Below are 57,671 nucleotides of genomic sequence, written 5' to 3'. Positions count from 1 at the left end.
GCTTCGCAGCCCTTTCGCGACACAAAGCCGCTCCCACAGGATTGTCGCGGGCCATAGACTCGCGTTGTACCTGTAGGAGCGGCCTTGTGTCGCGAAAGGGCTGCGCAGCGGCCCCGGCATCAATGAAGACTAAAGCGTAACTTCAGGACGACCGAGACCACGCCCCTAACGCTTCTTGCCAAAAATCGACTTAGGCGCCCGGCCAAAGTAGCGGGTAAACGCCACGGTGAAGTTGTTCGGGTACTTGTAGCCCACCTGCCACGCCGCCTGCGCCACCTGCTGGCCGGACTCGAGCAGGGTCATCGCCTTGCGCATGCGCAGATCCAGCAGCATCCGCGCCGGGGTCGAATCGAACAGGTAGCGAAAGCCTTCCTTGAGCTTGTGCTCGTTCATCCCCACCGCCGTGGCCAGGTACTCAACGGTCAACGGCTGGTGCAACTGCTCGCACAACAGGTTGCGCGCGCGTTCGATGCGCTCGATCTCGCTGGTACTCAGCGGCGAGGCGACACTCTCTTGCGGCGCCAGCAGGTTGAACTGCTCGGACAACAGGCTGAGGGTATGAATATGCAGGTCGAGCCGGTTCGACGGGTTGAGCAAGCCCGGCTGCAGATAGCGCACCAACGCCGCCGCATGCGCCTGGGCGGCCTTCGAGCTGGGGCGAAAATCCAGCCGGTGCAAGCGACCACTGCCCAGCACCTGGGCCGCGCGCTCCTCGCCGACATACTTGCACAAGGTCGGTTGGTCGATCACCAGGCGCAACTGTGAGGCGGTTTCATTCGCTTGGTAACGGCGCTCGCCGGGCGTCGCCCGAAACGCGGTAATGGTGGTGTGCCCCGCCTCGAAAGCGAGGTGGTTGCCATCCTTGCCGGTGAATCCGGACTTACCCTGCAGGCCAATGGTCACCACCATCACGTGGCCGTCATGCGGACCACAGGTTTCCTCGATCAGTGGGCGGGTCGGGTGGTAGTGCAGGCGCCCCAGCGACAGGCCCTGCTCGAGCTGCAACAGCTCCGAATAGCACTGGCCGACCTCCTCGCCCAGCTGCATGCGCAGACGCCCGTCGGCCAGCACGCTGCGCTGCCGGTCCTGATCCAGGCCGAGACGGCAATTCCCTTTCATTGTGGTCATGGCGACCTCCCTGAGCAGCCACGAGCCGCGATTCGCATAGAAACGACTCCGGCTCGCATACTTATACTGAATGATTCTCATTTAATATATATCACCTTTTTCAGTGATTCGGCCATGACTTGTTTCGTTTCACCTGAGCGGCCAACGACAGGGAGTTACCGTGCCTCAACGTGCAAAGCTGACACCGTGCAGCGCGTACCCGACCTATAAAGCGGGTGCGCGATGAATTCCGACTACCAGGATCTGCGTACTGCCCACCCCCTCCAAACCTGCTGGGACCTGCAATTAGGCGGCCTCGGCGCCGACGCCCTGCGCGTCGCCCTCGAGTGCGGCCTGTTCGATCAGCTGCGCGAGTTCGCCAGCGCCCAGCACACCGCCACCGCCCTCGCCCTGGACAGCGGCGCAGCCGGCTACCTGCTCGAACTGCTGTGGTGCCTGGGCCTGCTCGAACGCGACCAGCAGCACCCACCGCGCTACCGCAATCTGCCGATGGCCGAGCTGCACCTGCGGGCCGAGGCCAGCGGCTACTGCGGCGATGCCTTGCTGTTTCGCCATCGCGTGCTGCGCCAGACCGGCAATCAGCTCGGCGATTACCTGCGCAACGGCATGACGCCGCCGCCGCTGAGTTCGCCGACCATCGCCCAGGGCTGGGCCAATGCCGCCCGCCTGCAGATCGCCCAGGAGCAGCGCGTGGTAACCAGCGAGGTCGCCTGCGCGCTGATCGAGCGCCTGCCCGAATGCGCCCAGTTGCAACGCGTGCTCGACCTCGGCGGTGGCCCCGGGCTGGTCGCCATCGCCCTGGCCGAGCGCCTGCCGAACCTGACCGGGGTGGTCTTCGAGTACCCCGAGACCGCCGAGGTGGCCGAAGACAACATCCAGCGTGCCGGCCTCGGCGAACGCCTGCAGGCGGTTGGCGGTGATCTCAATCACGACGATATCGGCAGCGGCTTCGACCTGATCTGGTGCTCGTCGGTGCTGCACTTCGTCCACGACCTGCCGGCCATGCTCCGCCGCCTGCACGCGGCGCTGCGCCCCGGCGGGCTGCTGCTGTGCTGCCAGGCCGAAGTGCCGGACGAGCGCCAAGCCGCTGCGCAGGTGCTGCCTTATTACCTGCACATGCGCCTGCAAGGGCGCCACGTGCTGGCCGAAGGCGAACTGGCGCGCCAGCTCCAGGGCGCCGGCTTCAGCGCGGTGCAGCAACTCAACGGACTGCGCTTCCCGGTGACCCCGGTCAACGCCGTCATCGCTCGCAGAGCCCAAGGGTAAACCGATGAACCGCACTCGAATCGCCGGCCTGCAACTGCTGTTTGGCTGGCTCAACATGGCCCTGGCGGTACCCAGCATCTACCTGATGTTCGGCATGCCGCTGGTGATGCGCCAGTACGGCTGGAGCGGCACCGAAATCGGTCTGTTCCAGCTGGCCGGGCTGCCCGCGGTGTTCAAGTTCCTGCTCGCCGTGCCGGTGCAGCGGGTGCGCCTGGGCAAGGGCCACCTGGTCCACTGGATGCTCCTGCTCGCCTTGGTGCTGCTGGTCCTGTACTGGCTGATCGGCCGGCAGAACCTGATCGAGCAGCGTCTGCCGCTGTTCGCCATGACCTTTGCCATCAGCATCATTGCCACCTGGATGGACATCCCGCTGAACGCCCTGGCGGTGCAGTGGCTGCCCCGTAGCGAACAGCTGCGCGCCGGTAGCATCCGCTCGGCGGCGCTGTTTCTCGGCGCGATCATCGGCGGCGGGGCGATGCTGCTGGTCCAGGACCGGCTGGGCTGGCAGGCACCCTTCGTGATCATGGGCGCGGCGCTGGTGCTCGGTCTGCTGCCGCTGCTGGCCCTGCGCAAGCGGGCCCAGCCGCTCGAGCCGGAAGCCGCCGCACAGCCGGGTTTGGTCGCCGACTGGATGAGCTTCTTCAGCCAACCGGCGGCACGCCAGTGGACCTGGGTGCTGCTCACCGCCTTTCCGTTCATCGGCGCCGCCTGGCTCTATCTCAAGCCGCTGATGCTCGACCAAGGCATGGCCATGCAGGACGTGGCCTGGCTGGTGGGCATCGCCGGCGGCGCCACCGGGGCCGTGTCGAGCCTGCTGTTCGGCCGCCTGATACCGGTGTTCGGCACCGCTCGGGCCATTTTCCTGTACCTGCTGGCGGCGCTGCTGGCGCTGGTGCTGCTGACCGTCAGCGTCTGGCTGCGGCTGGGGCCGAACTGGTTGATCGCCAGTGTGCTGCTGCTGGCGGCAAGCATGGGCGCGGTGTCGGCGTTGATGTTCGGCCTGACCCTGTTCTTCAGCCGCCGGCACCGCACCGCCAGCGACTACGGTCTGCAATCGAGCCTGTTCGTCATCAGCCGCCTGGCCGCGCCGGTGGCCGCCGGGCTGCTGCTCGACCGGCTCGGCCACCACGGCATGCTCGCCTGCCTCAGCGGCGGGCTGCTGCTGGCCCTGTTGCTGGCCTGGCGAGTACGCCACCGCATTGCCGGCAGCGCCGAAGCGCTGCTGGCCAGCGAACGCCGCGCCACGCCTGGCGCGTTGACTATCGTCACCGAGGGTAAACCATGACACACCGGACCGTCGGCATCTGCCTGGTCAGCCGCGACAGCGCGCTGCGGGAGGATGTGCACGCAGTGCTGGAGCGGCTCAACCACTGGTTGGGCCACGAGACCCCGCGGCACAGCCAGCATTGGCCGGACAACGACCGGCAGTGCCTGTACCGCCAAGTCGCCGAACAGGCCCAGGCTTATGTGCGCGCGCATGCCAAGGGCCATGCCCTGTACCTCGACCTGCAGCTGTTCGGCGATGCCGACGCCGCGCGTTCGGCCCTGGCGGCGGCGGACACCAGCGACAGCGACTATGTGCTGTTCGACACCCGCCAGCTCGACCAGCAGCCGGACCACGACCCGCTGGTCGAATTGCTCGCCGCGCAGCCGCAGGCCAAGCGTTCGCCCAGCTCGGCGCTGCTGCTGTGCAGCCAGGACGACCTCGGCCACTGGCTCAACCGGCTCGGTGGCAACCGCCTGCTGCGGGTGCCCCAGGCCGAGCAGCAGCTGCGCCGGGCCGACCTCCTGCGGCTGTTCGTCGACCACCTCGAACACGCCTACTTCAACCGCCTGCTGTCGCGCACCACGCTGCAGTCCAACGAGCCGGTAGCTCTGGCCCGCGACATCCAGAAGCGGATGAACGCGCGCTGGGCCGCTCAGTGGGATTGCCACTTCTTCACCGGCTCCATGGTCGCCGGGTTCATCGACTCGATGGGCGGTTTGCTCAAGGACAGCGGCAGCGGTTTCTACACCGCCAGCAACGAGCACGCCCTGGCCGTCAGCGCCCTGGCTGGCTGGCAGTTGTACCGGCGTGCGTACGTGATCGTGATGACCTCGGGGATGCTCGACGAAATGCGCGGCACCCTGGCCAACCTCAAGCGTGCCGGTGCGCCGGGGCTGGTGATCTGCGCCGACTCGGCGGAGACAGTCTGGTACGCCTTCCAGGGCAGCCTGGACAACGACAACGACGGCCACCAGGTAATCGCCGCACGCGGCCTGTGGCAGCGTTTCATCCGTCGTCCGGAAGAGTCGCGCGCCAGCGTCGAGGCGGCCTTCGCCTCGCTCGATGGGCAACCGGCGCCGACCTTCCTGTTCGCCACCCAGGCCGTGCTCGAATCGCGGGTCGAAACCGGCCCACAGGATCAACTGGCACCCGCGCCGAGCCCTGAACTGGCCCTCGATGCCCGCCAACGCGCCGCCCTCGCCCAGGTGCTCGAGGTGCTCAACAACGAGCCGGCGCGCATTCTCTGGCACTGTGGCCGGCTCACCGACAGTGAGCGCCAGCGGGTCATGGCCCTGGCCCGGCGCAGCGGCATCGCCCTGGCCGACAGCATCATCGCGCCTGGCAGTGTCACCGGTTATCAGGACCAGGAGCCGGTGCTCAACTACCTTGGCCCGCTGTCGATGTACGGCTTCAGCCGGCGCATCCATGCCTTCCTCGAACAGCCCGAGGCCGAGCATGGCAAGCCTTGGCTGTTCTTCATCAAGGGCAAGATCGACCAGTCGGCCACGCCCTACTCCGAAGGCCGCCTCAAGCGCCTGTTCCATATCGCCCAGGTCAACCGCCAACGCGCGCACATTTCGCCGTTCACCGACCTCGCCCTCGACCTGCCGCTGAGCACACTGCTCGACTACCTCGAGCAGCATCTGGCCGTAGCACCGGCGCTGTTGCAGGCACGCCGCGAGCGCCTGCAACGGCTGCAGCGGACCCGCGAAGCGTTGCCGAGCGACCAAATCGAAACCCTGCCGATGACGCCGAACTTCTTCTTCAATCGGCTTGGACAGTTGCTCGCCGAGCTGATCGAGCGGGACGGCTACCGCTACACCGGCGTGTACGACGTCGGCCGCTGCAGCATCTCGGCGATGCGCAACCTGCCGCGCACCGACGCCGGCTTCTCCGGCTGGTACGGCCGGGCGCTGATGGGCGATGCGTTGATGTCGCTGCCGTACATCGCCCTGAACAACCGTCAGCACGTCCTGGCGTTTATCGGCGACGGCGCACGCGCGCTGGTGCCGGACATCGAGCAGCGCCTGGCCATGTCGCTGGCCAGCAGCGCCGACGCCGGCCAGCGCAACGTCACCGTGATGTACCTGGCCAACGGCGTGCTGTCGATGATCCAGACCTACCTCGACAAACGCTACGCCTGCCACGGCGCAGCGCAGGTCAACGTGCCGCTGGCCACTGGTCCGGCCTGGGACGAACAGGCCTTCGGGCCGATCCGCGTGTGCCGCGCGCGCCTGCTGCAATTCTGCCCCACGACCCTGCGCCAGGCCCTCACTGCACCTGGCCGGCTCAACTTCTTCGACGTCTGGCTCGGCCACAATTCGGAGGGCGATGGCTTGAGCCTGGTCTCCGAAACGGCCTGGAGCCGCCTCAACACAGAGACCCTCTGATGAAATTCGGATTCATTGCCCACCCCACCTCCTCCGGTCTGCTGCACCAGGTCAAGCTGGTCGACATGCTCGACCGTACCCTGGAGGAGCAGGCCTGGGGCTACAGCAGCGAGCGTTGGCGCCAGCGCAACCTGGTGCCCTTCGTCGACTTCGGGCGCATCGTCAGCGCCTGTGGCGCCGAGTGTTCGGGCATCCTCCAGTTCATGCCGCTGACCGCCGAGCAAATGCTACGCCAGCCACGCGCCATCGCTGAACGGGTGCTGCAAGGGGTCAACGCGCTCAAGGCCGAGGGCGCCGACCTGGTCGGCCTCGGTGGCTTCACGGCGATCGTCGGCAACCGCGGCGTGGCCACCATGGAGCAGGCCGACGTCGCCGTGACCACCGGCAACTCGCTGACCGCCTACGCCGCCTATGCCAACCTGCTGGACAGCCTCGAACAGCTGGGCGTGGCCGCCGAGAACGCCGAAGTGGCCGTGCTCGGCTACCCCGGTTCGATCGCCCTGGCCGTGGCGCGCCTGCTCGCCGAGCACGGCTGCCGCCTGCGCCTGGTGCACCGCGGCAACCCGCGTCAGGCGCAGGCGCAGCTGGAGTACCTGCCGGCCCAGTACCACCCCCAGGTCAGCCTGCACGACAGCGTCGAAGACTGCTACGCCACGGTGCGCTTCTATGTCGCCGCGACCTCCAGCGGCGGCCTGATCGACCCGCGCCGGCTGCTGCCGGGTTCGGTGGTGATCGATGCCGCGCTGCCCAAGGACGTGATGGACGTCGCGCACACCCGGCGTGACATCCTGCTGGTCGACGGCGGCCTGGTCTCGGCCAGCCAGGCGGTGCACCTGGGCCTGCGTACCCTCGGCCTGGAGCCCAAGCGGAGCATGAACGGCTGCCTGGCGGAGACCATGATCCTCGCCCTCGAAGGCCGTGCCGAACCCTTCTCGATCGGCCGCGACCTGCCGGTGGACAAGGTCCTCGAGATCGGCCGGATTGCCGAGCGCCACGGCTTCACGCCGTCGCCGATGGCCAGCGACGGCGAGGCGCTGGGCAGCGACGACTTCGGCCGCCTGCGCCGCCACCATCACGGCCAGCGACCGGTACGCGTCAGCGACGCCAAGGACGACCCGCTGACCCTGCGCCGCGAAGTGCTCAACAACTTTGGCGAACACATCAACCCGGTGCTGCGCGAGTTCTACCAGTTCAACCACATCGAGCGGGTGTTCAGCCACGGCGAAGGCTGCTGGCTGACCGACCTCGACGGCCGCCGCTACCTGGACTTCGTCGCCGGCTATGGCTGCCTCAACGCCGGGCACAACCATCCGGCGATCAGCCAGGCGCTGCAGCACTACCTGCAAGCGCAGTTCCCCACGTTCATCCAGTACCTGTCGGCGCCGCTGCACGCCAGCCTGCTGGCCAAGCGCCTGGCCGATCTCGCCCCGGGTGACCTGCGCCGGGTGTTCTTCAGCAACTCCGGCACCGAGGCGGTCGAGGCCGCACTCAAGCTGGCGCTGGCCGCCAGCGACAAACGCAGCGTGGTGTATTGCGACAACGGCTACCACGGCAAGACCCTCGGCGCCCTTTCGGTGACCGGCCGGGCCAAGCACCGCACGCCGTTCGAGCCGCTGCTGCCGCGCTGCGACAGCCTGCCCTTCGGCGACCTGCAGGCGCTGCGCGAACGCCTGACCAAGGGCGATGTGGCCGCCTTCATCATCGAGCCGATCCAGGGCGAAGGCGGCGTGATCCTGCCGCCTGAAGGCTACCTGGCCGGGGTCCGCGCGCTGTGCGACGAGTTCGACTGCCTGTGGATTCTCGACGAGATCCAGACCGGCCTGGGCCGCACCGGCAAGCTGTTCGCCTGCGACTGGGAGGCGACAGCGCCCGACATCATGGTGCTGTCGAAGTCGCTCTCCGGCGGGCTGGTACCCATCGGCGCGACACTGTCGCGCGAGTCGGTGTGGCAGCGGGCTTACGGCGACATCGACACCTTCGCCCTGCACACCTCGACCTTTGGCGGCAACAACTTCGCCGCCGCCGCCGCGCTGGCCGCACTCGACGTGCTCGAACAGGACGATCTCACCGGCAACGCGGCGCAGGTCGGCGCGCACCTGCAGCAGGGCTTGCAGCAGGTGGCCGCGCGTTACCCGTTCATCAAGGCGGTGCGCGGGCGCGGGCTGATGCTGGCGATCGAGTTCCACAACGACATGAGCGGTGGCATCGAGGCGCTGGTGCGGGAAATGGCCGGGCGCATTCCCGGGCACCCCGGGGCCACCTACCGGATGCTCTCGGGCAAGGCCCGGCGGCATCTGCAGGCGGCCATGGTCGAGCTCGAGCAGAGCCTGGAAGACATGTTCGTGCTGCGCCTGATGACCAAACTGTCCGAAGAGCACGGCATCCTCACCTTCGTCACCGCCAACAACAACCGGGTGATGCGTATCCAGCCGCCGCTGGTGTTGAGCCTCGACGAAGCGCAGCGCTTTCTCGCGGCGTTTGCCAGTGTCTGCGAGGACCTCGCCACCTTCGAGTCTTGAGGTTGACAGTGCCGGCCTCTTCGCGGGGCAAGCCCGCTCCTACACGATCAGCGCAATCCCTGTAGGAGCGGGCGTGCCCCGCGAAGAGGCCGGCACTCGTTCCCTGCCCCAACGGCATGCATAGTTTTTTCACGCCACCTCATACGAATCCCCCTACAGACCGGATTGAAACTGCCAGCATCACAATTGAAAATAGTTCCAGTTCGTATCTACTGAATGGAAGAAAGCGATATGACCCTACCGCCGCTGGTCGAACCCGGTGCCGAGCTCACGCGTGAAGAAGTGAACCGCTACAGCCGCCACCTGCTGATCCCCAACCTCGGGGTGATCGGCCAACGCCGCCTGAAAAACGCCAAGGTGCTGGTCATCGGCGCAGGCGGCCTGGGCTCGCCCGCCCTGCTCTACCTCGCCGCCGCCGGCATCGGCACCCTCGGCGTGATCGATTTCGACCGGGTCGACGAGTCCAACCTGCAGCGCCAGGTGATCCACACCGTCGAGAGCATTGGTGACCTCAAGGTCGAAAGCGCCCGCCAGGCCATCGCCCGGCTCAACCCGCTGGTCAAGGTGATCACCCACAACGAACGGCTCGAGCCGGACATGGCCGTCGCGCTGTTCTCGCGCTACGACCTGATCCTCGATGGCACCGACAACTTCGCCACGCGCTACCTGGTCAACGACGCCTGCATCCTTGCCGACAAACCCTACGTGTGGGGCTCGATCTTCCGCTTCGAAGGCCAGGCCTCGGTGTTCTGGGAAGGCGCGCCGGACGGCCGTGGCCTCAACTACCGCGACCTCTACCCTGAGCCACCACCGCCGGAGCTGGCCCCGTCCTGCTCGGAAGGCGGCGTGCTCGGCGTACTCTGCGCGGCCATCGCCTCGATCATGAGCACCGAAGCGATCAAGCTGCTGACCGGCATCGGCGACCCGCTGCTGGGCCGCCTGATGGTCTATGACGCCCTCGAGATGAGCTACCGCGAGCTGCGCATCCGGCCCCTGCGCAACCGCCAGCCGGTCACCGCGCTGTCCGACTACCAGGCTTTCTGCGGCCTCAACACGCCCTCGGCGGGCAACGATCACAGCGTACCGCTGATCAGTACCCAGCAGTTCAAATCGCTCAAGGACGCGGGCAAGGCACCGGTGCTGATCGATGTTCGCGAACCGACCGAATGGGACATCGTGCACATCGACGGCGCCCTGCTGATGCCGAAGAGCGCTGAGGTCGCGGCGCAGATCATCGAACGCTTCGGCCGCGACACCGAACTGGTCATCACCTGCAAGTCGGGTATGCGCTCGCAGGCGGTGTCCAGTGACCTGCGCAAGCTCGGCCTGGACAAGGTGCGCAACCTTGAGGGCGGCGTGCTGGCCTGGGTCCGCGATATCGACCCGGCGCTGCCGAGCTACTGAGGGCGCGGGCATGCCATTGCGCATTACCCGTAAGGCACTGGAGCAGATCCGCCGGCAGGCCGCCGCCGACCATCCGATCGAAACCTGCGGGGTGATCGCTGCGGCCTGTGGTTCGCGGCTGGCCGAGCGGGTGATCGCGATGCGCAACCAGGCGGCCTCGCCGACCTGGTTCAGCTTCGACCCGCGCGAGCAGTTGCGGGTCTGGCGAGAGCTCGACGAGCACGACGAGGAATGCCGGGTGATCTACCACTCGCACACGGCCAGCGAAGCCTGGCCGAGCCGCGACGACATCGCCCATGCCCTCGACCCCGAACTGCACTACCTGATCGTGTCGACCTGGCCGGGTGCCAGGCACCCGCTGCGCAGCTTTCGTATCGTCGACGGGCGGGTGTTCGAAGAGCACCTGGCGATCCACGAATGAATCAACGTGGTGGCCCACAGACGGGCCGCCAGGACACCACTTCAAAGGAGATTCACATGTCGGTTTCAGTCATGGTTCCAACCCTGCTGCGTCCTCTCACCCAAGGCCAGAAGAAGGTCGAAGCGCAGGGCGAGACGGTGCGCCAGCTGATCGACCAGCTCGACAGCCGCTACCCCGGGATCAAGGCCCGCCTGGTGCATGAGGACGAGGTGCATCGCTTCGTCAACATCTACGTCAACGATGACGATATCCGCTTCGCCGACGGCCTGGCGACCGCGATTGCCGCGGGTGACAAGCTGACCGTGCTGCCGGCGGTGGCCGGCGGCTAACCAGCCGCGGTTGATTCAGTTCGGGCCTCTTCGCGGGGCAAGCCCGCTCCTGCACGATCACCGCAATCCCTGCAGGAGCGGGCTTGCTCCGCGAAGAGGCCGACCCCAACACCCTCCATCCCCAAGGTAACCCCACATGTCCCGTATCCTGCACGAAGGCGGCCTCGCCTGGCGCAGCGGCCCCTGCCTGCCTGCGTGGCAGAGCCTGAGCGCGGCCCTGGCCCGCCAGGGTGAGTGCCTGGGCCTGCGTCACAAAGACAGCCAAGCCGGCCCTGACAGCCCGGCGCTGCAACTGCTGCACCCCGATCTGCGTCCGCTGCAGACCCGCCTCGTCGGCTTGCCCGGGTTGCCGCTGGAGCTGTCTACCGAATTCACGCTCCAGGCCGCCTGTGGTCTCATGTCGGTGCACGGCCGCGCCAGTGGCAGACCCCAGGCGCTGGGCGTGAACTATCTCGCCACCCTCAACGCCGCGCTGGCCTGGCAGGGCAGCCTCGCCGCCGCCGTTGGCCAGTTGCGCGGCGGCCGCTTCGCCAACGTCGAACTGGCCCCGGCCGGCGGCGCCCTGCTGAGCATCGGCCAGTACCTCGCCGGTGCCACCGCGCCAGAAGACCCCGAGCAGCTGCTGCCCGGCCAGGACGATGCCCTGGCGCGTCCGCCGTTCATCTCGGCAGACGGCGTGCTGTTCGAGCTGGAAACCCTCGACAGCCAGCCTTGGCGGCGCTTCTGGAGCACGCTTGAGGTCAGCGACACAGTCGCCGGCAAGGCTTGGCAGCAGTTTCTCCTGCGCTACGCCCGCGCCGTGGCGCCGATGCCCGCCGAGTGCCTGGATGCCGTGGCGCGCTTGCCGCTGGCGCGGATCCAGGCGCTGGCCCAAGACTGCGGCGTGGCCCTGGTGCCGGTGCGCAGCCCGCAGCAGCGCCGCGCCGATGCCGACCATGCGGCCAGCGCAGCCGCCCCGTGGCAGATGCGCCACGGCCCGGCCGCCACGCCGCGCGTGCGCAAGGCGCCGGGCAAGCTGCCGCTCGAAGGCATTCGTGTGCTGGAGTCTTGCCGACGCATTCAAGGCCCGCTGGCCGGACACCTGCTGTCACTGCTCGGCGCCGAGGTGATCCGCCTGGAGCCGCCCGGAGGTGATCCGCTGCGCAACATGCCGCCGTGCGCCGAGGGCTGCTCGGTGCGTTTCGACGCACTCAACCACCTGAAGCGCGTGCGCGAAGTGGACATTAAGTCAGCCCAAGGCCGCGCCGAGATCCACGCGCTGTGCGCCGAGGCGGACGTGTTCCTGCACAACTGGGCGCCGGGCAAGGCCGCCGAACTGGCGCTGGACGCGGTCGACCTGCACGCCGCGCAACCGTCGCTGATCCATGCCTATGCCGGAGGCTGGGGCGATGCCCAGGTCGACGCACCGGGCACCGACTTCACCGTGCAGGCCTGGTCGGGGGTCGCCTCGCGCATCGCCAGCGCCTCCGGCACCCGTGGCGGCACCCTGTTTACCGCGCTCGACGTGCTTGGCGGGGTGATCAGCGCCCAAGGCATCTGCGCGGCGCTGCTCGAACGCGAGCTGCATGGCCACGGCAGCCAGGTGCACAGCTCGCTGCTGGGCGCTGCCGACCTGCTGCTCGACCCGCACAGCGGCGCGCTGTCGCCGAGCCTGCTGCAAGGGGTGTTCGCCACCGGCGACGACCTGCTCGCCATCGACTGCCAGACCCGCCAGCAACACCAGGCACTGGCCCGCCTGCTCGGTGGCGAAGCAGACCCGCGCCGCCTGCACGAGCAACTGCGCGGCGCCGGCAGCGAACACTGGCTGAACGCCTGCCTGCAAGCCGGGATCCCCGCCAGCGTCGTCCATGAAGACCTCGCATTGCTCGCCACCGACCCGCGTCTGGCGCCGAGCCTGACCCAGCGCGCCTATCGCTCTGTTCAATCTCCGTGGAGTTTCACATGAATACTGCCGGCATCATTGACCTGGTTCCACTGCACACCCGCCGCCGCTGGACTGAAGACGGCAGCTACCCCAACCAGGATGTGTTCAGCCTGTTCCGCCAGCGTGTCGCGCAGTCGCCGGACAAGGCCGCAGTGCTCTCGCCAGAGGGCAACATCAGCTACGCCGAACTGCTCGACGCTGCCCTGCGCCTGGCCAGCAGCCTGCGCCAGGCGGGCATCGTCGCCGGCGACGTGGTCGCCTATCAGCTGAGCAACACCTGGCGCTGCTGCGCCATCGACCTGGCGGTGGCCGCGCTGGGCGCAATCGTCGCCCCCTTCCCGCCGGGGCGCGGCAAGCTGGATATCCAGGCGATGGTTCGGCGCTGCGACGCCCGCGCGGTGATCGTCCCGCAAACCTACGCCGACATCGCCCTGTGCGAAGTGATCGAGTCGCTGCGGCCAACCTTGCTCTCGCTGCGCGTGCTGATCGTCGATGGCGAGCCGCGGGCTGGCTGGTCGACCCTCGACGCTTTGCTCGACCAGCCGCCGCTGGACCTGGCCAGCCTGCCCAAGGTCTGCCCGGATTCGCCGGTGCGCCTGCTGGTGTCGTCCGGCACCGAGTCAGAGCCCAAGCTGGTCGCCTATTCGCACAACGCCCTGGTCGGCGGCCGTGGCCGCTTCCTGCAGCGCATCAGCGACGACGGCGCCGAGTTCCGCGGCCTGTATTTGGTGCCGCTAGGGTCGTCGTTCGGCTCGACCGCGACCTTTGGCGTGCTCAGCTGGCTCGGCGGTTCGCTGGTGGTGCTGCCGCGCTTCGACGTCGGCGAGGCGATCAAGGCCATCGAGCAACTGCGCCCAAGCTTCATCCTCGGCGTACCGACCATGCTCCAGCGCATCGCCGCCGACCCGGCCCTGGCCAGCATCGACAAGTCCAGCCTGCGCGGGTTGATCTGCGGCGGCTCGCTGATCGACGAAGCAACCGTGCTGCGCTGCACCGAGAACTTCGCCTGCGGCTTCATCAGCCTGTACGGCTCGGCCGACGGTGTGAACTGCCACAACACCCTCGACGACCCGATCGACGTGGTCCTGGGCAGCGTCGGCAAACCCAACCCGGCGGTCTGCGAGATCCGCATCGTCGACGACCTCGGCCGCGAACTGCCACAGGGCGATGTCGGCGAGATCACCGCGCGCGGCCCGCTGAGCCCGATGCAGTATGTCAACGCCCCGGAGCTCGACGAGCGCTACCGCGACGCCGAGGGCTGGGTGAAGACCGGCGACCTCGGTTTCATCGACAACCAGGGCTACCTGGTGCTGGCTGGGCGCAAGAAGGACATCATCATCCGTGGCGGCGCCAACATCAGCCCGGTGCAGATCGAAGGCCTGGTCATGGCCCACCCCGACGTGGTCACCGTGGCCTGTGTGCCGGTGCCCGACGCCGACCTCGGCCAGCGCGTGTGCCTGTGCGTGACCCTGCGCGAAGGCGTGGCCAAGTTCGCTTTGGCCGACATCAGCGCGTTTCTGCGTGAGCAGGGCCTGGAGGTCAACAAGCTGCCCGAATACCTGCGCTTCTATCGTCACCTGCCGCTGACCCCGGCCGGCAAGATCGACAAGCGTGCGCTGGCCGCCGATGCCGCAGGGCTCAGCGAACCGGCCCGGCAGGCGGGCTGAGGCATGGCCATGAGTGCGATTCCCGACCTACAGCTGGCGCAGCGGGTGCGCCGCTTCGTCGAGCAGGAGATCCTCCCGCGCGAGCTCGAACTGGGTGCCTGCGACGCGGCGGCGGCCGTGCTCGCCGCCGCCCTGCAGGACCAGGCCAGGGCCGCCGGGGTGTTCGGCAACTTCTACCCACGCGCCGATGGCAGCCGGGCGCTGCCGTTGCTCGACTACCTGGCAATCGCCGCCGAGGAAGGGCGCAGCGAATTCGCCCCGGCGATCCTCGGCTGCGACGCCAGCCTCGACGCCTACATGCTCGGCCGCCACGCCAATGCCGAACTGCGCGAGCGGTTCTTCCTGCCGTTGCTGCGCGGCGAGCTGGTGCCCTGTTACGCGATGTCCGAGCCCGATAGCATCGGCTCGATCCCGGCGACCCTGGCCAGCCGCGCCGAGTGGCACGGCGAGCACTGGACGCTGAACGGCCGCAAGTGGTTCATCTGCCGCGCCGGCCGCGCCGACTTCGCCACGGTCATCGCGCGTACCGCCGATGGCCCCTTGCAGCAATCGCTGTCGATGCTGGTAGTACCGACCGACAGCCCCGGCTTCGCCTTCGTCCGGCCACTGGCGCTACTTGGCCGGCAACAGGGTCAGGGCGAGCTGCTGTTCAAGGATGTGCAGGTCAGCCCGCAACAGGTGCTTGGCGCCCCCGGCGAGGGCATCGCCCTGATGCAACGCCGGCTCGGCCTCGGCCGGCTGCTGCGCGCCGCGCACTGGCTGGGCCTGGCACAACGCTGCTTCGACGACCTGTGCGCCCGCGTGCATTCGCCCCGCGGAGCCCAGGCGCGACTGGCCGACAAGCAACTGGTGCGGGCCCGGGTCTATAAAGTGTTCCGCGAGATCGCTGCGGCGCGCGGCCTGCTGGCGGACGCTGCGGCCAAGTTCGACCGTGGCCAGGCCAACGCCATCGAGGTCAACCTGGCCAAGCTGGCGGCGTCCGACGCGCTGTCCTCGGCGGTCGACTCAGCGGTGCAGGTGATGGGCGCCGAAGGCCTCAGCGAGTTGTCGCCACTCTCGGGGATCTACCGCAACGCGCGCACCACGCACATTCTCGACGGCACCGACGACGCGCTGATCAGCACCCTCGGCCGTGACCTGCTGACGGCCACCGCGCCGGGCCGGGCTTTCGACTGCCGCTCCCCCTCGCTGCTGCTGGACAAGGTGACACCATGAACAAGCACGCGGCGCTCGCCGCCCTGCTGACCTGCGCCATGGGCCTGCCGATGATGGTGTTCTACGCCCTCGGCGTGCTCGGCCCGCAACTGATCGCCGAGCTCGGTATCGACCGTGAGCAGCTGGGCTGGTTGACCACCAGTGCCTTTGGCCTGGCGGCACTGCTGTCGCCCTGGGCCGGTGCTCTGGTGCAACGGATCGGCTCACGCAATGGCCTGCTGGCATTGTTCCTGCTGGTGGCGCTGTCGTTCAGCCTGATGGCGGTGCTGCCTGGCTTTAGCGGGGTGGTCATCGCCCTGCTGTTCTGCGGCGTCGCCCAGGCCCTGGCCAACCCCGCGACCAACCAGGCGATCGCCCTTGCCGAGGACGCGCCCAAGGCTTCGCTGGTCGGCCTTAAGCAGGCTGGGGTGCAGGTCTCGGCGCTGATCGCCGGCCTCGCCCTGCCGCCGCTGAGCGCTTGGCTCGGCTGGCGCCTGGCGCTGGCCTGCTGGGTGCCTTTGGCGCTGCTCCTTGCGCTGCTGGTGCCATTGCAGATAGCGGCACCGGCTGCCGGCCCCAGGCCTGCAATGCGCCTGGCCAAGGCCAATGGCTGGTTGCTGCGGCTAATGGCGATTCAAGGCTGCGCGGGCTTGTGCCTGTCGGCCTTCATTACCTTTTTCGGCGTGTATGCCAATAGCCTGGGAGTGGATGCGGCGAGCATCGGCCTGATGGTCAGCGCTTTCGGCGTGATGGGTATCCTCTCGCGCCTGCTGTTGACGCCCCTGGGTGCAGGTCTCAAGGATGAGACCGTGTTGCTCGGTGGGCTGTTTATCTTTGCCCTGGGCACGGTAGTGGTCATGCAACAGGCAGCGCCGCAGCGCCATTGGCCGTTGTGGGCCGCAGTGGTGGGCATGGGCCTGAGCCTCGTGGCGAGCAATGCGGTGGCGATGAGCATGCTTCTGCGCGAGCCACGTTTCGGCGGCGCGGCGAGCAGTGCCGGCTTGCTGTCGCTGGGATTCTTTGGCGGTATCGCTATCGGCCCACCGCTGTTTGGCGCGCTGCTGCGCCAGCCGGGTGGGTTCTCTGCGGCCTGGTCATTGTTGATTTTCGCGTTATGCGTTGGCGCCGTACTGTGCCGAAGCCTGTACCGCGCCCGTCGTTCACAGGAGCTCAGCAGCCATGCCGGAACAGCGTAAGCGACGGGCAGCGATCAATGCGCTGCTCAAGCAACTGGACAGCATTTCGCGACAGTGCGGCGAACAGTTTCCACTGTATCGCCTGCCCCGTGACAAGCAGTGGAAGCTCTCCCGCCGTGGCTCCTGGCTCGGCGGGTTCTGGACCGCGCTGTGGTGGCGTCGCGCGGCCTTCACCGAGCTGAGCGAAGACCACGACCAGGCGGCGTTCTGGTGCCGTCAGCTGGTCGCCCAGTTAGACGAGCCAAGCCTCAATCGCAGCTTCGTGTTCTGGTATGGCGCCGCCCTCGGCGGCCGACTGGCCGAAGCCAATGAAGCACGGCAGCTGGCCTGCCGCGCCGCAGACGCCCTTGCCCGGGATTATCACCCAGAGATCGGCGGCTGGCCGCTGGGGCCGGGCATGGGCGGGGGCGACAAGGGCCGTGTGACCCTCGACATCGACGCCCTCGCGCCGACCCTGGCGCTGATGCACCTGCAGCGTGATGCCGGGCAGATCGCCATGGCCCGCAACCACCTCGAGCTGTGCCTGCGGACCTTGCGCACGCCAACCGGCGCCTGGGCCAGTTACGCCCGATGGCAGGCCGATGGCAGCTTTCAACAGGGCCCGGCCGGGCAATGGGCACGGGGTCAGGCGTGGGCCATGCTCGGCCTGGCGGAAGCGGTCGGCTTGTATGGCGGCGTTTATGCCGACGCGGCCCGTGAGGCGTGCGAGTACTGGGTACGCCGCTGGGGCGAGAGCGCCAGCCAGGGTGCGCTCAAGGCTGATGAAGCCGACCCGTGCGCGGTGGCGATTGCCTCGGTGGCATTGTTGCGCCTATGGCAGTGCCTGCCGGGTATGAATGACTGGCGCGACCTGGCCTGCCGACAGATTGCCGCGCTGCTCTCGGCCGAGGTCCAGCAGGGGAGTTTTGTCGGGCATTTCTACCGCGTGGGAGCGGAGCAGGAGCAATTGGTCGAGTCGGCGTGTGCGACGTATTTTCTGGTCGAAGCGTTGCTGACCCAGGATCAAGTGCTGGCGTTGCGGGGAGGGATTGCCGGCTGGTAGCCGGGGCGCGGCCCCCTCATGCACTGGGGCCGCTTGGCGGGCCAATCAGCTCAGTAAGCTGCTCATGAATTTCTTGTCAGGCGGCCACTTGAGAAACAATTTCGTTTACCATTGTTTCCAAATATGTAGCCGTAAGCGAGGAAGTACCCGCATGACGATCCGTCCGCAAATGCTGATGCGCAGCCTGGCCGCCGCCGTCCTGAGCCTGGTGATCGGCGCTCCGGCAGCCATGGCAGACGCCCCGGTCAGCCTGACCCTGTACAACGGTCAGCACAAGGAAATCGGCGAAGCCATCGCCAAGGCCTACGAGGCCAAGACCGGCATCCATATCAATATTCGCAAGGGCAGCAGCAACCAGCTGGCCAGCCAGATCATCGAGGAAGGCGACCGCTCGCCGGCCGACGTCATCTATACCGAAGAGTCGCCACCGCTGAACAACCTCGGCGAACTGGGCCTGCTGGCCAAGATCGACGACGCCACCCTGAACATGCTGCCCAAGGAATACGTCGCCGCCAACGGCAGTTGGATGGGCGTCACCGCGCGTACCCGGGTGGTGGTGTTCAACCCGAAGAAGATTGACGAAAAAGACCTGCCGCAATCGGTGATGGACTTCGCCGACCCCGAGTGGGACGGCCGTGTCGGCTTTGTTCCGACCAGCGGCGCCTTCCAGGAACAGGCCGTGGCCATTCTCAAGCTGCACGGGCGTGAAGCCGCTGAAGAGTGGCTGACCGGCCTGAAAGCCTTCGGCAAGACCTACACCAACAACATGGTTGCCCTGAAGGCCGTGGAAAAAGGTGAAGTCGACGCCGTGCTGGTCAACAACTACTACTGGTACGCCCTCAAGCGCGAGCGCGGCCAACTCGACTCCAAGCTGTACTACCTGGCCGACGGCGACGCCGGTGGCCTGGTGACCATTTCCGGCGCCGCCGCGGTCAAGGCCAGCAAGCATCCCAAGGAAGCCCAGGCTCTGCTCAACTGGATGGCCAGCGAAGAAGGCCAGCGCGTGATCACCCAGACCACCGCCGAGTACCCGCTGCACAAGGGCATGGTCTCCGACCAGGGCCTGAAGCCGTTCGAAGACCTGCGCCCACCCAAGATCACCCCAGCCGACCTCGGTAACGCCGAAGAAGCCCTGGAGCTTGAGCGCGAGGTCGGTCTGCTCTGATGACTGCCGTCCTGCACCCTGCGGCCCCCGCGCGTTTCGTGCCACGCCGCAAGCGCCCCTCGATCTGGGTGGTGCTGCCTGTCTTGTTCCTGGTGGCGATGAGCTTGCTGCCATTGCTCTACGTCGCCCTCAAGGCCTGGGAGGCGGGTTGGCAGGAAGCGCTGCACCTGCTCTGGCGGCCGTTCGTGTGGGGCTTGCTGCGCAACACGATGCTGCTGATGGTTGGCGTCACCCTGGTGTGCATGGTGGTCGGCCTGGCGCTGGCCTGGCTGCTCGAGCGCAGTGACTTGCCCGGGCGCCGCCTGTGGGGCGTGGTGCTGTGCCTGCCGTTCGCGGTGCCGTCGTTCGTCAGCAGTTTCACCTGGGTATCGCTGAGCTCGGACTTCGAAGGCCTGGGCGGGGCGATCATGATCATGGCGCTGTCCAAGTATCCGCTGATTTTTCTGCCAGTGGCGGCAACCCTGCGCAACGTCGATACCTCACTGGAGGAGTCGGCGCGAACCTTGGGTTGCAGCCGCTGGGGGGTATTTCGCAAGATCACCCTGCCACTGCTGTGGCCGTCGATGCTCGGCGGCGCGCTGCTGATCGCCCTGCATATGCTGGTGGAGTTCGGTGCGCTGTCGATCCTTGGCCTGCAGACCTTCACCACGGCGATCTACCAGCAGTTCGAACTGGAGTTCAGCAACGCCAACGCGGCGATGCTGTCAGCGGTGCTGCTGGCGCTGTGCCTGGTGATGCTGACGCTGGAACTGCGGGTCCGTGGCAAGGCGCGTCATGTGCGGATCGGCCAAGGCGTCGCGCGGCGCGCGCAGCCGGTCAAACTGCGCGGCTGGATGGCGCTTGGGCAGCTGTTCTGTCTGGGCCTGGCGGTACTTGGCAGCGGTATCCCGCTGGCCATGCTCGGCTACTGGCTGAGCGTTGGCTCGTCGGCGGCCTTCCCGGTGGGTGAGATCAGCCAGGCGCTGTTCACCTCGCTGTCGGTATCGCTCGGCGGCGCAGGCTTGTGCGTCGTTCTGGCGCTGCCGATCAGTTTTTTGGTGGTGCGCTACAAGGGCCGCCTGGCGATCTGGGCCGAGCGCCTGCCGTATCTGCTGCACGCCCTGCCGGGGCTGGTGATTGCCCTGACTCTGGTGTTCTTTGCCCTGCACTATGTGCCGGCGCTGTACCAGACCACGGCGTTGCTGCTGCTGGCCTATGCATTGCTGTTCTTGCCGCTGGCGCAGGCGCCGGTGCGCACGGCGCTGAACAAGGCCTCGCCGACTCTCGAAGAGGCTGCGCGGACGCTGGGCGCGAGCAGCTTCAGTGCGTTCTGCCGGGTGACCCTGCCGATCATCTTTCCGGCGCTGGCGGCGGCTTTTGCGCTGGTGTTCCTCGATGCGATGAAGGAGCTGACGGCGACCCTGCTGCTCAGCCCGACCGGCATGACCACGCTGGCCACCGAAGTGTGGGCGCATACCGCCAACGTCGAGTTTGCTGCGGCGGCGCCTTATGCGGCGTTGCTGATCGTGGTGTCGGGGTTGCCGGTTTATCTGCTGACCACGCGGATGTACCTGAACCGGGCGTGAAGCTTTTGGGGCCGCTGCGCGGCCCTTTCGCGACACAAGGCCGCTCCCACAGGTACCGCGTCAATCCACCCGCGGCGCTGCCCTTGAGCGGCCTTGCCGGGGCGCCAGACCGGTCGGAAACCAGGGCGAAGCCCTCGCCAAGGCCCTCACGCCCTGAACTGCCCCAGGCTGGCGCGCAATTGCCCGGCCAGATCATCCAGCACTTTGCTGCTCGCCGTGGTCTGCATCACCACCTGCGCCGATTGCTCGGCCTGCGCATGAATCGTCTCTACCCTGCCCCGCACCGCCTGCGCACCGTGCGCCTGCTGCTCGGCCGCGCGCGTGGCCAGGCCAATTGCCGCATGCACCTGCTCCACCGCCGCCTGCACCGACTGCTGCCGGCGCTCGTTGTCACGTAGCACCAACAAGCCTTCGCTGGCCTGGCGCCCGGCCTGGCTGATGGTCGCCACCGCTTCCTTGGCGCCTTGCTGCAAGGCCGTGATATGGGCCTGGATATCGCCCGTAGAGCGCTGCGTCTTGCTCGCCAACGCCCGTACTTCATCGGCGACCACGGCAAAACCACGCCCGGTCTCACCAGCGCGCGCGGCTTCGATGGCAGCATTGAGCGCCAGCAGGTTGGTCTGCTCGGCAATACCATGGATCACCGTCAACACCACCTCGATCTGCTCGCTCTGCTTGGCCAGGCGCTCGATCACCTGGGAGCCGGTGTCGACCTCGCCGGCGAGGGTCTCGATCAGACCGGCGAGTTGGGTCGAGGTCCGGCTGTTTTCGTGGGTGGCCTGGCGGATATCCACCACCTGCTGCAAGGCGGCCTGCATCGCCTGACTTTCGGCTTGGGCCTCGTCGGCCATGCTCGACAGGTCACGCAGGCTGGCGGCCACTTCGTCGCGCTGGAGTGCGGCGGCGGCATCGGCGCCGGCGCTGCGCTGGGTCATGACGCCGATTTCGACCCCGGTGCGCTGGGCCACTTCGCCGGCCTCGCGGACGATCGGCTGCAGCTTGTCGACAAAGCGATTGACCGCCGAGGCCATGTCGCCGATCTCGTCGCGACTATCGAGGCTGACCCGCTTGGTCAGGTCGCCATCGCCGGCAGCCAGGTCGTCGAGGGCGGCGATCAGCAAGCGTAACTTGCTCACCACCCGCCGGCCGAGCACCACAGCCACCACCAGCAGTACGCCCAGGCCAACCAGGACCAGACCCAGACCAATCCGCCAGCGCAGCTCGCCAGCGGCATCGCGCACACTCTGGGCGGTATTGGCCTGCATCGCGGTGGCGCTGCCCTGGGCGGTTTCCAGGCGTGCACGCAGGGCCTTGCCGCTGTCGGCGGCGGCCGCACCGAGGCTCTCGCCAACCAGCTGTTCGCCACTGCCGATCAACGCCACAAAGCGCTCATCGAGGGCTTTGAGTTGTTGTTCGACGCCCGCCGTGGAGACACCCATCAGGACCTTGCCGATCTCTGCGCCGTTGGGGTTGATTGGCGCTTCGACGAAGTACACCGACGGGTCCTTGCGCGCCGCATCAAGCACCTTGTCCAGCGCTCGCTCTCCCTGCCCCTTGTCGATCAGGGCTTGGTTGATCGGGTTCTGCCGATTGAGGTAGCGGGTCAGGTGCTGGCCTTGCGCGTCGTCGTAGATCACGAACAGTACGTTGGGGTTACGCTGAGCGCGCCGCGCGAAGTCGGAGAGCACCGGTACGTCGTTGTCCCAGATCGCTCGCGGCGCGACCGAGGCGAGCAGCTCGGCCATGTCATTGGCGGAATCCTTGAGGTTTTGCTCGAGGGTGGCACGCAGTTGCTGCTGCTCGCTTTGCAGGCGCGTCGAGAGACCGCTGCTCAGGCGCTGACGAGTACTGCTGGAGAGGCTGTCGAGGCCGGCGCGCACATCCTGCCCGGCGAGTTCCAATTCGGTGGCGAGCTTGCGGCTGTCTACACCCAGGCGTTCACTCAGATCGGCCTCCAGTGCGGTGACGGTGCTCCGGGTCAGCGCAACGGCGACCAACACCTGCACCAAAAGAGCGATACCCAAAGCAACAAACACGGGGCGCAACAGGCGGCTTCGTAACAGTGAAAGGATGGCGGACACGGTGAAACCCTCGTACTTCTGGCGCCACTATTTTGATGGCATCCACAAAGCGTTCATACAGCAAGGGTTGTGCCGCATTGGTTGGCTGGCGCGCAGGATTCTTCGTGCGGCAAGCCCGTGCCTACAGCGAGCGCTGTCGTTCAAACAGCTTGTGTAGCACGCCCCAAAAGGTTCTTCTGCATCCGGCCCCTACGCTGCGCTTCGGAGTTCCCTCGCTCCGGTCTCCTAAAGTCGCGTAGTTACGGGCGGCGTTTGGGCTGGCGTTGTTTTTGATAGTGGCAGTTGGGGTGGATATTCGGGCCTCTTCGCGGGACAAGCCCGCTCCTACAGGTACAGCGCTGAATTCAAAATCGGCGCAAATCCTGTAGGAGCGGGCTTGCCCCGCGAAGAGGCCGGTACTGCCAATGCAAATCGCAGGGCGCAGCCCTGCCAGCCACACCACAGATCCGCTGGTAAATAAACAAAGCGAGAGCGCAGCGATTCGCCTGCCGTTGCCCTGGCTGTTGATCTTGATCTTGCTCTTGATCTACCAGCGACTTCAGGAGGCCGAGCGCAGGTCTTGCGTAGGGAGGTGGAGGCCATGGATGGCCGGAAAGCGCTGAGGCCCAGGATGGGCCGTACAGCGCGGTCCTCCCGGAGCAAGATCGGAGCGAGGGAACCCCGAAGCGCAGCGTAGGGGCCGGATGATGGAGCCAAGACCTTTTTGGTTACTTTTTGGGGCGTTTGCCAAAAAGTGACCCGCCGTAAGGGCGGAAAGGGCCAGTGGCACCACCACATCAAATGGATAAGCCCCCAACCCACAAGCCCCAGCCCCAGCCCCAGCCCCAGCCCCAGCCCATCCCCCCGCCAATCCGAAAACAACCAAAAAAAACGCCGCGGCCCCCTTGCGGAAGCGCGGCGTTCAATCAGCCCAGAAGCCGAATCAGGCGAACGGATGACGCAAAACGATAGTCTCGTTGCGATCCGGGCCAGTCGAAATGATATCGATCGGCGCACCCGTCAGCTCCTCGATGCGCTTGATGTAAGCGCGAGCAGCTTCTGGCAGCTCTTCCAGGGTCTTGGCACCCAGGGTCGATTCGTTCCAGCCTGGCATCTCTTCGTACACCGGCTCCAGGCCAATGTAGCTGTCAGCATCGGAAGGCGCATCGATCACAGCGCCGTTCTCGTTCTTGTAGCCAACACAGATGTTGATGGTTTCCAGACCGTCGAGCACGTCCAGCTTGGTCAGGCAGATGCCCGAGATGCTGTTGACGTCGATGGCACGACGCAGGATGACAGCATCGAACCAGCCGCAACGACGGGCACGGCCGGTGGTCGAACCGAACTCATGACCACGCTTGGCCAAGGTAGCGCCAGTCTCGTCGAACAGCTCGGTCGGGAACGGACCGGAACCGACGCGAGTGGTGTACGCCTTGGTGATACCGAGGATGTAGTCAAGGTACATCGGGCCAACGCCAGAACCGGTAGAGATACCGCCGGCGGTGGTGTTGGAACTGGTCACGTACGGGTAGGTACCGTGGTCGATGTCCAGCAGCGAACCCTGGGCGCCTTCAAACATGATGTCCTTGCCGGCGCGACGCAGGTTGTGCAGTTCGGCGGTGACGTCGAGCATCATCGGCTTGAGCTGCTCGGCGTAGGCCATGCACTCGTCCAGGGTCTGCTGGAAGTCGATGGCCGGCTCTTTGTAGTAATTGACCAGCTGGAAGTTGTGGTAATCCAGCAGCTCACCGAGCTTGGCGGCAAAACGCTCACGGTGGAACAGGTCACCGATGCGCAGGCCGCGGCGGGCGACCTTGTCTTCGTAGGCTGGGCCGATACCACGACCGGTAGTACCGATCTTGGCTTCGCCACGGGCCTTTTCACGGGCCTGGTCCAGCGCCACGTGGTAGGAGAGGATCAGCGGAGCGGCCGGGCTGATACGCAGGCGCTCGCGCACCGGTACGCCCTTCTCTTCCAGCTTGGTGATTTCACGCATCAGGGCATCGGGGGCGACGACCACGCCGTTGCCGATCAGGCACTGCACGCCTTCACGCAGGATGCCCGAGGGAATCAGGTGCAACACGGTCTTCTCACCGTTGATCACCAGGGTGTGGCCCGCATTGTGACCGCCCTGGTAGCGCACTACGGCGGCAGCATGTTCGGTCAGCAGATCAACGATCTTGCCTTTGCCCTCATCACCCCATTGGGTGCCCAGGACGACGACATTCTTACCCATAACACTTGTCCTCATTCACGCAAACTTGGTTGCCGGCCTACTGCCGACCGAAAGATCTCAATGGGTCAGCGGCAGAACCTGCCAGCGCCCGTCTTGCTGAATCAATTGCCGATCACAATCCGCCTCGAGAGCAGCACTCAGCGGCTGGCCAGGCAGTGCCTGAACCACACGCTGGCCCTCGTTGCGCAACTGGCAGACCATCTGCCAGAGGGTCGCGTCGCCGCTGTCGGGCATCCAGATGCCGCCAGAAGGCAATACGACCTCCGCTCGCCCCAGTGTGACCAGGGTCTTCAAATCCGTGGAGAAACCCGTGGCCGGGCGTGCCCGGCCAAAGTCGGCGCCGATGTCATCGTAGCGTCCGCCCTGGGCGATCGACTGACCAACCCCAGGAACGAACACGGCGAACACCACGCCGGTGTGATAGTTGTAGCCGCGCAACTCGCCGAGGTCGAAGTACAGCGGCAGTTGCGGGTAACGCGCTGTCAGCCGATCAGCGATCGACAACAGGTCATCCAGTGCTGCCAGCACGCTAGCCGGCGCACGGCCCAGGCGGACACGGGCCTCGGCCAGCACTTCACGTCCACCGCACAGCTCGGTCAGGGCCCGCAGCATGCTGCTGAGGTCCTTCGGCAGGTCTGCGGTGAGTGCATAGACTTCATCGCGGGCCTTGCGCTGCAGGGCATCGAACAGCTGCTGCTCGACATCGCCAGACAGCCCGGCGGCACGGGCCAGGCCGCGGTAGATACCGACATGGCCAAGGTCCATGTGCACGTCCGGCACATCGGCCAACTGCAGCATGGCCAGCATCAGGCTGATCACTTCGACGTCACTGGTCGGGCTGGCATCGCCATACAGCTCGGCGCCCAACTGGATCGGGCTGCGCGAGGTGGACAGCTGGCGCGGCTGGGCGTGCAGCACGCTGCCGGCGTAGCACAGCCGGCTCGGACCTTCACGGCGCAGGGTGTGCGCGTCGATACGCGCGACCTGCGGAGTGAAGTCGGCACGGAAGCCCATCAGGCGGCCGGACTGCGGGTCGACCACCTTGAAGGTATGCAGGTCCAGGTCCTGGCTGGCACCGGTGAGCAGCGATTCCAGGTACTCGATATGCGGGGTAACGACCAGTTCGTAACCCCAACTCTGGAACAGGTCCAACACCTGCCGACGTGCGATCTCGATGCGCGCAGCTTCAGGTGGCAGTACTTCCTCGATGCCATCTGGCAGCAGCCAGCGGTCTACCGTTGCCATTACGCCTTTTCCCCTCTGGTCCGAGCGGCCTGCCTGGAGGCGAGCCGTGAGTAAAGCAGGCATTGGCACACAACAGCAGGCAGCACTCATCCCAGCGCAGCCGCCGTACCAACACCTTCGAATTACCAGCGTCGTGGCTGAGCCATGAATGGCAATCAACCTTGCAGACGCAAAAAAGCCGGGAAATTTCCCGGCTGACTCATCATACACCCCTTTTCCTTCGGGATGCACCCCGCCGGCAGTTTTACCTGCCGGGCGGGGTTTGCAGCGGCCTGCAGGGCCGCCAGATCAAGGCTTGCTCTTGTCCAGATACCGGAAGAACTCGTTCTTCGGATCCAGCACCAGCACATCGCTCTTGCTCGAGAAGCTCGCGCGGTACGCTTGCAGGCTACGGTGGAACGCATAGAAATCAGCGTCCTGGTTGTAGGCCTTGGCGTAGATGGCAGCCGCCTGGGCGTCACCATCACCACGGGTTTCCTCGGATTCACGATAGGCTTCAGCAAGCAGTACGCGACGCTGACGGTCGGCATCCGCGCGGATACCTTCAGCCAGTTCGTTACCCTTGGCACGATGCTCACGGGCTTCGCGCTCACGCTCGGTGCTCATGCGATCGAACACGCTGCGGTTGACTTCCTTCGGCAGGTCGATGGCCTTGACGCGAACGTCGACCACCTCGATACCCAGCTCCTTGTTGGCCATGCGGTTCAGCGAAGCGGTGATGTCAGCCATCAGCGCGTCACGTTCACCGGAAACCACTTCGTGCAGGGTGCGTTTACCGAACTGGTCACGCAGGCCGCTTTCCAGACGACGCGACAGACGCTCGTCGGCGATCTGCTTGAGGCCCGAAGTCGCGGTGTAGAAGCGATCGGAGTCCTTCACCCGCCATTTGGCATAGGCGTCGACCATTACCGCTTTCTTTTCCAGCGTCAGGAAGCGCTGGGTCGGAGCATCCAGGGTCATCAGGCGGGCGTCGAACTTGCGCACCTGGTTGACGTACGGGATCTTCACATGCAGGCCAGGCTGGACATCCGCCTGAACCACGCGACCGAACTGCAGCAACACCGCGCGCTCGGTCTGAGCGACGATATAGAAGCTGTTCCAGGCCACGACAGCCAGCACGACTGCGGCGATCAGGGCGATCAGCGATTTATTGCTCATCAGCGGCTCTCCCTAGTACGCAGCGTCTGTTGTTGCTGTTGCAGGTCCTGCGCTGCGCGCACGGCCGCGTCGTTGGCCGACGGCGACGTGCTGCCGGCAGATGCCGACGTGTTGCGGCTGCCTTCGACCATCTTGTCCAGCGGCAGGTAGAGCAGGTTGTTCTGCCCGTCCTTGGTTGCCACCATGACCTTGCTCGAATTGCTGTAGACCTCTTGCATGGTCTCCAGGTACAGACGCTGACGGGTGACGTCCGGCGCCTTGCGGTACTCGGTGACCAGCTTGGTGAAGCGGTCGGCCTCACCCTTGGCACGGGCAATCACTTCATCGCGGTAGCCGTTGGCGTCCTCGATGATGCGCTGCGCCTGACCACGGGCCTCTGGCACCACGCCATTGGCGTAGGACTCGGCCTGGTTGCGGGCACGCTGCTCGTCTTCACGGGCGCGGATCACGTCGTCGAAGGCTTCCTGCACTTCACGCGGGGCTGCCGCGCTCTGTACGTTGACCTGGGTGACGGTGATACCGGTGCGATAGGTATCGAGGAAGCGCTGCAGACGCTCGCGGATATCCACGGCCATCTGTTCACGACCCTCGGTCAGCACCTGGTCCATCGAGGTGGAACCCACCACGTGGCGCAGGGCACTGTCGGTCGCATGTTGCAAGCTCACTTCCGGCTGGTCGACGTTAAGCACGAAGTCCTGCAGGTTGGTGATCTTGTACTGCACGGTCAGCGGCACCTCGACGATGTTCTCGTCTTCGGTGAGCATCTGCCCCTGCTTGGTGTACGCACGCTCACGCGTCACGTTCTCCATGTACTTGCGATCGATAGGCGGGAAGTAGATGTTCAGGCCTGGACCCACGGTCTCGTAGTACTTGCCGAAGCGCAGCACGACAGCCTGCTCCTGCTCGTCGACCACGTAAACGGCACTGTACAGCCAGATCGCAGCCAACACCGCCAGGCCAATGCCCAGCAGGCCGTAACCGCCACCCTTGCCGATATTGCGGTCACCACCACCGCGTTTTTTGCTGCCGCCGAACATGCCGTTCAGGCTGTCCTGCAGCTTGCGGAAGGCCTCGTCGAGATCCGGTGGTCCTTTCTTGTCGCCACCACCACCGCCGCCGCCGCCACGGCGACCGCCCCAGGGATCCTGATTATTCGAGTTGCCACCCGGCTCGTTCCAAGCCATAGCGCTCTCCATCTGATAAAGCAAAGACGCGCCCACGGCGCGCCGTCCAATGCTACAGAATGCCTGTCACGGCTGCCCGGCGACCTCGACGGGCATTTATTGCAAAGTGTGTTGCGCGATAAACGTCTGCGGCTCCAGGCCTGCACGACTGACCAGGCGATTGAGCTCGACCATGGGCAGGCGCACACTCAGCAAGCTGCTGCCTTCGTCATCATGTTCCTCGCCTTGTACCACGCCCAGTTCAAAGAATTGCGCGCGCAAGCGGGCAAAACGCTGTTCAAGGCGCAGGGTTCCGACAAACAGATCATCCCCCAGTAACTCGGCAATTGCCTGACCCACCAGCTCCAGGCCACGTCCATCACGTGCCGACACCCAGACCCGTTCCGGCTTGCCATCGGCATCCCGCTGGATCTGCGGCTCGACATCCTCGAGCAAGTCGAGTTTGTTATAGACCTCGAGGATCGGCAAGCCTTCGGCACCGATCTCGCCCAATACTGCCAGGACCTGTTCGATCTGTTCCATGCGCTCAGGCTCATGGGCATCGATCACGTGCAGCAGCAGGTCGGAGTTGCTCGACTCTTCGAGCGTAGCCCGAAATGCCTCGACCAGCTTGTGCGGCAAATGACGGATGAAACCCACGGTGTCGGCCAGCACGATCGGCCCCAGGTCATCCAGCTGCAAACGGCGCAGGGTCGGATCCAGGGTGGCGAACAGTTGGTCGGCCGCATAAACATCGGAAGAGGTCAGCGCATTGAACAGGGTCGACTTGCCGGCGTTGGTGTAGCCGACCAGCGATACCGACGGGATATCTGCGCGTCTGCGCCCGCGCCGCGCCTGTTCGCGCTGGCTGCGGACCTTCTCAAGGCGGGCCTTGATCTGCCGCAGACGAACTCGCAACAGACGCCGGTCGGTTTCCAGCTGGGTTTCACCGGGACCGCGCAGGCCAATACCGCCCTTCTGCCGCTCAAGGTGCGTCCAGCCGCGCACCAGCCGCGTGCTCATGTGCTCGAGCTGGGCCAGTTCGACCTGCAGCTTGCCTTCATGGGTACGCGCCCGTTGGGCGAAGATATCGAGAATCAGCCCGGTACGGTCGAGCACGCGACACTCGAAAACACGTTCGAGGTTGCGCTCCTGACTGGGCGTGAGGGTGTGATTGAAAATCACAAGGTCTACCTGTTCGGCGTTGACCAGGTCGCGCAATTCCTCGACCTTGCCGCTGCCAATCAGGTATTTGGCGGTAGGCTGGTGCCGCGTCACTGTAGACAGCGATACGATCTCAGCTCCGGCCGACAGTGCCAGTTCCTGAAACTCCTGCGGGTCTTCGCGCGCCTCAGGGTTCTGACCTTCCAAGTGAACGAGTAGTGCTCGTTCACCACCACCGTGGCGCTCAAAGAACAATGCAGGCTCCTATCAGGCGTTGCCTGGTTCGCTGTCGCCGTTCTCGGAATCGGACGGGCTTGGCAGGCGAACCGGACGTGCTGGAACCACGGTCGAGATAGCGTGCTTGTAGACCATCTGGCTGACAGTGTTCTTCAGCAGAACGACAAACTGGTCGAACGATTCGATCGAGCCCTGCAGCTTGATCCCGTTGACCAGATAGATCGAAACCGGGACCTTTTCTTTTCTCAAGGTGTTCAAGTAAGGGTCTTGTAGCGAATGCCCTTTTGACATATGCCGCACTCCTGTAAGGATCAATAATAAAAAACACGAAAAATCGATGATTACGCCGCCCATTCGCAAGAATAGTCGGCAATTAGCAGGGACTCAGCTCAATATGGAGACGGACCCAAGGTATTTCAAGGTGCGGGACAGATTGTCGCAGGCCAGGCTATCCAGCCAGTGTACGTCGGACCAACCGCGTAACCAGGTAAACTGCCGCTTGGCCAGCTGGCGAGTGGCGATAATACCGCGTTCTCGCATCTCATTCTCATCTAGCGTGCCGTCGAGGTAATCCCAGACTTGCCGATAACCCACTGCCCGTATAGACGGCAGGCCCGCATGCAAGTCACTTCTGGCGCGCAGCTTTCGGACCTCGTCGACGAAGCCCTGTTCCAACATCTGTGAAAATCGTAGCGCAATTCGCTGATGCAAAATGTGACGATCTGTAGGAGCAATCGCCAGACTGGCGACAGTATAGGGCAAATGTCCGCCTGCGCCTGCGTCTGCGCCGCTACTTTCGGCCAATTGCCGCTGGCGATGTGCAGTCATGCTCTCACCGCTGACCCGGTAGACCTCCAGTGCGCGAATCAACCGCTGCGGGTCATTGGGGTGAATGCGGGCCGCCGAGACCGGATCGACCTCGGCCAACTGCCGGTGCAGTTCGGCCAGGCCCAACGCACTGGCCTGGGCCTCGAGCTCGGCGCGTACCGCCGGGTCGGCGGCCGGCATGTCAGCCAGACCGTCGAGCAACGCCTTGTAATAAAGCATGGTGCCGCCGACCAGCAGCGGGATCTTGCCGCGCGCTGTGATCTCGGCCATTGCCGCCAGGGCATCGCTGCGAAACTGCGCTGCAGAATAGCTCTCGGCCGGGTCGATGATGTCGATAAGACGGTGCGGATGTGCGGCCAGGATTTCTTTCGAAGGTTTGGCGGTACCGATGTCCATGCCGCGATAGACCAGCGCCGAGTCGACGCTGATCAGTTCACAGGGGAGCACCTTGGTCAGCTCGATGGCGAGGTCGGTCTTGCCGGCCGCCGTCGGGCCCATAAGGAATATTGCTGGGGGCTTGCCGCTCATTTCATCGACCGCGCAGGAAGAGTTTGTCCAGATCGTCCAGGCCCATCTGGGTCCAGGTCGGTCGGCCGTGGTTGCACTGGCCGCTACGTTCGGTGTTTTCCATATCCCGCAGCAGCGCATTCATCTCGGGAATGGCCAGGCGCCGATTGGCACGCACAGCGCCGTGGCAGGCCATGGTGCCGAGCAGTTCGTTGAGGTGCGCCTGGATACGGTCACTGGTGCCGTACTCCATGAGGTCGGCGAGCACATCCTGTACCAGCCGGTTGGCCTCGGCCTGCTTGAGCAGCGCCGGGATCTGCCGGATGGCCAGGGTTTCCGGGCCTAGCCGCTGCAGCTCAAAGCCCAGGCGCTGGAACCACTGCGCATGCTCTTCGGCGCAGTCGGCCTCGCGTTGACTCAACGCCAGCGATTCCGGCACCAGCAGCGGCTGACCACTCAGGCCCTCGCTGGCCATCGCGACCTTGAGCCGCTCGTACATGATCCGCTCGTGGGCCGCGTGCATGTCGACCAGCACCAGGCCGACAGCGTTTTCGGCCAAGATATAGATTCCCTTGAGCTGAGCCAGGGCATAACCCAGCGGTGGAATATCGCCTTGGCTTGCCGGCAACGCCGCAGCTGCGCCGTTGTTCAACGGCGCATAGAACTCACGGTAGGCCGCTTGCGCTTCAGCCACCGGCAACGGCTGCGAGGGGCGTGGTGTGTACTGGTACTGATAGCCCGCGCCCGCGCCAGAACCGGGCTGAGGCTGGGTTTGGGGCTGAGCTTGCGGCTGTTCAAGCACGGGCGAGGCCAGACGCATTTCGCCCTGAGGGCCGAATTCGCCTGCCTGCTGGCCGCTCGGCTTGACCAGTTCACTGGCCGCGGCAGGTGTAGCCAGTTGATCTTCCGGACGCACATCCGCCAGCGCCCGGTGCAGGGTGCCGTAGAGGAAGTCGTGGACTGTGCGCCCTTCGCGGAAGCGCACTTCGTGCTTGGTCGGGTGGACGTTGACGTCAACACCGTTGGGCTCGAGCTCAAGGAACAGCACGAAGGTCGGGTGCCGGCCGTTGAACAGCACGTCGCGGTAGGCCTGGCGCACCGCGTGGGCGACCAGCTTGTCGCGTACCGCACGGCCGTTGACGAAAAAGTACTGCAGGTCGGCCTGGCTGCGCGAGAAGGTCGGCAAGCCAACCCAGCCCCACAAGCGCAAGCCATTGCGCTCGACGTCGATCGGCAGCGCCTGTTCGAGGAAGCCCGGACCGCAGATCGCGCCGACGCGCCGCGCCCGCGAGGTGTCGTCGGGGGCCTCGTGCAAACTGAGAATGCTCTTGCCGTTATGACGCAGGTGGAAGCCGACGTCGAAGCGGGCCAGGGCCAGCCGGCGAATGACTTCTTGCAGGTGGTCGAACTCGGTCTTCTCGGCCTTGAGGAACTTGCGTCGGGCCGGGGTATTGAAGAACAGGTCACGCACTTCCACCGAGGTGCCCACCGGGTGCGCAGCGGGCTGCACCCGCGGGGTCATGTCGCGGCCTTCGGTCTCGACCTGCCAGGCTTCGCTGGCATCGGCGGTGCGCGAGGTCAGGGTCAGGCGCGCCACCGAACTGATCGAGGCCAGTGCTTCACCGCGAAAGCCGAGGCTGAGCACCCCTTCGAGGTCTTCCAGCTCACGGATCTTGCTGGTGGCGTGGCGGGCCAGCGCCAGCGGCAGGTCGTCGGGCGAAATACCGCTGCCGTCGTCACGCACGCGCAACAGCTTGACCCCACCCTGCTCGACCTCGACGTCAATTCGCCGAGCGCCGGAGTCCAGGCTGTTTTCCAGGAGCTCCTTGGCCACCGACGCGGGGCGCTCGACCACCTCGCCAGCGGCAATCTGGTTGGCCAGCCGCGGACTAAGCAGCTCGATGCGCGAACCACCACTCATTGCTGGGACGCCAGCGTGGTGCCAGGAATATCCAGGTGCTGGCCGACCTTCAGCTCATCGCTCTTGAGGCTGTTGCTGCTGCGCAGGCTGGCCACACTGACCTGGTAGCGCACGGCGATCATCGCCAGGGTTTCACCCGGGCGCACGGTGTGGTCGCGCGGGCCTTGGGCGATCTTGCCACTGTCACGCAGCCAGGCGATGTAGGTGCCCGGCGGCGGGCTCTGCTGGAAGTACTGGCGCAGGCCGGTGTGGATCGAACGGGCCAGCGCCTGTTGATGGCTGCGCGTAGCCAACTTGGCCGCTTCGTTGGCGTTGGAAATGAAGCCGGTCTCGACCAGGATCGATGGGATGTCCGGCGACTTCAGCACCATGAAGCCCGCCTGTTCCACGCGGCGCTTGTGCAGCGAGGTGATGCGGCCCATGTTGCCAAGCACCTTCTGCCCGACGTCGAGGCTGGAGCTGAGGGTCGCGGTCATCGACAGGTCGAGCAAGACACCGGCAAGCATGCGGTCCTTGTCGTCGAGGCTGACGTTGCCGGCGCCGCCGATCAGGTCAGAGCGGTTTTCCGTGTCGGCCAGCCAGCGCGCGGTCTCGGAGGTGGCACCACGATCAGACAGGGCAAACACCGAGGCGCCAAAGGCGGCCTTCGACGGCGCCGCGTCGGCGTGGATCGACACGAACAGGTCAGCGCCCTTCTTGCGGGCGATCTCGGTGCGTTTGCGCAGTGGGATGAAGTAGTCACCGGTGCGCGTCAGCTCGGCGCGGTAACCCTTCTCGCTGTTGATCTGGCGCTGCAGCTCCTGGGCGATCTGCAGGACGATGTCTTTTTCATGCTGGCCACGCGAGCCCGAGGCTCCCGGGTCTTCACCGCCGTGGCCGGCATCGATGGCAACGACGATATCGCGCTTGCCACTCGGCGCTGGCGGCAGCTTGATGGCCGGTTGCGTCGGCGTCACCGGCACCGCCGGGGTGGTCACCGGTGCCTGCACCGGGGTTGGCGGCGGGGTCGGCGTGCTGGCAGCAATGGCGTCGGCTTCCTGGTCATACAGGTCGACCACCAGACGATTGCCGTACTGGGCATTGGGCGCCAGGATGAAGCTTTTCGGCGTCACGGCCTTTTTCAGGTCGATCACTACGCGCAGGTCGGTCGGCGTACGCTGAGCCGAGCGCACGCTACTGATCGGCGTATTGGACGTGGAGACATTGAGCGGCGCGCCCAGGGTCGCACCGTTGATATCGATGACCAGCCGATCCGGCGCGCTCAGCGTAAAGACGCTGTGCTGCACAGGGCCGGACAGGTCGAAGACCAGCCGTGTGTTATCCGGCGCGCGCCACAGACGCATGCTTTTGACTTGTGTGGCGGCCAGAGCGTCGACGGTCACTGCGGTGAGCAGAAGACCTACAACGGCGACCAGTGCGCGTATGCGCATACCTATCCCCATCTACTGTTTGATTTTGTTGGCCAGCGCGGTGCACCAGGCTTCGCCGCGAGGCCCCTGCGGCGACAGGTACAGCGAGCGCCCGCCCGCTTGCGGGCTTATGGTAATGGTCAGGTCCGGCTTTGGCAAAACGCCCGCACCTTTATCGGGCCACTCGAACAGGCACAGGGCATCACCTTCGAAATAATCGCGGATGCCGAGGTACTCCAGTTCCTCGGGATCGACCAGCCGATACAGGTCGAAGTGAAACGCCCGCAGCTCGCCGATTTCGTAGGGTTCGACCACGGTGAAGGTCGGGCTCTTGACCGGCCCGGTATGGCCCAGGCCGCGGATCAGGCCGCGCGACAAGGTGGTCTTGCCAGCACCCAGGTCACCTTCGAGAAAAATCACGCCGTGACCACCGGTCACCTCGGCCAGTTGTGCGCCGAAGGCCACGGTGGCCTCTTCGTCGGCCAGAAACAGGGTTACGCCAGACACGCTGAATGCTCCTCCAGTAATTCTCGAATGACCGGCAGCAGATCACTGGCTGCCAGGCCTCTACCCTTGACGCCGAGACGCTCGCCGGCACAGGCATGCAGCCAGGTACCGAGGCACGCCGCCGACCACGCGTCCATACCTTGCGCGAGTAACGCTGCCAGGACGCCACTGAGCACATCGCCCAGACCTGCACCGGCCATCGCCGGATGACCACGCCCGCACAGCGCCAGTTGTCCGTCAGGGCTGGCAACCAAGGTACCGGCGCCTTTGAGTACGCAGACGCTGGCATATTTACGCGCCAGCTTGCGCGCTGCGCCGGCTCGGTCGGCCTGTACCGCCTCGGTCGACACCCCGAGCAGCCGCGCCGCCTCGCCCGGGTGCGGGGTGAGGATACTGGCGCTGGGCAAAGCCAAGGGCGTACGCGCCAAGAGGTTGAGGGCATCGGCGTCCCACACCTGGGCCAGACCGGCATTGGCCACCGCCGATAGCAGGCTGCGGCCCCAGGCGGCCTGGCCGAGGCCAGGCCCGACCACCAGCACCGAGGCACGCTCCAGCAGCGCCATCAACTGATTGGCCGAACTTACCCCCAGGCACATGGTTTCCGGCAGACGGGTCAAGGCCGCCGAAACATGCTCGGGGCGCGTGGCCACACTCACCAGGCCGGCGCCACAGCGCAGCGCTGCCTCGGCGCTGAGCAATACCGCACCGCCGGTGCCAAGGTCGCCACCAACCACCAGTACATGGCCGAAGTCGCCTTTGTGGGCGTCCGCACGGCGTGCTGGCAGGCTGGCGAGGGTATCCCGACTGAGCGGTTTTGGCAGATTGCCGAGGTGTTTGGTCTGGGGCATGGGGTCAAAGGCTCCGATGTCTGGCAGAATTATACGCACCTGAGCCTGTAATGCCTTGTCCATCCATGTCCGTTTGTACTCCTGACCTCGCCGAGCTGGCCCAATCGATCAAGGATTGGGGCCGTGAACTCGGCTTCGCCCATGTCGGTATCGCTGGTGTAGACCTTGGCGAGCATGAACAGCACCTGCAACGCTGGCTCGACGCTGGCTACCAGGGCGAGATGGACTATATGGCAGCGCATGGCAGCAAGCGTTCCCATCCCGATCAACTGGTGCCGGGGACCTTGCGCGTGGTGTCGCTGCGCATGGACTACCTGCCGGGCGATACGCGCATGGCACAACTGCTGGCGCAGCCGGAAAAAGCCTACGTATCGCGCTATGCACTGGGGCGCGACTACCACAAGCTGGTGCGCAAACGCGTGCAGCATCTGGCTGATCGAGTTCAGGAGGCGATTGGCCCGTTTGGTTTCCGCGCCTTCGTCGACAGCGCGCCCGTGCTGGAAAAGGCCATCGCCCAACAGGCCGGGCTCGGCTGGATCGGCAAGAACACCCTGCTACTCAATCGCAAGGCGGGCAGCTACTTCTTCCTCGCCGAGCTGTTCGTCGACCTGCCCTTGCCGGTCGACGAAGCGCAGGCCAGCGAGCACTGCGGACGCTGCCAGGCGTGCCTGGACGTGTGCCCGACCCAGGCTTTCGTCGGACCTTACGTGCTCGATGCACGGCGCTGCATCTCCTACCTGACCATCGAACTCAAGCAGGCTATCCCGGTCGAGCTGCGGCCGTTGATCGGCAATCGGGTGTTTGGCTGTGATGACTGCCAGATCGTCTGCCCATGGAACCGCTTCGCCCGGCCTACTCAGGAAAACGACTTCAAGCCGCGGCACGGGCTGGACAATGCCGAACTGGCGGAGCTGTTTCTCTGGGATGAGGCGACCTTTCTCGGCAATACCGAAGGCTCGCCACTACGCCGGGCGGGATATGAGCGCTGGTTGCGCAACCTGGCGGTGGGCCTGGGCAATGCGCCGTCGAGCATTCCCGTGCTGGAAGCGCTGCACAAGCGCCGGGATTACCCGTCGGAGCTGGTGCGCGAGCATGTGGAATGGGCATTGGCGCAGCACGAGGCGCGCCGACAGGGATAGCGGTGTCACCCCATCGCGGCGCAAGCCCGCCTAGGCTCCCGGCTCGCCACAGCCCCTGTAGGAGCGGGCTTGCCCCGCGAAGAGGCCCTTACAGGCACACCCTCACTGCTGGTCGTTATAATGAAACTTGGGCATTTCCCAGTGAAAACGAATCGCCAGCAACCGCACCAGAAAGCCGCCAAACAGCGTCAGCAGCATCGCCTGCTCGGCCGGCACCTCGAAGTACACACAGCCCAGATAGAACCACGCCGCCGCAAACGACACGCTGGCATACAGCTCGCGGCGGAACACCAGTGGAATATCGTTGCAGAAAATATCCCGCAGGATCCCACCAAACACCCCGGTGATCACCCCGCTGATCGACGCCACCAGCATGCCCTGGCCCATCTCCAGCGCGGTCATGCAGCCAATCAGGGTAAAGGCCACCAGCCCCAACGCATCGAGCACCAGAAACAGCGAACGCAAATGGCGCATCAACGGCGCAATGAAGATGGTCAGCAGGGCGGCAAAGCTGGTCAGCACCAGGTACTCCGGGTGCTTGACCCAGGTCAGCGGGTAATGCCCCAGCAACACGTCCCGCACCGAACCGCCGCCCAGTGCAGTGACGCAGGCGATCAGCACCACGCCAAACCAGTCCATGCCGCGACGTCCGGCAGACAACGCACCAGTCATGGCTTCGGCGGTAATCGCGACGAGGTAGAGCATCAACAACATGGTGCGTGTCCGCTGAAGAAAGGCGCGCAGTCTAACCAGTTGTTCGGGGCACCAAAAGAGGGCGCAATGACGATAGTCGGCGCCCTTGGCAGTCAGACCTTGATGAAGTGCTCACGGTAGTGACGCAGCTCGGCGATCGACTCGCGGATATCGTCCAGCGCCAGGTGGGTACTGCCCTTCTTGAAGCTGTCACGCACGTCAGGCGCCCAGCGCGCGGCCAGTTCCTTGAGGGTCGAGACGTCGAGGTTGCGGTAATGGAAGTAGCTTTCCAGGGTCTTCATGTGGCGGTAGAGGAAGCGCCGGTCCTGGCAGATGCTGTTACCGCAGATCGGCGACTTGCCCTTGGGCACCCACTGCTCGAGGAACTTGACCGTTTCGGCCTCGGCCTCGGCCATGCTGATGCGGCTCTCGCGCACCCGCTGGGTCAGGCCCGAACCACCGTGGGTGCGGGTGTTCCACTCGTCCATGCGCGCCAGCACTTCATCGCTGTGATGGATGGCAATCACCGGGCCTTCAGCCAGGGTATTGAGGTTGCTGTCGGTGACGATGGTGGCCATCTCGATGATGACGTCGTTGTCCGGATCCAGACCGGTCATTTCCAGATCGATCCAGATCAGGTTCTGTGTGTTGTCCATGAAGGGCTCCTCGAATAGGCCGTCATAGTAGCGTAGCGGCAGCGGGCAAAGGTAAGCGGATTGGACTGGGCGCGGGCATGCTAGACTGCAAGCCGTTTTCTTTCTGCCCCGCCAACACGGAACCTTCATGGCCAAACGCCAGCTCAATCGCCGCCAAAACTGGCGCATCGAAAAAATCCAGGGCGAGCGCGCCGCACGCGCAGCCAAACGCGAGCAACATGCCTTGCAAGAACTGGAGGGCGGTGACTTGGGACCGGAGCAATTCGGCCTGGTCATTGCCCACTTCGGCGTGCAGGTCGAGGTCGAAGCCCAGGACGGCGAAACAGCAGGTCAGGTCTTCCGCTGCCACCTGCGTGCCAACCTGCCAGCGCTGGTAACCGGCGACCGTGTGGTATGGCGTGCAGGCAACCAGGGCATTGGCGTGATCGTCGCGCAACTGCCGCGCAGCACCGAGCTGTGCCGGCCGAACAACCACGGCCAGCTCAAGCCGGTGGCGTCCAACGTCGACCTGATCGTGATCGTCTTCGCCCCGGCTCCCGAGCCACACGCCAACCTGATCGACCGTTACCTGGTGGCCGCCGAGCACGCGGGCATCCGCCCACTGCTGCTGCTGAACAAGGCCGACCTGGTCAACGACGAGAACGGCCCGGGCCTGAATGCCCTGCTCGAGGTATACCGCGAACTCGGCTACCCGCTGCTGGAGGTTTCGGCGCACGAAGGCGATGGCATGCAGCAGCTGCAAGAGATGCTCGATGGCCATGTCAGCGTGTTCGTCGGCCAATCGGGCGTGGGTAAATCGTCGCTGGTCAACAGCCTGCTGCCCGCCGCGCGCACTCGCGTTGGCGACCTGTCGGAGTGGTCGGGTCAGGGCACACACACCACGACCACCGCGCGCCTGTATCACTTCCCCAATGGCGGCGACCTGATCGACTCCCCGGGTATTCGTGAATTTGGCCTGGTACATGTCAGCCGCGATGACGTCGAGGCAGGCTTCATCGAGTTCCGCGACCTGTTCGGCAACTGCCGCTTCCGCGACTGCAAGCATGATCGCGAACCGGGTTGTGCGCTGCTCAAGGCGCTGGATGAAGGGCGGATCAAACCGCAGCGGATGCACAGCTACCGCTCGATCATTGCCAGCCTGACGGAAGATACCTACTAAGATTCGGCGGGGCCCTGAGACCGATCAGGGCCGCCTGCGCGCACCACTGTGTGAGCAACTGTCCTGCACCGAACCTAAAAGCTGGCGCGATCTCTGTGGGAGCGGCCTTGTGTCGCGAAAGGGCCGCAAAGCGGCCCCAATCTGTCTCAAGCCCAGGCGCTTACTCCCTGGGCTCGTCCATCTTCAACGTACCATCCTCGAAGATGTTCATCTTCTGACGCAGCTCTCGCGGCTGCATCGGCGCCTGTTCGGCAGCGCCCGGTGCTGGCGGTACAGCAGCGCCCGGGACCGCTGGCGCAGCCGGGGCATCGGTCGCCGGTGGCGCCTCAGGGGTACCCTGCTCACCCTCGATATTACGCTGAGCCTTCTTGGTCAGAACGATGATATCGATGCGCCGGTTGACCGGGTTGAACGGGTCCTTGCGATCAAACAGCGACGACGAGGCATAACCCACCACCCGTGCCACCTGATCATCCGGATAACCGCCCGCAACCAGTGCCCGGCGTGCCGCGTTGGCGCGGTTGGCCGACAGCTCCCAGTTGCCGAACTCGCCGCTGCCGGCATACGGTTTGGCATCGGTATGGCCACTGACGCTGATCTTGTTCGGCACGGCCTTGATGGTGTCAGCCATCGCCAGCAGGATGTCTTCGAAATACGGCTGCAACCGTGCGCTGCCGAGGGTGAACATCGGCCGGTTCTCGGCATCCATGATCTGGATGCGCAAGCCGTCCTGGGTGATCTCGAACAGGATCTGGTCCTTGAACTTCTGCAGCTGCGGATTTTCTTCAACCTTGTTCTGCAGCTCTTGCAGCAGCAGGTTCAACCGCTCCTGCTCGACCTGCTCAGCCATGGTCTCAACCTGCTCCTTGTTCAACTGCAGGTTGTTGTCAGGCTTGGGCTCGGCCTTTTCTTCCGGGTTGATGGTCCTGTCCGGAGCAAGTTCCGGCGTACCACCCAGGTCGATGACATAGGGCGTGCCGCTTTCGGCGAAACCGATCGGGTCCTGGAAATAACCGGCGATGGCGATCTTCTGCTCGGGCGTGGCCGTGGACATCAGCCAAAGCACGAGGAAGAACGCCATCATGGCCGTGGCGAAGTCGGCGAAGGCGATCTTCCACGCGCCGCCGTGGTGACCCCCGCCAAAGCGCTTGACGCGCTTGATGATAATCGGCTGGTTGTTTTCCATGACTCAGCGACCGCGAACTGCTTGTTCCAGCTCGGCGAAGCTTGGGCGGTGCTTGGGATACAGCACCTTGCGCCCGAACTCCACGGCCAGCGATGGCGGCATGCCAGAGGCAGACGCAACCAAGGAAGCCTTGATCGACTCGTACAGGTTGACCTCTTCCTTGGCATCGTGCTCCAGGCACTTGGCCAGAGGGCCGAAGAAGCCGTAGGCGGCAAGAATACCGAAGAAGGTACCGACCAGCGCCGCACCTACGTGCATGCCGATCGCGGCCTGGTCACCCTCACCCAGCGAGGCCATGGTCACGACGATACCCAGTACTGCGGCAACGATACCGAAGCCGGGCATGCCGTCGGCAATGCCATTCACGGCATGCGAGGGGTGCTCGAGCTCTTCCTTCATGCTCAGCAGTTCCATGTCGAACAGGCCCTCGAGCTCATGCGGCGCCATGTTGCCGGTGGACATGATGCGCAGGTAGTCGCAGATGTACGCGGTCATGCGCTCATCACCGAGCACCGCCGGGTACTTGGCAAAGATCGGGCTGGCCGAGGCATCTTCAATATCCGCCTCGATGGCCATCATGCCTTCGCGGCGGCTCTTGTTGAGGATCTCGTAGACCAGGCCCAATACCTCCAGATAGAAGGTGTGGGTGAAGCGCGAGCCGAACATCTTCAGCGACTTCTTGACCACATGCATGGTCATGTAGCCGGGGTTGGCCTGCAGGAATGCGCCGAAGGCCGCACCGCCGATGATCAGTACTTCAAATGGCTGGATCAGCGCTGCGATCTTGCCGTGGGAGAGCACGTAGCCGCCGAGCACGCTCGCGAATACGACAATGATGCCGATAATTTTAGCCATAGGTTCAAAGCACTTGAAGTCGTGGACAGGGTCTGGAACGGGAGCTTTAAAACTCTTCTTCTACTTATCGGCAGAACTGCGCCAGACTATAGCCACTCTAAGCGAAAAGCCAGTTCGGACTGATGTCAAAATGCCAATTGAAACCAAGGTACCTGCTCAGATTCCGCGCACACTCGAGGGTTGGATAAAGCTGCTGGACGGCGTCCGTCTGCCAGTGCCCAAAGAGAGTCACGACCGCGTTTTGTCGGCCATCAACGACAATCGCCGGTCGCTGCGCGAGATCGCCGAACTGATGCAAGACAGCCCTGCCCTGGTGCTGTCGGTCATGCGCGAAGCCAACCATCCGACCAACGCCAGCCAGGCCGAGCCTGCCGAGAGCCTGGAGATTGCCCTCAATCGCCTCGGTCTGGCCCGCAGCGCGCAGTTGCTGGCGCGCTTGCCAGCGCTGCCAGGCGACGATATACCGCCGGTGCTGCGCCAGTTCCTGCTGATCAGCCAGCATGCCTCGCAGCAGGCCAGCGGTCTGTTCGCCAGCCGCCTGGCGCGGCTCTGGCAGGAGATCCACTGGGGCAGCCTGCTGTTTCTGTCACCGCTGTGGCCAATGGCGCTGGCCTATCCCAAGCTGCTCGACACCTGGGAGCTGCGCGTCATCCACAAGGGCGAAAACGCCAGCGCGGTGGAACTCGAACTGTTCGGCGTGCGCCTCATGGAGCTGTGCCAGGCCGTAGCCAGCCACTGGCGCCTGCCCGGTTGGGTTACCCAGGGCTATCGCCTGCTGACCTCCGAGCGCGAACTGCTGGCCCAGGTATTCAACGTCGCCCGCGACCCCGACAGCCTCAGCCAGCAACATCGCCTGGACGAGGAGCCAGGCCTGCGTCGCTGGTTCAACCAGCCGGCCAATACCGTCCTGTTGGCCAACGGCCTGGCGCTGTCTGCCCAGGTCGGCTGGGACAACCCGCACCTGCTGCGCTGGCAGTTGCTCACTGCGCTCTACCTGCAGATCTCGCTGGATGACGTCCAGCAGCAGGTTCACCAACAAGCCGCCGCAAGCGCCCGCCATCACGCCCGCCACGCACTGTTCCACCCGGCTGAGGCACTGATCTGGCCCTGGCACCAACGCCGCCCGCACCCCGACATGCTCACCCCGCCTCCACCGCCCACCCAGGCCCTGGAGCGCTGGCGCAAGCTGTGCGGCGAGCTGCTGGTTCAGCCCAGCCCGTTTACCAATGCCGTGCACCTGGCGACCCAGGCCCGCGAGGCCCTGGAGGCCTGCGGCATGCAGCGGATCATGCTGTTGATGCACGACAAACCCAACGACCTGCTGCGTGTGCAGCAGTGCGCTGGAGTGCCGAAAGAGGCCGCCGCGCTGACCCTGCCGGTTGGGCAGAGCAAACTGCTGCAGCGTTTGACCAGTCAGGCCGGGCAACTGCGCCTGACGCCGGAAAACCACGCACAGTTCGCTGCCTTGCTGCCCGCACCGCTACGTAGCTTGTTGCCCAGCGAGCACCTGCTGCTGCGTTCGCTGGCGGTCAATGGCCAGGTACTGATGCTGATGATTGCCGACCAGGGCGGCAGACCGCTGGCCGATGTGGGCGTACAGGCCTTTGCCAAGACCGCGCAATGCGTGGAACGCGCACTGGCCACCTTCAGCACCCGCAATGCTTGAGCCTTAGGCTACAATCGCCCCCTCGTGGCTCACCCTGGAGACTGTGGATGACTGACTTTTCCGGCTTGCCGCTGGTGATCGAACCGGCCGAGCTGTTACCGCGCCTGGACTCGCCACAGCTGATTCTGGTCGACCTGACCAGTGCCAACCGTTATGGCAGCGGGCACATCCCCGGCGCTCGCTTCGTCGAGCCCAAGCGCACCCAACTGGGCCAACCTCCAGCGCCAGGCCTGTTGCCGGCGCGGGCCGACCTGGAAAAACTGTTCGCCGAGCTCGGCCATCGCGACGACGCCGTCTATGTGGTCTATGACGACGAAGGCGGCGGCTGGGCCGGGCGCTTCATCTGGTTGCTCGACGTGATCGGCCATGGCCGCTATCACTACCTCAACGGCGGCATCCAGGCCTGGCCAGCAGACAAGCTCTCTACCGAGGTACCGCCACACGCCACCGGCACCGTGAAGCTGACCCTGCACGCCGAGCCCACGGCAACCCGCGAGTACCTGCAAAGCCGTCTTGGTGCAGCCGACCTGGCCATCTGGGACGCGCGTGCGCCGGGCGAATACCGCGGCGAGAAGGTCCTGGCTGCCAAGGGCGGACACATCCCTGGCGCAGTCAATTTCGAGTGGACCGCCGGCATGGACATGAATGACCATCTGCGCATCCGCAAAGACATGGCAGAGATCCTTCACGGCCTGGGTATCACCCCGGACAAAGAAGTGATCACCCACTGCCAGACCCACCACCGTTCCGGCTTCACTTATCTGGTGGCGAAATCCCTCGGTTACCCACGGGTCAAGGCCTACGCCGGCTCTTGGGGCGAGTGGGGCAACCATCCGGACACGCCTGTAGACGTTTAAGGAAACTCAATGAAATCCCGCTTGTTCATCCTCAGCCAGTACCTGCTGCCGCACCACCTGCTGTCGCGCCTGGCCGGCTGCGTCGCCGAGTGCCGCGCGCGCTGGTTCAAGAATGCCTTCACTGCCTGGTTCGCCAAGCGCTATCAGGTCAACATGTCCGAGGCACTGGTCGAAGACCTCAGTGCCTACGAGCACTTCAACGCGTTCTTCACCCGCGCCCTGAAGCCGGGCGCACGCCCGCTGGACGAAACCCCGGGGGCCATTCTCTGCCCGGCCGACGGTGCGGTAAGCCAGCTCGGCCCGATCGAGCATGGGCGCATCTTCCAGGCCAAGGGTCACGGCTACAGTGCGCTGGAGCTGCTCGGCGGCGACCCGGCCCTGGCTGCGCCGTTCATGGGCGGTGAGTTTGCCACTATCTATCTGTCGCCGAAGGACTACCACCGCGTGCACATGCCGCTGGCCGGTACCCTGCGCGAAATGGTCTACGTGCCGGGCAAGCTGTTCTCGGTAAACCAGACCACGGCGGAAAACGTGCCGGAGCTGTTCGCCCGTAACGAGCGTGTGGTCTGCCTGTTCGACACTGAGCGTGGGCCGATGGCCGTGGTATTGGTCGGCGCGATGATCGTGGCGTCGATCGAGACCGTTTGGGCTGGGCTGGTGACGCCACCCAAGCGTGAGCTGAAGACTTTCCGCTACGACGAAGCGAGCCGTGCGCCTATCCATCTGGAGAAAGGTGCCGAACTGGGTCGTTTCAAGCTGGGATCGACGGCGATTGTGCTGTTTGGGCCAGAGCAGGTGAAGTGGGCGCAGAACCTGGGTGCTGGGTCTGCGGTGCGCATGGGTGAGCTGTTGGCGGTGCCTGGCGAGGCTTGATTTGCGCGGTAGTTCTTTAGGGATTGTCGGGGGCTAGGGGCTGGTTTAGGTTCTGGGGCTTGTAGGCTGGGGGCTTATCCATTTCATGTGGTGGAGCTGCTGGCCCCTTCCGCCCTTACGGCGGGTCACTTTTTGGCAAACGCCCCAAAAAGTAACCAAAAAGGTCTCGGCTCCATCATCCGGCCCTCCGCTGCGCTGCGGGTTCCCTCGCTCCGGTCTTGCTCCGGGAGGACCGCGCTGTACGGCCCATCCTGGGCCTCAGCGCTTTCCGGCCATCCATGGCCTCCACCTCCCTGCGCAAGACCTCCACTCGGCCTCCTGAAGTCGCTGGTAGATCAAGAGCCAGATCAACGGCAACGGCAACGGCAACGGCAGGCGAATCGCTGCGCTCTCGCTTTGTTTATCTACCAGCGGATTTGTGGGGTGGCTGGCAGGGCTGCGCCCTGCGATTTGTATTGGCAGTACCGGCCTCTTCGCGGGACAAGCCCGCTCCTACAGGGATTGCGCAGATTTTGAATTCGGCGCAAATCCTGTAGGAGCGGGCTTGCCCCGCGAAGAGGCCCGAGTATCCAACCCACATGCCACTATCGAAGATAACGCCAGCCCAGACGCCGCCCGTAACTTCGCGACGTCAGGAGGCCGAGCGGAGGTCTTGCGCAGGGAGGTGGAGGCCATGGATGGCCGGAAAGCGCTGAGGCTCAGGATGGGCCGTACAGCGCGGTCCTCCCGGAGCAAGACCGGAGCGAGGGAACCCGGAGCGCAGCGGAGGGCCGGATGCAGGAGCAAGCGGTTTTTGGTTACTTTTTTCCAAGAAGTGACCCGCCGTAAGGGCGGAAGGGGCCAGAAAAGGCACCCCATCAAATGGATAAGCCCACAATTCCAAAACCAGCCAAGCCAGCTGATCATTTCCCCCAACAACCCGTAAAGCACCCTTAAAAAGCCCCAGCATGACGTCAATCACACAGGGTCTTTTCGCTTGCAGGGGGCCGGCGCTACAGATCAACCACGCGCATCGCGGTCGCGCAAGCCCAGCAGATACAGCACGCCATCCAGGCCCAAGGTCGAAATAGCCTGCTTGGCCGACTGGCGAACCAGCGGCTTGGCCCGGAACGCCACGCCCAACCCAGCCAGGGACAGCATCGGCAGGTCGTTGGCGCCATCACCCACAGCGATGGTCTGGGCCAACTGCAAGCCTTCCTTGCTCGCCAGCTCCTGCAACAGCTCAGCCTTGCGCTGAGCATCGACGATCGGCTCGATGGCCACGCCGGTCACCTTGCCATCGACCACTTCCAGCTCGTTGGCGAACACGTAGTCGATACCCAGGCGCGCCTGCACCTGCTTGGCGAAGTAGGTAAAGCCGCCGGAGAGGATTGCCGTCTTGTAGCCCAACCGCTTGAGCTCGGCAAACAGGTTCTCGGCACCTTCGGTCAGGCGCAGGGAAGCGCCAATCTCGTCCAGAACACCAACGTCCAGCCCCTTGAGCAGCGCCATGCGCTCCTTGAAACTGGCGCGGAAATCCAACTCACCACGCATGGCCCGCTCGGTGATCGCCGACACTTGCTCGCCAACGCCCGCGGCCTTGGCCAGCTCGTCGATGACCTCAGCCTCGATCAGCGTCGAATCCATGTCGAACACCGCCAGACGGCGGTTACGGCGGAACAGGTCGTCCTTCTGGAAGGCGATGTCGACCGCCAGCGCTTCAGACAACGCAAAGAAATCAGCGCGCATCGCCTGGGCGTCGCTCGGCTCACCGCGCACGGAAATTTCCAGGCAGGCCTTGGCCTTCTCGCTCGAAGCAGCAAGGGCGACCCGCGCCGACAAGCGCTCGATACGTTCGATGGTCAGGCCGTACTGGCTGATCACCGCACTGACCCGCTGCAACTGCTCAGGAGTGACCTTGCGGCTCAGCAGCGTCACGATTTGACGCGGTTCGCCTTGGCTATCTGCCCAATGCTGATAATCGGCTTCGGAGATCGGTGTGTAGCGCGCCTGCAAGTTCAGCTCGTGGGCCTTGGCTTGCACGCTTTGCAGCAAGCGGGTGGCCACTTCGTTATCTGGAATATCGACCAGGATGCCGAACGACAACGTGCCGTGCATGACCGCCAGGCCGATGTCGAGGATGTTCACACCGCCCTGGAGCAGGACGCCGGTGATTGCGGCAGTGAGACCGGGACGGTCCTCACCGGTGATGTTGATCAGGACGATTTCGCGCAAGACCGGGCTCCGATTTCGATGAAAAATGCGCATTCTACCGATTTTCGGTGACTATCGGGCGCCGCTTATACTTTGCCGACAAATCCCGGCTCGCTATACTGCGCAGCACTTTCTCGCCATAAAGAGCCGCGCTCTGTGAACCGGCCCACGCCAGTCAAATCCGATAACTTCTTCCTGATGCTGTTCCATGCCTTGCGCCAACGCCGCGTACCATTGGCATTGCGCATCGCCAGCACCAATATCTTTCTGGTGGCCATGGCGCTGGTGATCTACGCCTGCGTGATGGGCCTGCAGTTCAAGCAGGCCATGCACGAGCAGGCGGACGCACTGGGTCAGAGCCTGACCATCCAGACTGCGACCTCGGCCACCGAGCTGCTGGTGTCCAACGACATCCTCAGCCTCAACGTGCTGCTGGGCAACCTGGTGAAGAACCCACTGGTGGCCCACGCGGCGATCTACAGTGTCGACAACCGGATCCTCGCCGAGGCCGGCCAGCGTCCGAAAAACAGCTTGCTGGGTGAAGCCGAAGGGCTCTACCAGACCAAGATCACCTTCCAGGACGTGACCGCTGGTCAGTTGCGCATCAGTCTCGACATGAGCCAGTTCCAGCAGCCGATGCTGATCAGCCTGCAGAGCATGGGCATCCTCGCCGCGATCCTGCTGGTGCTGGCCCTGACCCTGAGCCTGCGTCTGGGCCGTTACATCTCGACGCCGCTGCTGCAGTTGCGGGTCTGGCTGCGTGATCCGCATCCCTACACCCCTGGGATCGATCGCCAGGACGAAATTGGTGATCTGGCTCGCCAGCTGCACGCGCGCCTCGCCCCTCCGCCGCCCCCTGAACCCGAGGAGGAGGAAGACGACGAGGACGGCTTCGATGAGCCGCACGAGACGCCTGTTGCGGCCAAGGTCGCACCACGGGCCAAGGTGGTGGCGCAGCAGGACGACGAGGACGATGAAGCGTTTGCCGACTTGATCGACACCCCTGAGCCCAGCGCCAAACCCAACCCGGTGGTTTCCGACGAGCCGCAGTACAGCGCTGTGCTGGCGGTTCAGTTGGGTTCCCAAGAGCAGCTACGTCGCCTGCCCCGCACGCGCCTGACTGAATTGCTCGAGCGCTACCGCGACTGCCTGGAGCAGGCGGCCTCGCTGTATGAAGGTGAAACGTTCACGCTCAACGACGGCAGTACGCTGTTGCTGTTCCACAGCCGCGACAGTGGCGAGGACTACCTGACCAACGCCATCTGCTGTGGCGAGCTGCTGCGCGCCCTGGGCCATGCCCTGCAGATCGAGGTGGCCGACAGCGGCATCACCCTGCAACTGCAATTGGGCCTGACCCTGGGCGACGACCTGCAAGGCTTGGAGCAGGTTGATCTGTTGATGGCCGAGAAAGCCCAGGACGCCCTGGCGCTGTCGCAGCACAGCCGTAACCTGTTGCTGGTCGAGCGGCAGATCACCGATGACGCGCTGGTGCGCCAGCGTGCGCGCATTCGGCCGATCGCCAGCCCTGAGGGCGCGTGCTGCGTGGAGCGGTTGATGGAGCCCTATCCGTCGATGCTGGAGCGGCAGTTGGCGCGTATGCACGAGCGCCGGGCCTGATTCAATGGCCAGTGGGGGCTGCTGCGCAGCCCCTTCGCGACACAAGGCCGCTCCTACAGTATTCGCGCTGTCCGAGAGACTTACACTGCACCTGTGGGAGCGGCTTTGAGTCGCGAAAGGGCCGCAAAGCGGCCCCGGCAATCTTCGCCAGGCACAAAAAAAGCCCGCATCGCTGCGGGCTTTTTCACATCTGTACGCTCATCAGAAGCGGAACACTTCCATGTCGGTGCGAATCGGCGAAGCCATCGGGATCTTGGACTTCTCCGGCGCCTTCTTGACCTGAACCGGCGCAGCAGGCTTCTTCGGTGCCTCTTCGGCAATCGCCGGCTGATTGGCAAGCGGTTTGAGCGCAGTGCTCAACTGCTCAGCCAGCTTCTGCAGCAATTGCCCCTGAGCCTGCACCTGGGAAGACTCACTGCCTTCATGCGGCTGCTCGAGGTGAATGATGCGGTTGTCGCGCACATTGCCTCGGCGATCAAGCAGGCGCCATTGGGCGTCGAGGATCGCCGGCTGTTTCTTGCCAGAATCGAGCCGGGTAATCGACAGCAGGACCTGCACGTCAGGCGAGAATCCACTGCTGGCCGGCGCCAGAACCACGCGCTGGCTGTCCAGGCGCCAGGCAAGCTGACGTACCAGCAACTGGTCGATATCCGACGAAAGGCTACCAGCCCAACGACCGTCGGTCGCCGAAGTCAGGCTGCCATCGGCCTGGCGCTGGAGAAAGGTTTCGCGCTGCAGGTAGTCGGCAACCGATACCGGGCCGAGCACCACAGCCATGCCCGCGCTCTGCGCAGGCTGGCCAGGATCACCGCTGTCCAGCTGATACAGGGCAACCGGCTGGTGCATGCTGCACCCACTCAGGCCCAGCACGCCAGTCATCAACAGCGCAAATGGAAGGCGCAGAAGTTTCATCATCCCATCCAAGCGGCCGCCACTCGGCACACCGCAGTGATACACATGTAAAGTCTTCTGGGCGCACAGCCACGCTGGCGCCGCAGGGGCACTATCATCCGCGAAATAGCCGTCCGACTCCAGTGTTTCCGCCGGTAACAACGTTGAAATTGCTGTTTCAGGCGATTGACACAGTCAGTTCGGGGCCTCCACCATCAACCCGTCAACCCGCTGAAAACCGCGCGGTAGCTTGCTGCCACGCCGGCCGCGCTCACCCTTGTAGTGCTCCAGATCGTCGGGCTTCAATGAAAGCGTACGCTTGCCAGCTTGCAATACAAGGGTCGAACCCTCGCTGATCACCGCCAGATCGGTAACGTACTCTTCACGGCTGGCCACTCGATCGCCCGGCACGCCGATGATCTTGTTGCCCTTGCCCTTGCCCAGTTGCGGCAGGTCAGCGACCTTGAACACCAGCAGACGGCCCTCGGTGGTAACCGCGGCCAACCAGTCCTGCTCGCGGTTGGTTACCGGTCGCGGGGTTATCACCTTGGCGCCATTGGGCAGGCTGAGCAGGCCTTTGCCGGCCTTGTTCTTGGCCTGCAGGTCCTCGCCCTTGACCACGAAGCCGTAACCGGCGTCCGAGGCCACCACGTACAGCGCATCGTCCTCGGGCAGCAAAACGCATTCGAAGGTCGCCCCGGGCGGCGGAGTCAGGCGCCCGGTCAGCGGTTCGCCCTGGCCACGCGCCGAAGGCAGCGTGTGGGCGGCCACCGAATAGCTGCGTCCGGTCGAGTCAATGAGCACGGCAAACTGATTGGAGCGCCCGGCCGCAGCGGCCTTGAAGCCATCGCCGGCTTTGTAGGAAAGACCGGTGGCGTCGATATCGTGGCCTTTGGCGCAACGCACCCAGCCTTTTTCCGAGAGCACCACGGTGACCGGCTCGGTCGGCATCAGCTCGTTTTCCGACAAGGCCTTGGCTTCGCTGCGCTCGACAATTGGCGAGCGGCGGTCGTCGCCATAGGTTTCGGCGTCCTTGATCAGCTCGCTGCGCACCAGTTTGCGCAGTTTGGCGTCGCTGCCGAGCAGGGCCTGCAGCTTGGCCTGTTCCTTGAGCAGTTCGTCCTGCTCGCCGCGAATCTTCATCTCTTCCAGGCGGGCCAGCTGACGCAGGCGGGTCTCGAGGATGTACTCGGCCTGAATTTCAGTCAGCTCGAAACGGGCAATCAGGGCCTGCTTGGGATGCTCCTCGGTACGGATGATGTGGATAACTTCATCCAGGTTGAGGAAGGCCGTGAGCAAACCGTCCAACAGGTGCAAGCGGCGCTCGACCTTGTCCAGGCGGTGCTGCAAGCGACGACGGACAGTACCAATGCGGAACTGCAGCCACTCCTGCAACAGCGCGCGCAGGTTCTTCAACTGCGGGCGGCCGTCGAGACCGATGATGTTGACGTTGACCCGGTAGCTGCTCTCCAGCTCAGTGGTGGCGAACAGGTGCTGCATCAACTCGTCGGCATCGACCCGGTTGGAGCGTGGGATGATGACGATGCGGCACGGGTTCTCGTGGTCCGACTCGTCGCGCAGGTCAGCCACCATCGGCAGTTTCTTGGCCTGCATCTGCGCGGCGATCTGCTCGAGCACCTTGGCCCCGGAGACCTGGTGCGGCAGCGCGGTGACGACGATGTCACCGTCCTCGACGCGGTACACGGCGCGCATGCGGATCGAGCCTTTACCGCTTTCGTACATCTTCAGGATGTCGGCGCGCGGCGTGATGATTTCAGCTTCGGTCGGGTAGTCCGGGCCCTGGATATGCTCGCACAACTGCTCGAGGGTGGCCTTGGGCTCATCGAGCAGGCGCACACAGGCGCTGGCCACTTCACGCAGGTTGTGCGGCGGCACGTCGGTGGCCATGCCCACGGCAATCCCGGTGGTGCCGTTGAGGAGGATATTCGGCAGGCGCGCCGGCAGTACCGCCGGTTCCTGCAGGGTGCCGTCGAAGTTTGGCACCCAGTCGACGGTGCCTTGGCCGACTTCGCTGAGCAGCACTTCGGAATAGCGCGACAGGCGTGCCTCGGTGTAGCGCATGGCGGCAAACGACTTTGGATCGTCTGGCGCACCCCAGTTACCCTGGCCGTCGACCAGGGTATAGCGGTAGCTGAACGGCTGGGCCATCAGCACCATGGCTTCATAGCAGGCGGAGTCGCCGTGCGGGTGGAACTTGCCGAGCACGTCGCCGACGGTACGCGCCGACTTCTTGTGCTTGGAATCGGCATCCAGGCCCAACTCGCTCATGGCATAGACGATGCGCCGCTGGACCGGCTTGAGGCCGTCGCCGATGTGCGGCAGGGCGCGGTCCATGATCACGTACATGGAGTAGTTGAGATAGGCCTGTTCGGTGAAGTCAGCCAGCGAGCGGCGTTCAACGCCGTCCAGGCTGAGTTCCAGTGAGTCGCTCATGCGGGCCTCGTCATTTCAGGTTCTGGCGCAACAGCATGCTGCCGCCGCGCTGGGTAAATTCAAGTTGTTTCAGGGCACTCATGCCCAACAGAACGGTTTCGCCGTCCAGGCCCGGGACCACCAGCGCGCGCACGTCGCGCAGGCGGATATCGCCCAGCTGCACGCTGTCCAGGCGCGTGCGGTAGCCCTCGGTGCGACCATTGGCGGTACTCAGCATCACCGGCGCACCGCGCTTGAGCTGCATGCTCCTGGCCAGTGACTCAGGGATCGCCACATCAGTGGCACCGGTGTCGAGCATGAAGTGCACCGCCTGGCCATTGATCGCGCCGTCGGCGACAAAATGGCCGTTGCCGTTGCTCAACAGGCGCACTTCGATGAAGCCCTCACCCTGCGTGGACTGCGGTTGGGCATTGGGGTTTTGCTGGTGCTCTTCCCATTGGCCGAAAAAGCGCGTGGCGAGAAACATCGCCGCCGCCCAGGCGACGATCATCAGTACCCTGCCCGCCCGCTTGCCGGCCGTCTGGCTCATGACTTGGCGCTCCAGCCACCTTGCGGCGCAGCGAAGCGCCAGACCACCGGTCTCGATTCGCCATCGGCGCGGTCGCCATTGTTGTTGTCCAGGCCGATCCAGGCGCCTTTGCCATCGATCACCAGCGCTTCGGCCAGGCCGAACGGTTGATCATAGCGGCGTGATGGCTGCAGGGCATCGTCGGCGAACGACCAGCAGCGCTCGACCTGACCATTGTCGGCGTCGCGGCGACAGATCCGGTAGGCGTTGCGCTCCAGGGTAAACAGCTTGCCGTCGAACCAGGCCAGGTCGGCAAAGTCGCGCGAGCGGGCCTGGGGATTGGGCATCTGGGCCGGCTGCATCTCGACCCCGGCCTCGCTCAGCAGCACGCAGCTGCGCCCGCAGGTCCAGACCGATTGCTGACGCTGTACAGCGACCAGGCCACGGCGCTCACGTTCGGCAGCCAACCACAGGCGGTCGCCGGCCGGATTGATCGCCACGCCCTCGAATAGCGCGTTGAAGTGCAGCAGCATGCCGCTGGCGCGGGCCTGGCGAATCATCACCGGATCAATCTTCAACCAGTCCGGCTCGCCTTCCAGCGGCACCTGCAGCACGGCCGCATGCGCCTCGCTGACCAGATAGAAGTTGCCGGCCTGATCGCAACTGATGCCCTCGAAATCCAGCTCACCACCGCGCACATACGACACGGCCCAGTTGCGCGACTTCAAGCCCCAGGGCAAGCCCGTGTCAGGCACCGGTGGCGGCGTGAAGGTGAGTGCCTGGGCACGCCAGACACCTTGCTGCTGGTCGAGTCGATAGAGGCGATCGTCGTCTCGGTCGGAAACGCCCCACAGAGCACCCCGGCACCAAGCCAGGCCGGACAGATTGCCGCCGCGCATGCCGTTAATTGGATGCTCGCCAGTCAGTTTCAGCTCTGGCCAGTTACCCGCAAGGCTCGGCGCCGCAAGCAGCGCCAGCACCGCTGTCAGAAACAGACGGATCAAACCATGACCTCAGCCAGGTTGCCTTTGGTCTCCAGCCAGCTCTTGCGGTCACCGGCGCGCTTCTTCGCCAGCAGCTTGTCCATCAGCTCGCAGGTCGCCTCGACGTCGTCCAGGGTCAGCTGGACCAGACGCCGGGTGTTCGGGTCCATGGTGGTCTCGCGCAACTGCGGTGGGTTCATTTCGCCCAGGCCCTTGAAGCGGGTGACCTGCGGCTTGCCGCGTTTCTTCTCGGCCACCAGCCGGTCAAGAATGCCGTCCCGCTCAGGCTCGTCGAGGGCGTAGTAGATTTCCTTGCCCAGGTCGATGCGGTACAGCGGCGGCATGGCCACATAGACATGCCCGGCCTCGACCAGGCTGCGGAAGTGCTGAACGAACAGCGCGCACAGCAGGGTGGCGATGTGCAGGCCGTCGGAGTCGGCGTCGGCGAGGATGCAGATCTTGCCGTAACGCAGTTGCGACAGGTCGGTGGCACCCGGGTCGACGCCGATGGCGACGGCGATGTTGTGCACTTCCTGGCTGGCGAGCACTTCGCCACCATCGACTTCCCAGGTGTTGAGGATCTTGCCGCGCAGCGGCAGGATGGCCTGAAACTCCTTGTCGCGCGCCTGCTTGGCCGAACCGCCGGCAGAATCGCCCTCGACCAGGAACAGCTCGGAGCGCATCGGGTCTTGCCCAGCGCAATCTGCCAGCTTGCCAGGCAGCGCCGGGCCTTGGGTAATGCGCTTGCGCTCGACCTTCTTGCTCGCCTTGAGGCGCCGGCCAGCGTTGCTGATGGCCAGTTCGGCCAGTTGCATGCCCAGCTCCGGGTGGCCGTTGAGCCACAGGCTGAAGGCATCCTTGACCACTCCGGAGACGAACGCCGCCGCTTCACGGGACGACAGCCGCTCTTTGGTCTGCCCGGAGAACTGCGGCTCCTGCATCTTCATCGACAGGACGAAGCTGATCCGCTCCCAGATGTCTTCCGGCGCCAGCTTGACCCCGCGCGGCAACAGGTTGCGGAACTCGCAGAACTCGCGCATGGCGTCGAGCAGGCCCTGGCGCAAGCCGTTGACATGGGTGCCGCCCTGAGCGGTGGGGATCAGGTTGACGTAGCTTTCCTGGACACTGTCGCCGCCCTCGGGCAACCACAACAGGGCCCAGTCGACGGCTTCCTTGTTACCGGCCAGGCTGCCGCAGAACGGCTCGTCGGGCAGGCGCGGGAACTCACTGACCGAGTCGACCAGGTACGAGCGCAGGCCATCTTCATAGTGCCACTCGACTTTTTCGCCGCTGGCCTTGTCTTCGAAGCTGATCGACAGCCCCGGGCAGAGCACGGCCTTGGCCTTGAGCACATGCTTGAGGCGGCTGATGGAAAACTTCGGCGAATCGAAATACTTCGGGTCCGGGCTGAAATACACGCTGGTGCCGGTATTGCGCTTGCCCACGGTACCCACCACTTCCAGCTCGGTGGCCTTGTAGCCGTCGGCGAAAGTCATCTGGTACTCGTTGCCGTCGCGCTTGACCCGCACCCGCACCTGGGTCGACAGGGCGTTGACCACCGAGATGCCGACGCCGTGCAGGCCGCCGGAGAACTGGTAGTTCTTGTTGGAGAACTTGCCACCGGCGTGCAGCTTGGTGAGGATCAGTTCGACGCCGCTGACGCCTTCTTCCGGATGGATGTCGACTGGCATGCCGCGGCCGTCGTCGCTGACTTCCAGCGAGTGATCGGCGTGCAGGATGACCTGCACCGAGCGGGCGTGCCCGGCCAGGGCTTCGTCGACACTGTTGTCGATGACTTCCTGGGCAAGGTGGTTCGGCCGGCTGGTGTCGGTGTACATGCCCGGCCGCTTGCGGACCGGGTCGAGGCCGGAGAGGACTTCGATGGCGTCTGCGTTATAGGCGCTAGCGCTGGGATTGGCCATGGGTTCTCGTCGTCAGTCTGGTGAATGCGAAAAAATCAAAATACAGAAAAATCGAGCGCCGCATATTGCCCGCGGGCAATTCCGGCAAAGGCCAGCAACGCCGGCAGGCGCTCGCTGAAACCTTGGAAACTGTGGTCGCCACCGGCCTCGATGCGCAGCGCGCAGGCGCGGTAGTACTGCGCGGCCTGGCGATAGTCCAGGGTTTCGTCAGCCGTCTGCAACCACACCTGATAGCGGCTGGCATCGGTCGGCGCGGGCATCTCCAGCTCGGCCAGGGCCTGCACGTGGTCCAGGGTCAGTTCCCAGGGCTCATCGGTGTACAGGTTGCGCTGGGTACCGAGATACCCGTCGAACAGCCGGTGCGGCGCGACCGCCGGGTTGATCAGCAGGGCCTTGAGGCCATGCCGCTCTGCCAGGTGAGTGGCATAGTAGCCGCCGAGTGAACTGCCGACCAGCAAGGGCGCACCGAGCTCGGCGATGGCCGCTTCGAGCTGGGCGACGGCCTGGCGCGGGTGGTGGTGCAAGGCGGGCACACGCAACTGGCCGGACAGGCCAAGCTGCTGCATCACGGCCTCGAGCTGACGCGCCTTGGTCGACAACGGCGAGCTGTTGAAGCCATGGATATAAAGGATGGAACCCGACATGCTGCCCCCGGAGTCTGCTGCGGCGCGCCCGCCTGTTGGGGCGCAGGGACGCGCAGTGTATCGCGTTCGCCAGGCCTTGGCGCAGGTTGGGATGTGTTGCAATACATTCCTGCGATCACCCAGCCCTTGTAGGCGCGGGCTTGTCCCGGGAAGAGGTCAGCCCAGGCAACCGCTGTGGATGGCAAGGGCTTCGCCCTTGTTCGCGGGGCAAGCCCGCTCCTACAGAGCACGCGCGGGGGACTTCAATACCCGGCGCTGTTGAAATCCAGCTTCACCACGAAATCCCGTGCCCGCTCGACACCAGTCTCTACCCGACCATCGGCATGCAACCGCAGCCAGCGATACCCCGGCTGCTCCTCGCTGACCTTGAAGTCCTCGCTACGCGGCGCGAACTGGATACAGGTCGACGGCGTGGCCAAAAAGCGCACCCCGGCGCGCAGCTCGTCCCACTCCTGGTGAACATGCCCCCACAGCACCGCCCGCACCTGCTCATGGCGCTGCACACGCTCCAGCAATGCCTCTGCATTACGCAGGCCGATCGGCGCGATCCAGGCGCAGCCGATGTCCACCGGCTGGTGATGGAAGCACACCAGGCAATAGCGCTGCCCGGCGCCGGCCAGGGCCTCATCGAGAATCGCCAGCTGCTCTGGCGCCAGCAGGCCATGGGTAGCACCGAGCACCGCCGAATCAAGCATGATGATCCGCCAGCCGCCGATATCGGTCACCGCCTGGAGCAGATCACTGCCCTGCGCGACCTGTGCCATCACCTGCGCCTCATCATGATTGCCCGGCAGCCAGCGCGTCGGCACGGCAAACGGCGCGGTCACATCACGAAACGCCTGATATCCCGCCACACTGCCGTCCTGGGTCAGGTCACCGGTGCACAGCAACAGATCGATCTGCGGCTGCTCACGGCGCACCTGGGCAATCACATGGCACAGGCTGTCACGGGTATTGAGGCCCAACAGGGTGCCCGCCGGGTCGGCGAACAGGTGGGCGTCGGTCAGTTGCACCACATGGATGGGCGCGGGGGCATGGTTGGGCTGCGGCAACGGCCGTCTCCTCAAGCGGATTCACGGCAATTATGGCCGCTGGCGGGTTTCGAGCAAACACTCGAAACCGATCCAGCTCACATTTTCAGCGTACCGCGACCAACTCATGGCCGCAGGCCAGGCAGTGACTCAGCCATTCTCCGAGAAACAGGTTGAGCTGAGCCTTCTCGTCCGGCTGATGCATGGCTTCATTCGGGTACGGATAGATACTGCGAAAACGCCGCGCATGCTCGGCGCTGACCACTTCGGCCATGCGCGCATCGTGATACACCTGGACTTCCAGCTGCGGCACCGGCAACCACGGCAGGCTGTGCTCCTGGCGCACGCGCAAGGTGGTGGTGTAGGGGCAGGTAAGTACCACGTCGAGCACCAGCACGCCGAGCATCTGGTCACCCTGGGTCATACCGATACGCCGCGAACTCTGGGTGCTGCGCATGTCCGGCAGCAAGCGCATCAGGCGGGCATAGTTGGCCTCGCAGGCTGACTGCAGCCCGACCAGATCGACCCGGTAACGCTCGCGCAACAGGTTCACTTCCACATACCTCGTACTTCGTCTCGGTTCA

47 protein-coding genes (1 of these 47 cut by a window edge) are annotated in these 57,671 nt (G+C 64.8%); 20 read left to right on the top strand and 27 right to left on the bottom strand.

Annotation, left to right across the window (positions count from 1 at the left end; all coding sequences use genetic code 11):
- Positions 1 to 165: 165 nt before the first annotated feature.
- The gene (locus J3B00_RS05005) at positions 166 to 1,128 is read right to left on the bottom strand and encodes an AraC family transcriptional regulator (RefSeq protein WP_245362490.1); all 963 of its coding nucleotides are present in this window, start codon (positions 1,126 to 1,128) and stop codon (positions 166 to 168) included.
- A 222-nt stretch (positions 1,129 to 1,350) separates the two neighbouring features.
- Here J3B00_RS05005 and J3B00_RS05000 point away from each other — a divergent pair, with 222 nt between their 5' ends.
- The 14 genes from J3B00_RS05000 (at position 1,351) to J3B00_RS04935 (ending at position 20,477) form a co-directional block, all read left to right on the top strand.
- A complete protein-coding gene (locus tag J3B00_RS05000; RefSeq protein ID WP_209864898.1) occupies positions 1,351 to 2,394 on the top strand; it encodes a class I SAM-dependent methyltransferase in 1,044 nt (347 codons plus the stop codon).
- Positions 2,395 to 2,398: 4 nt separating this feature from the next.
- Complete coding sequence (locus tag J3B00_RS04995) at positions 2,399 to 3,679, top strand: MFS transporter (RefSeq protein WP_209864894.1); 1,281 nt, start codon at positions 2,399 to 2,401, stop codon at positions 3,677 to 3,679.
- Entirely contained in the window at positions 3,676 to 6,051 is a 2,376-nt protein-coding gene (locus J3B00_RS04990; RefSeq protein ID WP_209864890.1) for a thiamine pyrophosphate-binding protein, read from the top strand. The genes J3B00_RS04995 and J3B00_RS04990 overlap by 4 nt, the downstream gene beginning before the upstream one ends.
- Entirely contained in the window at positions 6,051 to 8,570 is a 2,520-nt protein-coding gene (locus J3B00_RS04985) for an aminotransferase class III-fold pyridoxal phosphate-dependent enzyme (RefSeq protein ID WP_209864877.1), read from the top strand. Before J3B00_RS04990 ends, J3B00_RS04985 begins: the two co-directional genes overlap by 1 nt.
- Before the next feature lie 231 nt (positions 8,571 to 8,801).
- Positions 8,802 to 9,974, top strand: coding sequence for a molybdopterin-synthase adenylyltransferase MoeB (gene moeB / locus J3B00_RS04980; RefSeq protein WP_209864874.1), 1,173 nt, complete (start codon positions 8,802 to 8,804; stop codon positions 9,972 to 9,974).
- 10 nt (positions 9,975 to 9,984) lie between these two features.
- Positions 9,985 to 10,395: a M67 family metallopeptidase gene (locus tag J3B00_RS04975; RefSeq protein ID WP_209864871.1), complete on the top strand. Its 411-nt coding sequence runs from the start codon at positions 9,985 to 9,987 to the stop codon at positions 10,393 to 10,395.
- Positions 10,396 to 10,451: 56 nt separating this feature from the next.
- Positions 10,452 to 10,724 (top strand): MoaD/ThiS family protein, encoded by a 273-nt coding sequence (locus J3B00_RS04970; protein ID WP_209864869.1) that lies wholly within the window; start codon positions 10,452 to 10,454, stop codon positions 10,722 to 10,724.
- 136 nt (positions 10,725 to 10,860) lie between these two features.
- Positions 10,861 to 12,669, top strand: a complete 1,809-nt coding sequence (locus J3B00_RS04965; protein ID WP_209864867.1) for a CoA transferase — start codon at positions 10,861 to 10,863, stop codon at positions 12,667 to 12,669.
- Positions 12,666 to 14,315 carry a class I adenylate-forming enzyme family protein gene (locus J3B00_RS04960; RefSeq protein WP_209864864.1) on the top strand — a complete coding sequence of 550 codons (1,650 nt, stop codon included), beginning with the start codon at positions 12,666 to 12,668 and terminating at the stop codon, positions 14,313 to 14,315. Before J3B00_RS04965 ends, J3B00_RS04960 begins: the two co-directional genes overlap by 4 nt.
- A gap of 3 nt (positions 14,316 to 14,318) precedes the next feature.
- Complete coding sequence (locus J3B00_RS04955; RefSeq protein WP_209864861.1) at positions 14,319 to 15,530, top strand: acyl-CoA dehydrogenase family protein; 1,212 nt, start codon at positions 14,319 to 14,321, stop codon at positions 15,528 to 15,530.
- Complete coding sequence (locus tag J3B00_RS04950; RefSeq protein ID WP_209864858.1) at positions 15,527 to 16,705, top strand: MFS transporter; 1,179 nt, start codon at positions 15,527 to 15,529, stop codon at positions 16,703 to 16,705. Before J3B00_RS04955 ends, J3B00_RS04950 begins: the two co-directional genes overlap by 4 nt.
- A complete protein-coding gene (locus J3B00_RS04945) occupies positions 16,689 to 17,747 on the top strand; it encodes a glucuronyl hydrolase (protein ID WP_209864856.1) in 1,059 nt (352 codons plus the stop codon). Before J3B00_RS04950 ends, J3B00_RS04945 begins: the two co-directional genes overlap by 17 nt.
- A gap of 151 nt (positions 17,748 to 17,898) precedes the next feature.
- A complete protein-coding gene (locus tag J3B00_RS04940; RefSeq protein WP_209864855.1) occupies positions 17,899 to 18,912 on the top strand; it encodes an extracellular solute-binding protein in 1,014 nt (337 codons plus the stop codon).
- On the top strand, positions 18,912 to 20,477 hold the full coding sequence (locus tag J3B00_RS04935) for an iron ABC transporter permease (protein ID WP_209864844.1): 1,566 nt from the start codon (positions 18,912 to 18,914) through the stop codon (positions 20,475 to 20,477). Before J3B00_RS04940 ends, J3B00_RS04935 begins: the two co-directional genes overlap by 1 nt.
- 146 nt (positions 20,478 to 20,623) lie before the next feature.
- Here the strand turns inward: J3B00_RS04935 and J3B00_RS04930 are convergent, their stop codons facing one another.
- The 12 genes from J3B00_RS04930 to J3B00_RS04875 all read right to left on the bottom strand — a co-directional run bounded on the left by J3B00_RS04930 (position 20,624) and on the right by J3B00_RS04875 (position 35,760).
- Positions 20,624 to 22,558, bottom strand: coding sequence for a methyl-accepting chemotaxis protein (locus J3B00_RS04930; protein WP_209864842.1), 1,935 nt, complete (start codon positions 22,556 to 22,558; stop codon positions 20,624 to 20,626).
- 922 nt (positions 22,559 to 23,480) lie between these two features.
- On the bottom strand, positions 23,481 to 24,773 hold the full coding sequence (locus J3B00_RS04925; RefSeq protein WP_209864840.1) for an adenylosuccinate synthase: 1,293 nt from the start codon (positions 24,771 to 24,773) through the stop codon (positions 23,481 to 23,483).
- Positions 24,774 to 24,830: 57 nt separating this feature from the next.
- Complete coding sequence (locus J3B00_RS04920) at positions 24,831 to 26,018, bottom strand: ATP phosphoribosyltransferase regulatory subunit (RefSeq protein WP_209864837.1); 1,188 nt, start codon at positions 26,016 to 26,018, stop codon at positions 24,831 to 24,833.
- A 288-nt stretch (positions 26,019 to 26,306) separates the two neighbouring features.
- Positions 26,307 to 27,176 (bottom strand): protease modulator HflC, encoded by an 870-nt coding sequence (gene hflC, locus J3B00_RS04915; RefSeq protein WP_209864834.1) that lies wholly within the window; start codon positions 27,174 to 27,176, stop codon positions 26,307 to 26,309.
- A complete protein-coding gene (gene hflK, locus J3B00_RS04910) occupies positions 27,176 to 28,360 on the bottom strand; it encodes an FtsH protease activity modulator HflK (RefSeq protein ID WP_209864831.1) in 1,185 nt (394 codons plus the stop codon). The genes hflC and hflK overlap by 1 nt, the downstream gene beginning before the upstream one ends.
- A 96-nt stretch (positions 28,361 to 28,456) precedes the next feature.
- Positions 28,457 to 29,758, bottom strand: coding sequence for a ribosome rescue GTPase HflX (hflX, locus tag J3B00_RS04905; protein WP_209864828.1), 1,302 nt, complete (start codon positions 29,756 to 29,758; stop codon positions 28,457 to 28,459).
- A 12-nt stretch (positions 29,759 to 29,770) separates the two neighbouring features.
- Entirely contained in the window at positions 29,771 to 30,031 is a 261-nt protein-coding gene (gene hfq, locus J3B00_RS04900; RefSeq protein WP_060480687.1) for an RNA chaperone Hfq, read from the bottom strand.
- Positions 30,032 to 30,124: 93 nt separating this feature from the next.
- Complete coding sequence (gene miaA, locus J3B00_RS04895; RefSeq protein ID WP_209864824.1) at positions 30,125 to 31,096, bottom strand: tRNA (adenosine(37)-N6)-dimethylallyltransferase MiaA; 972 nt, start codon at positions 31,094 to 31,096, stop codon at positions 30,125 to 30,127.
- 1 nt (position 31,097) lies between these two features.
- The gene (gene mutL / locus J3B00_RS04890) at positions 31,098 to 32,996 is read right to left on the bottom strand and encodes a DNA mismatch repair endonuclease MutL (RefSeq protein WP_209864821.1); all 1,899 of its coding nucleotides are present in this window, start codon (positions 32,994 to 32,996) and stop codon (positions 31,098 to 31,100) included.
- Positions 32,993 to 34,438 carry an N-acetylmuramoyl-L-alanine amidase gene (locus J3B00_RS04885; protein ID WP_209864818.1) on the bottom strand — a complete coding sequence of 482 codons (1,446 nt, stop codon included), beginning with the start codon at positions 34,436 to 34,438 and terminating at the stop codon, positions 32,993 to 32,995. Before J3B00_RS04885 ends, mutL begins: the two co-directional genes overlap by 4 nt.
- Positions 34,439 to 34,912, bottom strand: a complete 474-nt coding sequence (gene tsaE, locus J3B00_RS04880; protein WP_209864815.1) for a tRNA (adenosine(37)-N6)-threonylcarbamoyltransferase complex ATPase subunit type 1 TsaE — start codon at positions 34,910 to 34,912, stop codon at positions 34,439 to 34,441.
- Entirely contained in the window at positions 34,900 to 35,760 is an 861-nt protein-coding gene (locus J3B00_RS04875) for an NAD(P)H-hydrate dehydratase (protein WP_245362489.1), read from the bottom strand. The genes tsaE and J3B00_RS04875 overlap by 13 nt, the downstream gene beginning before the upstream one ends.
- Positions 35,761 to 35,825: 65 nt before the next feature.
- Between J3B00_RS04875 and queG the strand changes: the two genes are divergently transcribed.
- On the top strand, positions 35,826 to 36,899 hold the full coding sequence (gene queG / locus J3B00_RS04870; protein ID WP_209864800.1) for a tRNA epoxyqueuosine(34) reductase QueG: 1,074 nt from the start codon (positions 35,826 to 35,828) through the stop codon (positions 36,897 to 36,899).
- 102 nt (positions 36,900 to 37,001) lie between these two features.
- Here queG and J3B00_RS04865 read toward each other — a convergent pair whose 3' ends face one another.
- Both J3B00_RS04865 and orn read right to left on the bottom strand, forming a co-directional pair.
- Entirely contained in the window at positions 37,002 to 37,613 is a 612-nt protein-coding gene (locus J3B00_RS04865; RefSeq protein ID WP_209864797.1) for a trimeric intracellular cation channel family protein, read from the bottom strand.
- Between the two features lie 92 nt (positions 37,614 to 37,705).
- On the bottom strand, positions 37,706 to 38,248 hold the full coding sequence (gene orn, locus J3B00_RS04860) for an oligoribonuclease (RefSeq protein ID WP_209864794.1): 543 nt from the start codon (positions 38,246 to 38,248) through the stop codon (positions 37,706 to 37,708).
- 127 nt (positions 38,249 to 38,375) lie between these two features.
- On the opposite strand from orn, the gene rsgA reads away from it, so the two are divergent.
- A complete protein-coding gene (gene rsgA / locus J3B00_RS04855; protein ID WP_209864791.1) occupies positions 38,376 to 39,407 on the top strand; it encodes a small ribosomal subunit biogenesis GTPase RsgA in 1,032 nt (343 codons plus the stop codon).
- Between the two features lie 160 nt (positions 39,408 to 39,567).
- Here the strand turns inward: rsgA and motB are convergent, their stop codons facing one another.
- Positions 39,568 to 40,593, bottom strand: a complete 1,026-nt coding sequence (gene motB / locus J3B00_RS04850; RefSeq protein ID WP_209864786.1) for a flagellar motor protein MotB — start codon at positions 40,591 to 40,593, stop codon at positions 39,568 to 39,570.
- Between the two features lie 3 nt (positions 40,594 to 40,596).
- On the bottom strand, positions 40,597 to 41,448 hold the full coding sequence (motA, locus tag J3B00_RS04845) for a flagellar motor stator protein MotA (protein WP_209864781.1): 852 nt from the start codon (positions 41,446 to 41,448) through the stop codon (positions 40,597 to 40,599).
- A 130-nt stretch (positions 41,449 to 41,578) separates the two neighbouring features.
- Between motA and J3B00_RS04840 the strand changes: the two genes are divergently transcribed.
- From J3B00_RS04840 to asd, 3 genes are read left to right on the top strand one after another with little or no spacing between them, the layout of a single operon-like run.
- Positions 41,579 to 43,114 carry an HDOD domain-containing protein gene (locus J3B00_RS04840; RefSeq protein ID WP_209864777.1) on the top strand — a complete coding sequence of 512 codons (1,536 nt, stop codon included), beginning with the start codon at positions 41,579 to 41,581 and terminating at the stop codon, positions 43,112 to 43,114.
- A gap of 47 nt (positions 43,115 to 43,161) precedes the next feature.
- Positions 43,162 to 43,971 carry a rhodanese-like domain-containing protein gene (locus J3B00_RS26515; protein WP_245362488.1) on the top strand — a complete coding sequence of 270 codons (810 nt, stop codon included), beginning with the start codon at positions 43,162 to 43,164 and terminating at the stop codon, positions 43,969 to 43,971.
- A gap of 9 nt (positions 43,972 to 43,980) precedes the next feature.
- Positions 43,981 to 44,844 carry an archaetidylserine decarboxylase gene (asd, locus tag J3B00_RS26510; protein WP_245362487.1) on the top strand — a complete coding sequence of 288 codons (864 nt, stop codon included), beginning with the start codon at positions 43,981 to 43,983 and terminating at the stop codon, positions 44,842 to 44,844.
- Positions 44,845 to 45,843: 999 nt separating this feature from the next.
- On the opposite strand, the gene serB is transcribed toward asd, so the two are convergent.
- Positions 45,844 to 47,058: a phosphoserine phosphatase SerB gene (gene serB / locus J3B00_RS04830; RefSeq protein ID WP_209864774.1), complete on the bottom strand. Its 1,215-nt coding sequence runs from the start codon at positions 47,056 to 47,058 to the stop codon at positions 45,844 to 45,846.
- A 135-nt stretch (positions 47,059 to 47,193) separates the two neighbouring features.
- Here serB and J3B00_RS04825 point away from each other — a divergent pair, with 135 nt between their 5' ends.
- Complete coding sequence (locus J3B00_RS04825; protein WP_209864769.1) at positions 47,194 to 48,654, top strand: histidine kinase; 1,461 nt, start codon at positions 47,194 to 47,196, stop codon at positions 48,652 to 48,654.
- A 201-nt stretch (positions 48,655 to 48,855) separates the two neighbouring features.
- Here J3B00_RS04825 and J3B00_RS04820 read toward each other — a convergent pair whose 3' ends face one another.
- The 9 genes from J3B00_RS04820 to J3B00_RS04780 all read right to left on the bottom strand — a co-directional run.
- Positions 48,856 to 49,566, bottom strand: coding sequence for an ABC-type transport auxiliary lipoprotein family protein (locus J3B00_RS04820; protein WP_209864766.1), 711 nt, complete (start codon positions 49,564 to 49,566; stop codon positions 48,856 to 48,858).
- Positions 49,567 to 49,740: 174 nt separating this feature from the next.
- A complete protein-coding gene (parC, locus tag J3B00_RS04815) occupies positions 49,741 to 51,999 on the bottom strand; it encodes a DNA topoisomerase IV subunit A (protein WP_209864763.1) in 2,259 nt (752 codons plus the stop codon).
- 10 nt (positions 52,000 to 52,009) lie between these two features.
- On the bottom strand, positions 52,010 to 52,528 hold the full coding sequence (locus tag J3B00_RS04810) for a TIGR02281 family clan AA aspartic protease (RefSeq protein WP_209864760.1): 519 nt from the start codon (positions 52,526 to 52,528) through the stop codon (positions 52,010 to 52,012).
- Complete coding sequence (locus J3B00_RS04805) at positions 52,525 to 53,511, bottom strand: esterase-like activity of phytase family protein (RefSeq protein ID WP_209864757.1); 987 nt, start codon at positions 53,509 to 53,511, stop codon at positions 52,525 to 52,527. The genes J3B00_RS04810 and J3B00_RS04805 overlap by 4 nt, the downstream gene beginning before the upstream one ends.
- Entirely contained in the window at positions 53,508 to 55,412 is a 1,905-nt protein-coding gene (gene parE, locus J3B00_RS04800; protein WP_209864754.1) for a DNA topoisomerase IV subunit B, read from the bottom strand. Before parE ends, J3B00_RS04805 begins: the two co-directional genes overlap by 4 nt.
- A 35-nt stretch (positions 55,413 to 55,447) precedes the next feature.
- Positions 55,448 to 56,056: a YqiA/YcfP family alpha/beta fold hydrolase gene (locus J3B00_RS04795; protein ID WP_209864751.1), complete on the bottom strand. Its 609-nt coding sequence runs from the start codon at positions 56,054 to 56,056 to the stop codon at positions 55,448 to 55,450.
- A 242-nt stretch (positions 56,057 to 56,298) separates the two neighbouring features.
- On the bottom strand, positions 56,299 to 57,108 hold the full coding sequence (gene cpdA / locus J3B00_RS04790) for a 3',5'-cyclic-AMP phosphodiesterase (protein ID WP_209864746.1): 810 nt from the start codon (positions 57,106 to 57,108) through the stop codon (positions 56,299 to 56,301).
- Positions 57,109 to 57,193: 85 nt separating this feature from the next.
- A complete protein-coding gene (locus J3B00_RS04785; protein WP_209864743.1) occupies positions 57,194 to 57,646 on the bottom strand; it encodes a DUF1249 domain-containing protein in 453 nt (150 codons plus the stop codon).
- Positions 57,637 to 57,671: the 3' end of an NUDIX domain-containing protein gene (locus J3B00_RS04780; RefSeq protein ID WP_209864740.1), read on the bottom strand. Its footprint extends 583 nt past the window's final position; the window shows 35 of its 618 coding nt (coding positions 584-618); its start codon lies beyond the right edge, outside the window; its stop codon occupies positions 57,637 to 57,639. Before J3B00_RS04780 ends, J3B00_RS04785 begins: the two co-directional genes overlap by 10 nt.

It is taken from the genome of Pseudomonas sp. BP8, assembly GCF_017875955.1.
Lineage (GTDB): Bacteria > Pseudomonadota > Gammaproteobacteria > Pseudomonadales > Pseudomonadaceae > Aquipseudomonas.
This window is presented reverse-complemented; position numbering and strand designations above follow the sequence as displayed.

Bases quoted from the DNA above. Each gene is read 5' to 3' on its own strand.
- J3B00_RS04995 (WP_209864894.1), top strand. From the start codon at position 2,399: ATGAACCGCACTCGAATCGCCGGCCTGCAACTGCTGTTTGGCTGGCTC.
- J3B00_RS05005 (WP_245362490.1), bottom strand. From the start codon at position 1,128: ATGACCACAATGAAAGGGAATTGCCGTCTCGGCCTGGATCAGGACCGG.
- miaA (WP_209864824.1), bottom strand. From the start codon at position 31,096: ATGAGCGGCAAGCCCCCAGCAATATTCCTTATGGGCCCGACGGCGGCC.
- rsgA (WP_209864791.1), top strand. From the start codon at position 38,376: ATGGCCAAACGCCAGCTCAATCGCCGCCAAAACTGGCGCATCGAAAAA.
- J3B00_RS04885 (WP_209864818.1), bottom strand. From the start codon at position 34,438: ATGGGGATAGGTATGCGCATACGCGCACTGGTCGCCGTTGTAGGTCTT.
- queG (WP_209864800.1), top strand. From the start codon at position 35,826: ATGTCCGTTTGTACTCCTGACCTCGCCGAGCTGGCCCAATCGATCAAG.
- J3B00_RS04795 (WP_209864751.1), bottom strand. From the start codon at position 56,056: ATGTCGGGTTCCATCCTTTATATCCATGGCTTCAACAGCTCGCCGTTG.
- J3B00_RS04955 (WP_209864861.1), top strand. From the start codon at position 14,319: ATGGCCATGAGTGCGATTCCCGACCTACAGCTGGCGCAGCGGGTGCGC.
- motB (WP_209864786.1), bottom strand. From the start codon at position 40,593: ATGGAAAACAACCAGCCGATTATCATCAAGCGCGTCAAGCGCTTTGGC.
- asd (WP_245362487.1), top strand. From the start codon at position 43,981: ATGAAATCCCGCTTGTTCATCCTCAGCCAGTACCTGCTGCCGCACCAC.
- J3B00_RS05000 (WP_209864898.1), top strand. From the start codon at position 1,351: ATGAATTCCGACTACCAGGATCTGCGTACTGCCCACCCCCTCCAAACC.
- hflK (WP_209864831.1), bottom strand. From the start codon at position 28,360: ATGGCTTGGAACGAGCCGGGTGGCAACTCGAATAATCAGGATCCCTGG.
- J3B00_RS04810 (WP_209864760.1), bottom strand. From the start codon at position 52,528: ATGAGCCAGACGGCCGGCAAGCGGGCGGGCAGGGTACTGATGATCGTC.
- moeB (WP_209864874.1), top strand. From the start codon at position 8,802: ATGACCCTACCGCCGCTGGTCGAACCCGGTGCCGAGCTCACGCGTGAA.
- parE (WP_209864754.1), bottom strand. From the start codon at position 55,412: ATGGCCAATCCCAGCGCTAGCGCCTATAACGCAGACGCCATCGAAGTC.
- motA (WP_209864781.1), bottom strand. From the start codon at position 41,448: ATGGCTAAAATTATCGGCATCATTGTCGTATTCGCGAGCGTGCTCGGC.
- J3B00_RS04925 (WP_209864840.1), bottom strand. From the start codon at position 24,773: ATGGGTAAGAATGTCGTCGTCCTGGGCACCCAATGGGGTGATGAGGGC.
- J3B00_RS26515 (WP_245362488.1), top strand. From the start codon at position 43,162: ATGACTGACTTTTCCGGCTTGCCGCTGGTGATCGAACCGGCCGAGCTG.
- parC (WP_209864763.1), bottom strand. From the start codon at position 51,999: ATGAGCGACTCACTGGAACTCAGCCTGGACGGCGTTGAACGCCGCTCG.
- J3B00_RS04985 (WP_209864877.1), top strand. From the start codon at position 6,051: ATGAAATTCGGATTCATTGCCCACCCCACCTCCTCCGGTCTGCTGCAC.
- J3B00_RS04965 (WP_209864867.1), top strand. From the start codon at position 10,861: ATGTCCCGTATCCTGCACGAAGGCGGCCTCGCCTGGCGCAGCGGCCCC.
- J3B00_RS04940 (WP_209864855.1), top strand. From the start codon at position 17,899: ATGACGATCCGTCCGCAAATGCTGATGCGCAGCCTGGCCGCCGCCGTC.
- mutL (WP_209864821.1), bottom strand. From the start codon at position 32,996: ATGAGTGGTGGTTCGCGCATCGAGCTGCTTAGTCCGCGGCTGGCCAAC.
- J3B00_RS04990 (WP_209864890.1), top strand. From the start codon at position 3,676: ATGACACACCGGACCGTCGGCATCTGCCTGGTCAGCCGCGACAGCGCG.
- J3B00_RS04820 (WP_209864766.1), bottom strand. From the start codon at position 49,566: ATGAAACTTCTGCGCCTTCCATTTGCGCTGTTGATGACTGGCGTGCTG.
- J3B00_RS04865 (WP_209864797.1), bottom strand. From the start codon at position 37,613: ATGTTGTTGATGCTCTACCTCGTCGCGATTACCGCCGAAGCCATGACT.
- orn (WP_209864794.1), bottom strand. From the start codon at position 38,248: ATGGACAACACACAGAACCTGATCTGGATCGATCTGGAAATGACCGGT.
- J3B00_RS04840 (WP_209864777.1), top strand. From the start codon at position 41,579: ATGCCAATTGAAACCAAGGTACCTGCTCAGATTCCGCGCACACTCGAG.
- J3B00_RS04945 (WP_209864856.1), top strand. From the start codon at position 16,689: ATGCCGGAACAGCGTAAGCGACGGGCAGCGATCAATGCGCTGCTCAAG.
- J3B00_RS04875 (WP_245362489.1), bottom strand. From the start codon at position 35,760: ATGCCCCAGACCAAACACCTCGGCAATCTGCCAAAACCGCTCAGTCGG.
- J3B00_RS04935 (WP_209864844.1), top strand. From the start codon at position 18,912: ATGACTGCCGTCCTGCACCCTGCGGCCCCCGCGCGTTTCGTGCCACGC.
- J3B00_RS04960 (WP_209864864.1), top strand. From the start codon at position 12,666: ATGAATACTGCCGGCATCATTGACCTGGTTCCACTGCACACCCGCCGC.
- J3B00_RS04920 (WP_209864837.1), bottom strand. From the start codon at position 26,018: ATGGCAACGGTAGACCGCTGGCTGCTGCCAGATGGCATCGAGGAAGTA.
- hflC (WP_209864834.1), bottom strand. From the start codon at position 27,176: ATGAGCAATAAATCGCTGATCGCCCTGATCGCCGCAGTCGTGCTGGCT.
- J3B00_RS04970 (WP_209864869.1), top strand. From the start codon at position 10,452: ATGTCGGTTTCAGTCATGGTTCCAACCCTGCTGCGTCCTCTCACCCAA.
- J3B00_RS04950 (WP_209864858.1), top strand. From the start codon at position 15,527: ATGAACAAGCACGCGGCGCTCGCCGCCCTGCTGACCTGCGCCATGGGC.
- hfq (WP_060480687.1), bottom strand. From the start codon at position 30,031: ATGTCAAAAGGGCATTCGCTACAAGACCCTTACTTGAACACCTTGAGA.
- J3B00_RS04975 (WP_209864871.1), top strand. From the start codon at position 9,985: ATGCCATTGCGCATTACCCGTAAGGCACTGGAGCAGATCCGCCGGCAG.